The organism is Clostridium rhizosphaerae (assembly GCF_016765585.1).
GTDB classification, from domain to species: Bacteria; Bacillota; Clostridia; order Clostridiales; family Clostridiaceae; genus Clostridium_AT; species Clostridium_AT rhizosphaerae.
Map to the genome: position 1 here is coordinate 346,028 of NZ_JAESWC010000018.1, position 57,671 is coordinate 403,698.

Here is a 57,671-nt window from a genome sequence, read left to right on the forward strand (position 1 = left end):
TCATGGCTTCCATCACAAACTAAAACCTGACCTGCGTGCTGAGAATAACCAATACCTACCCCTCCACCATGATGGAAGGAAACCCAACTAGCCCCGCCAACTGCATTTATAGCAAAGTTTAAAAGTGCCCAATCAGATATTGCATCGGAGCCATCCTTCATACCTTCTGTTTCTCTGTTTGGCGATGCAACCGAGCCGCAGTCTAAGTGATCTCTTCCTATAACAATAGGTGCTTTGATTTCGCCATTTCTAACCATTTCATTTATTGCAAGTCCAAATCTTGCCCTTTCTCCATAACCAAGCCAGCATATTCTTGAAGGAAGTCCCTGAAACTCAATTCTATCCTGAGCCATGTTAATCCATCTATTTAAATGAGTATCCTTTGGAAAAAGTTCAAGTACCTTTCTATCTGTAGCATAAATATCTTCCGGGTCTCCTGAAAGTGCAGCCCATCTAAATGGCCCTTTTCCTTCACAAAATAGAGGTCTTATATAAGCAGGTACAAAGCCTTGGAAGTTAAATGCATTTTCTACTCCTTCTTCAAAAGCAACCTGTCTTATGTTGTTGCCATAATCAAATACCTCTGCACCTTTTTTCTGGAATTCAAGCATACATTCAACATGTATTCTAATACTCTCTCTAGCCTTCTTGATATATTCTTTAGGATTACTTTCCCTTAGCCTTAACGCTTCTTCGTAGCTTATACCTCCCGGAACATAACCTCCCAAAGTATCATGAGCAGAAGTCTGATCTGTAACTATATCAGGAATAAATCCCATTTCTATAAGCTTAGGATATACATCAGCACAGTTTCCAAGTAGTGCAATAGATAATGCTTTTCCTTCATTTTTGGCTTTATTGGCAATCTCCACAGCTTCCTCTACATTTTCTACTAAAATATCAACATATCTAGTATCAAGTCTTCTTTGAATTCTATTTCTGTCAACCTCAACACAAATAGCTACACCTTCATTCATTGTAACAGCTAAAGGCTGAGCACCACTCATTCCTCCAAGTCCGCCTGTTAATGTAATAGTGCCTTTTAAAGAATCTTTAAATTTTTTATGTGCTATAGAAGCCAATGTTTCATAAGTTCCTTGAAGTATTCCTTGAGAGCCGATATAAATCCAGCTGCCGGCTGTCATTTGTCCATACATTGTAAGACCTTTTCTCTCAAGTTCTCTAAAGTATTCCCAATTAGCCCAATGAGGAACTAAGTTAGAATTTGCAATTATAGCTCTAGGTGCATCCTTATGACTTTTAAATACTCCTACAGGCTTTCCTGACTGAACCAGCATCGTTTCATCATCTTCTAGTTCTTTAATGGTTTTAACTAAGGCATCAAAGCATTCCCAGTTTCTAGCGGCTCTTCCTGTTCCTCCATACACTATAAGATTATCTGGATCTTCAGCATTAGCAGGATCTAAATTATTCATAAGCATTCTAAGAAGCGCTTCCTGCTGCCAGCCTTTACAGCTTATTTCTGTTCCTCTTGGAGCAGTTATTGTTCTTTTCATAATATATCTCCCCCATATTTAATATTTTAAATTTACTTTTCTTTCTACAGCCTCTAAAATCGAACCATTATTTATTAGTTCAGTGCACTTATCTAATTCCTTATACATTACTTTATCTTCTTCTATGAAATCTATATTCTGCCTTACTACTTTATACGCCTCCATAGTACCTTTTCCCAAATTCAGATTATCTCTAAAATCTATAGCTTGACATGCCGCCATTATTTCAGTAGCTAAAACTCTCTTAACATTCTTTACTATGTCTAAACTCTTCCTTGCTGCTATGGTTCCCATGCTTACATGATCCTCTTGGTTTGCCGAAGATGGTATTGAGTCTACTGAAGCAGGATGAGCTAATATCTTATTTTCTGATACCAAAGCTGCTGCTGCATATTGGGTAATCATAAAACCTGAATTAAGACCTCCTTTTTTAACTAAAAAGGCAGGAAGGTCATTAAGCTGATAGTTTATAAGTCTTTCAAGCCTTCTTTCTGATATATTGGCAAGCTCTGCAACTGCTATACCCAAAAAATCAAAGGCTAAAGCCATTGGCTGTCCATGGAAATTACCTCCGGATATAACAATATCCTCAGAAATTATTATTGGATTGTCTGTAGCTGAGTTCATTTCTATGCTGTGTTTTTCCTTAACATAATTTACTGCATCCTTGCTTGCTCCGTGTACCTGCGGTATACATCGTAAGGTGTATGCATCTTGTACTCTAAGTTCACCCTGTTTTGTAATAAAGCTACTGCCTTCTGTGAGACTTAAAATATTCTCTGCTGTATTAATTTGTCCTGCATGTGGCCTTATACGATGTATTTCAGAATAGAATGCATCTTCAATTCCTCTTAATGCCTCCATAGTAAGTGCAGCTGCTATATCACTGATTTTTAATAAGTTAATACTATCATAAAGAGCTAGAGCACCAACTGCAGTCATAACTTGAGTTCCATTAATAAGTGCTAATCCTTCCTTTGCTGTAAGTTCTATAATTTGAATACCAGCTTCATTCATAGCTTCTTTTCCATTTAGAACTCTTCCCTCAAACTCTGCTTCACCCTCTCCTATCATAGGTAATACCATATGTGAAAGAGGCGCTAAATCTCCTGATGCTCCAAGTGAACCTTTTTCCGGTATACAAGGATGTACTCTCTTATTTAGCATTTCAATTAGTGTTTCTAATGTTTCCAGTCTAATTCCAGAGTACCCTTTAGATAGAGCATTTGCCCTAAGCAGCATTATCGCTCTTACTATTTCCTTAGAAAGATTATTTCCATATCCACACGCATGAGACAAAATCAAATTTCTTTGCAGAGTTTTACAATCGTCCTGTGATATTGTAACATCTGAAAACTTTCCAAAACCTGTTGTTATTCCATAGACTACTTTATTATTTTCAACTATGCTGTCAACAATTTTTCTTGATTTTAATACCCTTTCCCTCGCTTCTTCACTTAATTCTACCTTATAATTTTCTCTAGCTACCTTTACTACGTCTTCGAGAATAAGATTATTTCCGTCAATAGTTATAATTTTCATAGCCCCACCCCACTTAAATAAATTATTCCTATAATACTAATATTCTCCATAGTATACAAATAACCTCTAAATTTGTCTATTTAAATTGTCTGAATATTTTTTATTTAGTAGCATTTTAATATAATAAATCGATGCAATATAAAAAAAAGAACTTTTCTAAGCAAAGTATCTGCTTAAAAAAGTTCTCACTAACCTTTTAAGTAATATTCAATTTTTTCTCTATCAATTCTATCTTTGTCGGCCTTAACACCTTCTAAATAAAATTTAAAAAGTTTAATAGACTCTCTTCTTATAATTATTCTTCCAAGTCCCTCAAAAATAATATATATGGCAAATATTATACTTTGTATTATATTTGCGTTTCTCCTCATAAAAACAATTCTGTTTCTATTTAAAAAATAGTAACTGAGCCCACTAAACTTTGATATGGTAGCAGATCTTTTATGATAAACCCTGCTCTCAGGCAGACAAATAAGCTTGTATCCTAATTTTCTGGCCTTAAGGCAAAATTCTGTTTCTTCATAGAATAAAAAGTAATTCTCAGGTATTAACCCAATTTTTTTTAATACCTCAGCTTTTACTACGAAGCAAGCACCTCCAAGGTAATCGACATCAATAGGACTATGAGTAATATTATTATATTCCTCACCTTCACCCTGGCCCATTGCTAATCCTCTGTAAAGGTTAATATATGCGCCCATAGCTTGTACTATATTTCTATTTGAGTATTCGCAAATACATGGTCCCACCATACCAATATTATTATCAGTAGAGAATTTTTTAATTAGTGGTTCTAAGAACCCCTCTTCTACTACAACATCATTGTTCAAAATACATATATACTCTGCACCTTGCTTTAATGCATACTCAATTCCTATATTATTTCCGCTGGCATAGCCCATGTTTTCATTACTAACAAGCAGTGTATGTTTAGAACAGTGCTTCTTTATTTCTTCTACAGAATTATCCTTAGAATTATTATCTACTATTACTATTTCATAATTATCATATGATATATTTTCAATGCTTCTTATACAATCTATAGTATCTTTATAAGAATTAAAATTTAGTATAACGATATATACTTTTGGAAGCTTGTTCATTGTAATCAACCTCGATTAATGTTTAATATTCTTTGATGTAAAACTTCAATTATATTATTCCAGTCATACTTTTCTCTACATATTTTCTCAGTCAAAGCTGATAGTTCGTATAAATCATCACAGTACATAAGCTTTTCAATACTTTTTGAAAACATCTCTTCATCTTGAACATCAACTATGATTCCATTATTGCTTCTAACCAATTCCTTAGCAATACCAACATCAGTGGATACTATAACGTCACCAAAGGACGCAGCCTCAATTAGAGCAATCCCAAAACTCTCATAATTTGAACTTAGACAAAATATCTTTGCTTTCTTATATTCTTCAAAAAGCTGCTCTCTATCATACACAGCACCTTTAAATTCTACAACACCTTTTAAATGCGCATTCTTTTCAAAAAAATCATCAATATATTCTTTAAATTTTTCTTCAATAGGCCCTACTATATTTATTTTCCATCCACTATTTTCTATATCTTTAATATTTTTAACTGCATTCAGCAGAATATCTGTTGCTTTCTCTGGACTTCCTATTCTGCCTACATGAAGTATAATATTTTCTTTATCCTTAAAATTTAAACTATTATATTTATCAGCGCCTTGAAAATCAATACCATTTGGAATAATAAGCAACTTCTTACTCTGCTCACTTAGAATATTTCTTAATTGCTCATAAAGTGTTTCCTGCTCTACGCCAATTATATCTACTTTATTTAAAAAAGCATTTAACATTTTATACTTTATACCGTTTAATGATTTAATAACATCTATAAGTCTGTTTGTACAATCAAGCTTAACAAATATCTTACCTTTTGGATTAAAAAACTTATATATTAAAGTATAAAACACTGTTCTAAGTGTTACATGAAACAACTGAAGCACATCAATACTTTTAGCATTCCTTTTAATATAACTTATACCATCCAAGATATCATTGTTATATCTTCTTTTTATAAAATTAAGCTTTAGTCCTTTAACCTCTTTTTTTAAATAATCATAACTGCCATTTTCATAGCAAGCCACTGATGCATCATAATCATATGCTTTAAACAACTTATATGCAATCATGCCTACATCCTTAATTAGGTGCACATTTTCAGCCTGTGGATAAAGAACACAATATCTTATCTTCATATTGTACCTTCCTTACTAAAAAGCATTTTTACTTCTTTTAAAGAAATAGTTCTAAATATTATAGCTGAAGCAAAATATACTAATACTGCAAATAAAATATTTATTAGAACACTTAAATTTAGTGTCTTAATTAGCATAATTACAAAACTCATAACTATTGTTGGAATAAGAGTTTTTATAAAATACGTAAAAACTTTTATTTTTAATATATTTTCAGTATATTTCTTCATTAATACTAGATTTACAATTTCTGATATTACTGTAATAAATGCAGCAATATTCATTCCGTAAATAGGAGTAAATATCAAATTAAATACAAGATTTATCATGGAAGATATAAAAACAATCTTTAAGTAAGTTTTTTCAAAATTCCATGCATTAAGACAATAACCATATATTTCTCTTACGAATAGAATTAAAATATAAATCATAAGAATGGCAAAAGAAATATAGCCTGATTCATACTTATACCCAAAAAGCAATAGAATAATATCCTTAGATAAAATTACTCCTCCAGCAAAAATAGGCAATGCTATAAAGGATATGATTTTAGCCAAATTATTAACTACTGAATTAAGCCTGCCAAATTCCTTTTCATGAAAATACTTAATAAGCAGAGGGAACATAGGCGTAAATATTAGTGTTATAATATTTGTTAAAAACATTATTATATTATATCCTGCAGAATAAATACCTGCTTCCCCTGAACTTCTAGTAAACTCAATTACTATTCTATCAACATTGCAGTTTATCATAGCTAAAACGCCTGAAAACATAAATGGAAGACCATAAAAAATATATTTTCTTATTTCTTCTTTATTAATGCGTATTGAAATTTTAAATTTTCTTTTCTTGAAAAAAACATATATTTGATATATCAATGCAAAAAATAATCCCAATAGCGTAAACAAAGGTATTAAAAACAACTGTTTTTCGGTCTTAAAAAATATAAAAATCAGAAAACACGGAATCAAATTTTTTATAAGATTATATACTGCATTATACTGCATTTCCTGTAGTCCTGAAAACACCCAATCCAAATTTAATGCTGCAGGTAAAAGTGTTATTCCATATATAAGCAGCAAATTACCAAAAATGCTGTTTCCTTTATGCACAAAATAAAAAACAACTATTAAAGCATAGCTTATAAAAAATGCTATTGTTCTCAAAAAAACAACTTTGCCAACAATACTCTTTATATTATGTTCATACTTCGAAACTTCCCTTGTTCCAAAGGTCTGAAGTCCAAGCATTACAAACATTGTAAAGTACATCATTATAGCCTGTACAGTAGATACATGTCCAAATATATCAGTGCCAAGTATCCTAGCATAATAAGCTACAACGAGGAAAGTCAACACTTGTGATGTAAAATTTGCAAAACTTATTGATAGAAAGTTTTTTATTACTTTATTTATTGTGATCACCATCCAATTTTCAATTTCCATAATAAAAAAATAAGAGCCTTGTATAGCTCATTTATAAGGTAAAGATCTTATACTTAATTATATAAGTATAAAAAATATATTTCAATATAAATTAGTATTTAAAAAGCTCCATCTTTTTTTACAACATTAGCAAATGTCTTAATAATTATCTTAAAATCAAGCCATAAGGAAAACTTTTTTATATATTTCAAATCATAATAGATTGTCTTACCTAGTTCTATTTCTCCTCTTCCATTAACTTGAGCAAGCCCAGTAATACCAGGTACAACCATCAATCTTTGCTTATAAGCATCAGGATAATACTTCACGACATCTGGTATCTCAGGTCTTGGTCCAACCAAACTCATCGTCCCAAATAAAACATTAAATAATTGTGGAATTTCATCCAAGCTTGTCTTCCTTAGGAAATCTCCCACTTTAGTTATTCTATTATCACTTTTACTTTGAAAAACAAAACTATCAATATTACTTGGATCTATATCTAGTGTTCTTTTACTTTCTGCATTTACAATCATAGTTCTGAATTTGTAAATAGTAAATTTTTTTTCATCCATCCCTACTCTTACTTGTTTAAAAATAGCCGGTCCTTCTGAATCAAACTTAATAGCTATAATTATTAACATATATATTGGAGATAAAATAGCTATACCAATTATAGATAAAATAATATCAAATACCCTCTTCATTGCATACTGATATCTTTTAGATTTTATATCTTCATTTACATCAATTGCTTCAAATTCCTCTATCATAAGCCCTCCTGAATAGTCACACTGTTATTTACCTTATAATGTAATGCCTCTCCTATAGCAATTATAATCCAAAAATATGATGCAATCTTAGGAACCATAAAGAAATCATCAGACATGTTAATAAATGCAAAAGCAGCAAGCGAAGCCAAGGCCCCCTTAAAAAATGCCACATATTTATCATCTATATTCATGCTTATGAGTTTTTTAATTCTTATCATAGCTGAAAATATCATTCCCAAAAAACCTATTGTTCCTATAATACCCAACTCGCTTTGAATCTTCAAATAATTATTATGCACAGAAAACTCTTTATGATCATTGTAGCGCAATTGCGGGTACTTAGTTATATAATATGAATATAACTTTTGATAATTACCATTTCCAATTCCTCTAATAGGATGTTCCTTTATTATAATTAATGCAATTTCCCAAAGTCGAATTCTTCCGATGTTTTGAGACATATCAGTAAGTTCTTTTAATCTAGTAGATACCTGAGGAAAAAGCAATGTTACAGTTCCTATTCCTAGAAATGCAAAAATCAGCTTTATATTATATATTATAGCTAGTATAACAGAACCTATCGCAAGACCCAACCATGCATTTCTTGACTCTGTCAATATAATATTAGAAAACATCAAAAGAGAACATATTAAGTAGAGAAGTTTAGTTTTCTTTTTTCTCTCATTGATGCATAACATGATTACAGGAAATATAGAGAGTAGCAGAAGACCACCAAAGCTGTTAGGATTACCTAAAGTTGAAGGTACACGTACTCTTGTTCCAAAGCTTCCATGATATATGAATTCACTTACCCCTATTCTTGTAAATATCTGTATCAGCCCTATAATACATAAAAAAGATGTAGTTGCTATGAAACATTTAATAATATTATCAATTGTATTTTTATCATTAACTTCATACTTTATAATAAAGTACAAGATAATATAACCAGAAAATCTAAAACTTTCAGAAACAGCTGGTAATTTGTACTTTGCATATACGCTAGATACAAGCATCATAACTAATAAGAGAGTAGCAAAAATACTAAAATAATTAGAAAAAAAATCTTTTATTCCATATATAAAATTATTTCTATTATTTTTATATAATATTACTAATAAAGCATATAGCAGAATGATACCTCCAAGGATTATATCAGCATTTACAGGTATAGAGGCCACTCTAAGCTTGCTTGGAAATAAAGGTAATAATACTATATATAAATAAACTAGAATACGTAAGCTCTTATTGCCCATTTTAGTTAAACTCCTTAATTTCACTTAGATTATTTTTTATAAATCTTCTAAAATCTTTTCTAGTTTTTTTGTAATTGTTTCTCTCGAATAATTTTCTGATACGTATTTTCTTCCATTTCTTCCAAGTTCTTTTCTTAACTCAATATTATTATATAAGTCAAGCACTGCTTCAGCAATCTGTTTAGAGTTCTCAGGTTCTACTACAATACCAGCATTAGCGCTCCTTATCAATTCCTCTGCTTCACCTTCTACCGCTAAAATGATAGGAAGCTCTGAAGCCAAGCACTCAAACATTTTCGATGGAAGTGCTCCTTTAAATAAATCTAATTTCTTCAGTGGTATAATTGTTGAATCCATGGAGGCTATTAGCCGGGGCATATCCTTTTTAGGATATAATGGTAAAAAGGTAACGTTATTCAACGATTTTTCTTCTTTTATAGAAATTAATTTTTGTTTTTCGGGACCATCCCCAACAAATATAAACTGGATTTCTTTATGAGATCTTAATATCTCAGCTACTTCAACTATAACTTCTAGGCCTTGAGCAATACCATGAATGCCAGCATAGCAAACACAAAATTTGTCATTTATATTTAATTCTTTTCTAGTATTTTCATCTTTGTTTTCTTTACTAAATAATTCTATATCTACACCATTAGTAATAAGATGTACTTTTTCTTTAGAAAATCCTCTATTAATTATATTATCTACAATTCCTTTGGTTTGGCAAGTTACTGCTGCTGCCTTTTTATAACAGAACTCCTCAAGCCAAGTAGACATTCTTATGAACATTTTATTATTTAATACTCCCAATTTTACTGCAGACTCAGGCCATAAATCAGAAACATTAAAAACAAATTTAGATTTTTTAATCTTTGAAAGTATATATCCCGACCAACCTAAGAATAAAGGGGGAGACTCTGTAATAATCACATCTTGTTTTTCTATAAGTTTTGCTCCTTGAAGCACTGATGAAAATGTAAAAGATAGATAATTTCTAAGCCTACTAGAAAAACTCTTAGATTTTGTTGCGTAGATTCTTGTCCTGATTACCTTAATACCGTTAATTTCTTCAATAAAAACTTTTTTACCTTTATACTCTTTAAATATCTCACCTTTTGGGTAATTTGGCATAGCTGTAAGTACTGATACATCATGTCCATTTTTTTTCAACTGTTTAGCAAACTCAAATATTCTATTCTGTGGCGCTCCAACCTCTGGTGGAAAATATTGAGTTAAAAATAAAATTTTCATAATTATCACCTAGATTCTTTTAAATTGCTAGTTTTAATGATACCTCAAATTTAAATTAGTTCTTATCTAATTAATTTTAAATATTCATTTTCAATAATATTCATATTGTTTTCCCATATAGCTCTTTGTAATATAATTTTACGATTTTCTATATTACATCTTTTCTGTAGATTTTCGTCGTTAACTGCTTTTATAAGGGCTTCAAAAAGTAAGTCCTCATGTATATTTTCTATTACTAGTCCATTATGATTGTGAATAACCCACTCTCTATTTGCAGGTAAATCAGAAACTATAGGTAATATTCCACAAGCCATGGACTCTAATAATGTTACTGATGTTGAATCTGATGTAGGAATAGATATATAAATATTTGATTTAAGCAACAATTCTAACAAATTACTTCTCGAAATAAATCCAAGTAATTCTACTTTATCATCTAACCTTAAATCATTAATAAGTTTTTTAATGTTATATATCTCTGGTCCGCTATTTGCTATTATTAGCTTCGAACTAGTATATTTACTATTAAATTTGTTAAAGGCTTTAATAATATAATCTATATTACAATTTTTATCAACTGTTCTAAGGCTTAGAATAATAATTTCATTAGACGATTTTATTCCTTTCATTTGACAAATCAGTTTATCTATACCCATTGGTACAGTTATTACTTTACTTTGAGTATATTTTTTAATCTCATTAGTCATATGCTCAGAATCAGAAGTAATCAAGCAACATTTTTTCAGCGCATACTTCGTAATATATTTATAAATAAAGTTTTTCTTAGGTGCAATTAATATATCACTTCCCCATGCAGATATAACAAATTTTTTTCTAGTAAGTAAAGAAACTATAAATCCATAGCTCGTGACGTAATGCGCATTAATAATGTCAGGTTTTATTTTCCTTAAAACTTTTTTTAGTTTAATTATATGCAACATGTACATCCAGTTTTTTCCGTCAGGATTTATTGATATGTTTCCAATTTGATGTAAATAAAATTTTTTTTGTTTAAAGCCTTCTTTTAAATTTTTACTATCCCTAAATGTCACCAAGTGGATCTCATAATTTTTATCTAAAAAATAATCTATCCAACGTATTAAATGCACACTACCTCCATCACCAAAAAAACAAATTTTCATATATCCCCCTCGATAAGCATTACTTTTAAACATTTATTTGCTGAATATTTTTATCTTTTATAGAACTATATGATAGACCTAAAGCTATCCAAAATATAGTATGAGATATTATAGAACTTGATGCAAATGATAATGGAATTAATATGATTAAACTTACTATATTTATTATTAAAAACATACTAAAGATTATATTTTTTGATTTTTTAGATAACTTGGACAGGCCAAGTATTAGGTTTATATAGATATAGAGTAAGTACAAAAAAATTATTACTCCAAAATCAGCTAAAATTTCAAACCAAAAGCTATGAACATTTAATATGTCATTAGTATTATTAAATGAAGCTTCCAGTACAACGCTATTCCCTACACCATACCCCAAATAATGTTTTTTAATAAAGATTCCATTAATAACATTATAGATTAGAGTGTACCTTTCATTGTTTGATCCTTTTCCACCTAATTCCAGATTGTTATTTTTATCAACTTTGTTTTTATTCTCGTTAGAATTATCATTAGATTTAATAGAATTTATACTATAAATTTTTCCTACATAAGGAATGGATTCAATCTTTCCGAAATATGGTCTCGATATAGTATTAATTGAAAACACAAAGAAAAAAATGATAATATAAGTCAATAATATAATTTGAGATTTTATATATTTATATTTTTTAGATTTTTCAATATTGCACATAAAGATAACAAATGCAGTTATAATTGATGATAAAATAAAGCAAATCCACCCTGTTCTAGATGCAGTAAAAATAAGATTAACTTGTCCTATGCTAAATATAATTAATAACTTTAATTTTTCTTTTAATTTTTCGCTAAACATAATAAATACATTTATTATTATAAGCATGATTACTAAATAAAAAGCATAGTCATTGGGATTGAAAAAGAATACTACTGGTATTCTTTTAATATACGCATCAGCTAGCGAATATCCTGCTTCAATAAAATGATTTCTCATTCCGAATCTTACTCCGAATATTTCAAATAGTCCTCCCAGTTCTATTCCTACAAAGAGATATATCAAAAACGTTATTGTTTTCTTAATATTTTTCATAGACTTATTATATCGGCTAATAATCATTAATACTATAAAAAAGTTAAAATATATAAATATATATTTAATTGCATAAAGCTTATTAGGTGCCCATAAAATGCTGATTATCGCATAGATTAGAAATATGGTAATAAATACATTATATTTATTTAATTTAATAATGTTTTTAAAACTAATTCCCTTTTGTTTATGAAGATTTATAGCCCCAATTATTATAAATATAAATATTAAAATATGATAGTAATAAATTTTTATAGATTTCGTTATCTCTATAGAGAATGAAAAATCAATTATTAGCAATAACAAAAGGGTGAAATATAAAAATTCAATATTACTTTTTGAAAACTTATAATATATTATGGATATATAAATTAATGAAAATATAATAATAAATATCAACTTAGGATTAATAACAAAATATAATAAAATAAAAATAATTGTTAAAACAGGAACTATCCATCTATAATTCAGAATTTTCCTGCTCATTTGATACTTCATACCTTCCTCCAACTACTACAAAACTAATTAAATTTTTAAAAAACTAATTAAAAGAACATTCACTAATTTTATTTAATATTTCAGTTGATGCATTACCATCACCAAAAATATTTTTTTGAATACCTGAGGGGCTAAATTCTGCTATAGCTTTAGATATCTTATCTTTATTAGTTCCTACAATAATATTCCATCCTGCTTCTACAGTTTCTACCCATTCAGTTTCATTTCTTAGAGTTATACAAGGTTTTGCCATAAAGTATGCCTCTTTTTGTACTCCACCACTATCAGTTACAATTTTTTCTGAATTCATTTCTAAATTAAGCATATCAAGATACCCAACAGGTTCTATAACTTTAATATTATTATTGAGTACAAGATTATAACTTTCTATATATTTTTTTGTTCTTGGGTGAAGTGGGAGAACAATTGTTTTACTTGTCTCATTAAGTGCCTCAATAATATTCTTTAAATTACTAATATTATTTGTATTTTCAGCCCTATGTATGGTTGTTAAAATAAACTTCTTCTTTAATAAATCTAATTTATCTATTATAGATGAATTTTCCTTAGATATATTTGTAAAATGCTTAACAGCATCATACATTACATCACCAACATTATAAATATTGTTTTTTATTCCTTCATTGTATAAATTTTTCACAGCTGATGTAGTTGGAGTAAATAATAATGTAGATATATGGTCAGTCAATATCCTATTTTGTTCTTCAGGCATATTCATATTAAAACTTCTTAACCCTGCTTCTATATGAGCTACAGGTATCAATAACTTACTTGCACATAAAGCTCCAGCTAGAGTCGAATTGGTATCACCATATACTAATACCAAATCCGGCTTTTCCTTTACAAAAATATCTTCTAATTTTATAAGCATGTTTCCTGTTTGTACGCCATGACCTCCAGATCCAACTGTCAAGTTATAATCGGGAATAGGAATTTTTAATTCATCAAAGAAAACCTTCGACATATTTTCATCATAATGTTGTCCTGTATGAATCAAAATTTCATTATATTTACTTCTTAATACTTTTGATACTGCGGCAGCTTTTATAAATTGCGGTCTTGCTCCTATGACAGTCAATATCTTCATAAAATTTCCTCCATTGTTTACTAAATTTGATTTACTTCTATAAGTTTTTTATTATAATAGATAATTGCTTTGCAATATTTTCTCTTTCATATTTTTTCACTTCGTTCCAGTTAATATTAAGAGGCCTTCCTTCATTAAGCCATATTTTATAAGCTGTATTTATAACTTCAGCTATTTCTTTAATTGAATTTGGGCTGCAACACATACCTGTATTTGTTTCTTGAATTAAATTTTTCGCTACTCCCTCTGGAACAATTCCAATAATAAATCTTCCACTTCTTATATATTCAAAAACCTTTCCCGTATAAATGCCTTCGCTACCTTCTCCGCCTTCTATAATTAAAAGAAGTGCAGAAGATCTCTCCAACTGCTTTATACTTTGTTTATGTGGTAAGTATTCTATTAATTCTACTTTATCATTGTATTTGTATACAAATTCTTGTATTTCTCTTTTACCATCATTACCAAGTTGACCAACAAATTGTATAATAATATTTTTTTTATCTATTTTATGATCAATAATAAGACTATCAACTGCCTTTAAAAAATTTTTCGGAGATCTCTTTCCATATATTGTGCCATTATATGTAATTATAAATTTATCAATTTTTTTATTAATATCGTAATCATTAAAATCCTCTTCATCATATCCATTAGTAATTACGGAAAATTTATTTTTATCAATTTTTTCGTATCTATTAATAAAATCATCAATAATAGGCTTGCTAACCGAAATTACCCTATCTGATTTTTCTATTACTTTCCTTTCTAAATATTTATTTATTTCTTTAGGTATAAACATATACTTGACAAAAGGATTTGATACCCATTGATCTCTAAAATCCGCAATCCATTTCAAATTTGTTTTTCTTTTCAATTCATAAGCAATTAAATGACTTGTATATGGTCCAGAAGTAGAATAAATAATGTCTATACTGTTTTGATGTATAATTTCAAGACCTAATCTTACAGCATCTTTTCTCCAAGATATCTTATCATCAGGTATATTTATATTTGCATATATCTTTTTAAAAATGTTTTTTATCACATTTTTAATTTTTATATTTACTGACTTATCAGAGCTTAGATTGTCATGACGAATATAAAGTTTTGATTCTTTATTTTTCGATATATTACTACTTAATGATATATATTTTCCCTGTTTTGCTCTATAAACTTTTATTCCATCAATAACCTCTAAAGTCATTGAATCATCCTTTATAGTATTTGAATCATTAAGTACAGTAAGGACAGATATATTATAGCCCATTTTTGATAAAAACTTAGAAAACTTCAAAGTTCTCTGTACTCCTGCCCCTCCTAATGGAGGATAATAATAGGCTATCATCAAAATATTTCTCATAATTTATCCCCTGTCTATGCTTATAGTATATTTATTATGCATTGTTAATCACTTTATTTATAATATTCATACAACTATTAGATTCGCAGTTTCTTTGTGACAATTCGTAATATATCCATTTAAATAAATCTTTACTAAAGGGATTATATTCGTCACATATTGCTGAATTATGCCATAGTAAGGCAAAAACGCCATTATACTTTTCCACTTCATTTATTAGATTAATGCAATATATCTTTGCCTCATCACCATTTAATTTCATATACTGCAGCAGGCTACCTTCCATTACAATCAATGGAACTTCCCAAAAATCTAAAACAGTATTCCTTGATAAACTATAAACCTTATATGGTAAACAATAGCCTGCTTTAAAGCCCGCAACCTGGGGATAGCAAATTGACGTATCATATATTGCTCCAGCGTCATTTTGAATCTCCCAAGTAGTTCCACTTATAAATGAAAGATAATGCTGTCTTATACCTAACTTATTATTTCTCCCAATATATTTGTTAAATAACTGCTTTTGCTTATTAAATATTTCTATGTTATTACTAGTTCCTAGTCCTGGATGAAATCCGATTTCAGAGTTATAACTTTTTATCTTCTGTACTATTGACTGTGTCGCTTTATCGGTAACCATATATGTTTTATTGTCTGCCATAAAATAAAAAGTGGACTTAAAGCCATACTTTTCTTCAATCTTTAAAATGTATTCAAAAGTATCAAAGGGATCTTTATACCGCTTGTTTATTTTTTTATTTATATAACCGAAGAATCTATTACAAAATTGCTTTGGTCTTTTATCGGCTATAAGTAAACTAAGTTGCAGTCTTAATTCCTTCTTAAAAGGTAAAAACTTGCTTATACAATCTACATCATGTGATAATATCGAAGCGAAGTTTTTATCTCCCCATAGTGGTTTCACCGATATATCTAAATGGTAGTATTTATTTAATAAATCAATTAAATATTGTATAAGCATATTTACAACTGGAATTGAAAGTAAATTATTTTTGTAAAGTATGCTTTTTTCAATATTAGCTCTTCCATACTTATCATAATCATTAACTACGTAATCTTCATAGCAGGTTAAGAAAAAAAATGCGGTTTGAATTATATCGTTATTTATAATAAATCTACTGTTTTCTTTAAGCTCATAGAAATTATACTTTTCATCAAAAAAGAATATTGGTAATGTATTGTAGTAATTAACCTCAACAGGTAATGATTCAGACTTCAAATAGCTATCACTAAATAAACCAGATTCAATTATCCATATATCACAATAAATATCGTCTTGTTTTTTCCCATAATAAATTATAGTTTCATAATTTGACTTATCGTATTTATCGTCAGAAACACAGAACAAATCAAAACTAACATTATAGTTTTGAAGTATAGTTCTAATACTGTATTCAATTTTATCTTTAAACTCTACATTACTATATAAAAAAGCAATTTTTTTCATTATAAGCTCCTAATTAATATGAAAACTTGTCAATAAGCATATCATATATCCCTTCCATTATCTTAACATTTTTATCCCAAGAAAATTTTTTTTGTACAAATTCTCTTCCATTTTTCCCGAATTGCCTTGCTAAATCCATATCCTTTATAAAAATTTCTATTTTATTGGCTATTTCCTCGCTACTTTTTGCTTCTATTAGGAAACCTGTTTTATTATCTATAACAACTTCCTTCAACCCACCCACATTGCTTGCTACAACCGGTCTTTCACAGGCCGAAGCTTCTACTGCTGAAACTCCAAAACTTTCACTCAATGATGGTATACAAACTATATCCATTTGATTTATATGTTCAACAATGTCCTCATTAGCAACAACACCAGCAAAAAATACTTTATCCATTATACCTAAATACTCGCAAAACTTAGTTAATTCTTCCTTTTCTGATCCGTCGCCTACAATTAAAAGTTTCAAATCTCTGTGTGGAAATCTCTTTAAGATTTTTGAAAAACCCTCAATTAAAAAATTTATACCATATACTGCTTCTAGGCTTTTTGTTACACCGATTGTAATATTTTGTTTACTAAAAATAGGATTTTGTTTTTGAAAAATATTAATATCAACACCAAATGGAGTTATAAATATATCTCCATTATAATATCTTTGAGTAACATTTTTCATATCTTCACTGGTTGAACATACTGCCTCCGCACCATTTAATATATACTTTAGCAAGATTTTGTTTAGGATATTTTGCTCAGGAAATTGATATATATCGCTTCCCCAAACAGAAACTAGAAAGGGGTGATAGTTGCACATTCTGCCTAGCATTCCATAACTAGAAGCATAGTGACTATGCAATATATCTGGTTTTATATTATACACTAATTTTCTTACCTTGTTAATTAATAAAAAATAGCTAAGTTTATTTGTTGAACTTGGACTAATATAATGAACCTTTACGTTTGGTTTATATTCATATTTAGTATCCGTAAGAGTAATTATTTCTATTGAGTATTGTAAATCAGAAAAATATTCCACCCACTTTTGAGTATGGATACTATTAGCGTTCGCCAATAAACATAACTTTTTCATTTCATTCTCCTCTAGTCATTGTATTTATCCGAACTATTTATAACTCTTACTATCCTATCTGCTACATTACCATCAACAGCATAGAAATTATCTTCAATATACAACTTCATTTTATTCATATATCCAAAATCTCTTGAAGATAGATATTCAGCTAATTTATATTCATCACTTACTCCAAGTGAAATACCATCCTTAACAAATCCACCCTCATCATTATATTTAGGCAATAATATACAAATAGAAGGTTTTCCCATTAACGCCCCTTCCAGCACAACTGTTGAATGAACACTGATAATAATATCGCACCAGGAAATTAAATTATACAAATCTTGATCTTTTATTATAGAAGCATTCTTAATATTATAATTTTCTATAAGCGTATTATAGAAATCTGTATAATTATCTGCAGGGTGTAACTTAATAATAAGTTCATATTCAGTCTCTAGAAGCTTCAATGCTTTAAACAGCATTTCTGTGGCTGGTTCAAGAAGATCCTTTAAATATTGAGTAGCATAAAGTATACGTATCTTTTTACTATTATTATCTAATCTATCCTTATACTGCTTTAATAAATCTGTTCTAGCTTGCCCAACTATAACCGTGTTTGCATTGCTGTAAATACTAGTATTATTAAGAAGCATATTCTGATATCTTCTTCCCCATAGAAAAGAGATAGTAGGAACTATATTAGTTTCACCTTTAGATTTTATAATATAATTTGGAGATGTTTCATTTATTATTCCATGTTGTACTGCATAGCAGGGTACTCCCGCACGATGACTAGCCACTACAAAACATCTTCCTCTATCCCCTTCCCCTGCAATCAGGCATTTTACGAATTTATATTTTTTAATAAATCGTTCTGCAGCTAAAATTTCTATCAAATAGTTTAAACATTCCTTTTTAAAATTAATAAGAGTTTCGAAAACAATAGCCTTGATATCATATTTTTTATAAGTATAATTTAAACTCTGAAAGTAACTTGTATAATCTTTTATTTTTGTTTCATCAACTAACTTCTTAGAAACGAGCCTTTTATATAAAATAAAAAACTCAAAAGGGCAATATTCATTCTTATACTGTGAAGCCTTATCTATTTGACTCCTACTGCTAAGAAGTTGTAATTCTAAAACATTGTTTGATATTTTAAGCTTATTAATGGCCTTTCCAAGCTGAGTATCAAAATAACCTCTATAGTCATCATTATTAATAAAATTAATATCAGCAGAATGGGTTAATGCTAAAGTTCTTCCTTTCGTACCTCTAAAGGAAAATTTAAATAAATTCACTGATCCTTTAATATACCTTTTAGCTAAGCCGAAATAATACTTAAAGTCAAAACGTTTGGTTATCTGTATCTCTGATTCTACCATCTCTGCTCTTATTTTAAATAAGTCTTTTGCAACAGTATATAATACTTTATCATCCGTTTTAAGCAAGTACTTATCTGATTCATTATTGACTATATTCTTCATTAATTCAATGAAGAATATAATATTCTTTAATTTACCATAAAGTGTAGGTCTAACAAAAAAATACATTGGTATTCCATCGTAGGTGAAAAAGTCTTCTATGGTCTTATTATCTGTCATCTGACCTTCCAGATATTGAATAAAATCAAATGAAACTTCGTCGACAGACAGAGAACCTGTAAAATCAAATAAGTTAATTATTTTATTATTATTAGAAATAGTTTTTTGGACATCAGTATATATTATTTCTATCATTAGCCTTTTTCCTTTATCATTTAGTATCTAAAGTAACCTATAATTATCTATTTTTAATTATAACTTTTCCTAATTGCTTTGCAATATTTGAAAGCTTATATAACTTTGAATAATCCTTCCATATTTTATAATAAGGCTTTTGCGTTGAACCAAAAGCTCTAAAGAATCGTTCAATTGGCTCAATCATACTGCCTTCAAAATCAAATTTTTTTACTACTGTAGATGCAAACTTAATTGCATTCCATAACAATAACGTAGTGGCTTCACTATTCCTTAACTCTGGATCAGCACCACCCATTAAATAATACATGCTGGTATCATCCCAAACTAAATAAATAGCTGCATGAATTCTACCTTGCAAATCTTCCGCATATAAAATCTTTCTGCATCTATTTTCTTTACATGCCATATCTATTCTTTCTATAAGTTCAAATGAATATGGCATACTCATATTTTGTCTTTTAAAAGTCAAAAATATCATTTTATAAAAAGTTTCTATAGAACAGTCTTCTTTTACAGATACAACTTTTTCCGACTTTCTAATCTGAGTTTTAACTTTACCGTCTGTTTCCTGATAAACCCTATCTATATTTGATAAGTCATCAATTACATAGGTGTATCTTGTAGATTGATTATACTGTTTCCAATAGAAAGGTAGCCAATTAGTAAATGTATAGTCATAGTTTTGTACATAGAAATCCAATTTCAATACTTCAATCTTGTTAATTATTTCATTAATAATATCTTTTTCATAGCTAAGTTTGCTAGTATACTTTTGATTATCAGGATAACAAATCCATATTCCATTTTTTTGAGTAAGAAGAGGCATTGAAATTCCTTTAAATATCTTGTTCTTTGTTGTTGTATATGGCATAGATGCAATAATCTTACCACCCTTTTCTACAAGCAGCACATCCCAGTTTTCTTCTCCACATACAGCATCCAACCACCATGACCTAGAAAATATAGGAATGGTTTTTTCTTTGTCACATAATTCTCTATACTTTTCTTTGCTAGTCATCAACAATTCTCCTTAAAGTTTCATTAGTTGCTCATTTACTGATTTCTTAACAATTGATTTTCTGGTACATTTCTCATTGGTTTTGATGGGTTTCCGCAAACAATTGTTTCTGCTTCAACATCTTTAGTAACAGTACTACCTGCAGCAACAAAACCATCTTCATTAATTATTTTTCCAGGCAGTATTGTAGCCTGAGCACCAATTCTTGCTCCTTTTTTAACTGTAACGCCTTTAAATTTGCCAAATCTTTCTTTTGATCTTGCGGCAAAATTATCATTAGATGTTACCACTCCAGGTGCGATAAAAACATAATCCTCTAACTTAGAGTACGCAGTTATATATGCATTTGTTTCCAGCTTACAATTTGAACCAATTTCACAGAAATTTTCAACAGCTACTCCTCTTCCTATTATTGTTTTACTCCCAATAGATACATTTTCACGTATAGTAGCCAAGTCTGCTACTAAAGTTTTTTCACCTATTTTGCAGCCACTGTATATAATTACACCAGCTCCAATTAAACAATTGTCCCCTAACTCCGCTGGCGAAAGCTTTTCGTCATCTTTAAAGATACTATTTGCAGCTCTCATAGGCTCCTTACCTATAACAGTATTATCATCTATTCTAACATTTTTTCCAATTATACTACCTTTTCTTATAATCACGTTATGACCAATAATACAATTTTTTCCTATTTGAACACCATCTTCTACTACACTAAAATGTCCTAAAGAAACATTATCAGCTATTGTTGAATTATCAGAAATAAAACAGTCCATACTCTCATCTCCATTATACTACTATTAAATTATTTATCTTCTGTATTAATCATATCTAATGTAGAAAAATCATTCAAAGGAAATTTAACAGGCATATCAGTAAGTCTTGATTTGTATGCAGCCAAAATTATAGACATCCCTTTTTTTCCTTCTAAACCATTTATCAATGGTTCTCTATTTTTATTGATAGAGTCAATCATGTCCTTAAATAAAGGTATATGACCGTAACCATAAACTGAATCAGGATCATTTTCCTGAGCTCTTAAAATGGTATCCTCACTATCTATATTATCTGAAAATCTCCAAACTTCTATTTTATTTACAGCAAGTCCTCCAATACAAACAGTTCCATTTTCACCAAAAATGCTAAGCGTTTCTTCTAAATTTTTAGGAAATACACATGCACTTCCTTCTACGATTCCTATAGCTCCATTCTTAAACCTTATAACAATTGCTCCAAAGTCTTCAGCTTCAATATCCCTTAAGAAGGTATCACTTTGAGAATATACCGTATCTATATCTCCACCCATCATCCACTGAAGTAAATCAATATTATGTATGCATTGATTCATCAACGTTCCGCCATCCAGTTTCCATGTACCTCTCCATGGAGCCTGTTGATAATAGCCCATATTTCTATTCCACAGTATTCTAGCTGTTCCATTTACAAGTTTTCCAAATCTATTTTCTTCTACAGCCTTTCTAAGCTCTTGTATTGATTTATTAAATCTATTTTGGTGACATACACAAAGCTTAACATTATTGTTTTCAGCACACTTTATCATATTATCAGCATCGGTAATTGATAATGCCATTGGTTTCTCAACTATTACATGTTTACCTTTATTCATACAATGCATAGCTATCTCTGGATGGTATCCGCTCTCTGTAGCTATAGTAACTACATCTATGCCTATTTCATCAAGCATCTTGGTTAAATCAGTGTAAACGCTGATATTTACCGGGCTACTTATTTGAGATAAATACTCATCTCTTCTCCTTACTGCGTTTTCCTCTATCACATCACATACCGCAACAAGCTCTGCCTCTGCATAATTATTTGCAATAGCCTCTACATGCTTATAAGAAATTCTTCCACAACCTATAATAGCAAACTTTAATTTCCTCATTAAATACACCTCTATTCAGTATTTTCTTTATTAACAACTAATTCTATAATTAACTTCTTAGTTCCCATTTTTGTTTTTTCATATTCCTCTCTAATCATTTTACATCATTTTTAAAATTAATCAACTTCTTAGGCAAAAAACGTTGAATAAAAAAACATCAAGAGTAATATCTTGATGTTATTTCTTAAGCAGAATAACTTGTATTTTATTTTTTATAATATAAAATGCCAATGTTATACCTGTTATTATTATGATATATCTTATTACCCACAGTGATTTAAGAATATAAAACATACCAGCTACAGCAAAGATAAAAACTATACTAAACACAAAATATCTCGTTTCAAATAGCTTACCTTTAGATAATACATTTGCGATAATATAATGATAAAGAAAAAGTAATATATATGATACTAGTGTTGTATAAGCCCCTGCTATATAGCCATACTTCGGTATTAATAGTAAATTTAAAATTATATTAATAAAACCAGATAAAAATGTACCTATAGATATCAAGTAGGTCTTTTTCATATAAAATTCATAGTTAACTGGCAAGCTATACAAAAATACAAAAAAATAGGAAATCATAATTATTGGAACTAACTTAAGTCCTTCCCAAAATCCTTTGCTCGACATCATCATTACTAGTTCTGGTGAAACAAATATTAGTATACTAACTATTACAGAAAATAGAATAATATAGTATTTCATTTTTTGCTTTATATCATCTACATTCCTCTTATCCATCTGTTCAAAAAACCAAGGTACCCAGGCTTTATTTGTAGATGCCCATACCACGCTAACTATCATCCCCATATTATATGCAAAGCTATATATACCAGTTGCACTAAATCCTACATATTTTCTAATAAGAATTCTATCAAACTGAGATAAAATTAATCCAGATATACTATGAGGTATCAATGGTAGAGACAATGCTAAAGCATACTTCCAATACTTAATATTAATTAGTTTTTTTCCCTTTACCAATATCAATATAAGTAGTACTATACCATATACACTTGTAACAACAAATCCTCCACCTATTCTGCCAATATACTTGTTTTGCGTTAAGCTTAATATAAGTACTATTGAAAGTATAACATTAAGTACAGTACTGCTAATTGAAATAAACAAATACTTTTTATATTGATATTCTATAGTATATTTAGTGCTTACATAATCTACAACATAAGCAAAAAAACTTTGAAAAATTAATATCATTATCAGACTCACAGGAAGCTGTGTTGCAAAAGCTATACTATTTTTAAAAATGCACCCCAAAAAAACTGCCACAATTAACGAGATTATACTTAAAAAAAGAATAGAAGACAGGTAACCATCATAATCTTCTTTAAAGTCATGTTTAGCTTTTGACACACTTGAAGCTAGTCCTAAACTAATAATATACATGAAGGTTGACTGCCAAGTTGAATATAAATTTACAACCCCATAATTATCTGTATTTAACAATCTTGTAAATATGGGTATGGTTATAAAAGATATCCCTTGAAGAAAAAAGTTGCCTATAGTGTACCAGAACCCACTCTTTATTAGAGTATTTTGGGAAGCTTTATTTACAATGGCTTTAAACATATATATATCTATTTTCCTTTCCCAAGTTCCTTAATAACTTCACTTACTAGATTGATATCTTCATGAGTTAACCCTACAGAGCTAGGTAGGTTTATACCTTTATTATATAAGTCGTTTGTTACATCTAGGTTACCACGCTTGCACATTTTGTATGGAGGCATATCGTGAATAGGCATAAAGAATGGCCTGGATTCAATCCCCTTTTCCTTAAGCCTGATAATGAGCTCATCTCTTGCTATGCCATATTCGTCCTCAACCACTACTGAATAGAGCCAAAAACAGTTTTTTACCCATTCTTTTTCCACTGGAATGGTTATACCTTTTACTTCATTTAGCTGTTTATTATAGTATTTAGCATTGCTTCTTTTTACCTTAAGAAATTCTTCTATATTCTCTAATTGTGCTACCCCAAAGGCAGCAAGCAGATTAGGCATTCTAAAATTATAGCCTACTTCTGGATGATAAAACGCCTTGTTCTCCAGCACTACCTTTGTTTGAGTAGATAAAAACTTTGCTCTATCCGCATACTCTTCATTATTAGATACAAGCATACCGCCTGCTCCAGTAGTTATTAGTTTATTTCCATTAAAGCTATAACATCCAATATGACCAACTGTACCAACCATACCTCCCTTATACTCAGAACCTAGGGCTTCGGTAGCATCCTCAATTACAAATAGGTTATGCCTCCTAGCTATATCCATAATCATATCCATATCAGCGGGATGACCGTATATATGTACTGGTAATATAGCTTTTGTTTTTGGTGTAATTAGTTCTTCTATTTTTTCAGCATCCATTACATACGTATCTCTGCAAACATCAACAAATACAGGCGTCGCTCCTACATATTTTATTGCATTTACTGGCGATATAAACGTTAAAGAAGGAACTATAACTTCATCTCCTTCACCTACACCCAGCGTAACTAGGGCAAGCTGTATTGCTGCTGTTCCATTCATTGTTACAACAGCTTTCTTAGCCTTAACATATTCAGCAAATTTTATCTCAAAAAGATCTACATAGCTTCCAACTGATGAAACCCAGCCTGTATCAATACAGTCCTTTACATACTTCCACTCGTTACCTCTTATTTCGGGAATACTTAATGGTATCATAGAAATACCTCCTTTAAATTTATTCTTTAGTATTAAACGTTATATATATCAGTCTTGAAGTAGCTAAGATTGTTTCCAATCCACTCAATAGTTTCCTTTAATCCTTGTTCTAAAGAGTATTTCGGTTCCCATCCTGTCAACTCTTTTATTTTTTTGTTATCAGCCCATAATCTATTAACTTCACTCTTCTCTGGTCTCAGCCTTTCTTCATCGCAAATTACTTTTACGTCCTTGCCAATTACTTCTATTATCTTTCTTACAGTATCACCAATTGAAATCTCATAATTTGATCCGGCGTTAACCACTTCTCCTATAGTACTATCACTCTCAGCTACCTTGATAAATGCATTAGCAGTATCCTTTACATAGTTAAAGTCACGAGTAGGTGTTAAGCTTCCAAGCTTCAGCTCTGTTTTTCCAGACAGAATTTGAGAAATAATTGTTGGTATAACTGCTCTTGCAGATTGTCTAGGCCCGTATGTATTGAATGGCCTGATTGTAGCCACGGGAACATTAAAGGATTTATAGAAGCTTTCTGCCATCTTGTCTGCAGATATTTTAGAGGCTGAATATGGAGACTGTCCCTGCATAGGATGTTTTTCATCTATTGGCACATATAAAGCTGTTCCATAAGTTTCACTTGTTGATGTATGAACTATTTTTTCAACTCCAAATTCTCTACATGCCTCTAAAACATTGGTTGTTCCTTCAACATTAGTTCTAACATAAGCCATAGGAGAAGAATAGGAATAAGGAATAGCTATTAAAGCTGCCAGGTGAAAAACAACATCCTGACCTTTTATAACTCTTTTAAGACCATCATATTCCCTTATATCTCCTGTAACAATATTTAAGCTTTTTTTAATGTCTTTATGAAACGTATCGATCCAACCCCAGTTATTAAAAGAATTATATTGAACAAGTGCAGTAACTTCAGCTCCCAGTTCAACTAACTTTTCTGTCAAATGACTTCCAATAAAACCTTCTGAACCGGTTACCAATACTTTTTTTCCTGATAAATTCATTATTTTTTAATCCTCCGCGTTAGTTTATTAAAAATATTTCTTTATATCCTCATTAGCTTTATAATAGTCTTTTAACTGTCCTATATCCATCCAATACTCAAGTATAGGGTAACTTCCCACTTTATCCTTGTTTTCTAAAACTTTGTTTATCAATTCAGTTATATCGAAATAATCATTCTCAGGTATATATTTAAGCGTATCCGGGCTAAGAACATATATACCGCCATTTACATAAAAGTTCACTATTGGTTTTTCTTCTATTGACGTAACACATGTATCATCAATATTAAGGACTCCATACGGAATCTGAGTCTCATAGTTTCGAGCGCCAATTGTCATCTTAAAATTATTTTGCTGATGATACTCAAGAAGTCTGTTAAAACAAACATTAGTAAGTATATCACCATTAATTACAAAAAAATCTTTATTTAAAAACTGTTCTGCAAGTTTTATTGCACCTGCAGTCCCCATTCTCTTATCTTCCCTAATATACTTTATAGATACTCCAAAATCAGAACCATCTCTAAAATAATTTTCTATGATTTCTGATTTATAATTTACAGATAGTAATATATTTTTATAACCCTTTATCTTGAATTGTTCAATTATAGTTTCAAGTATAGGTTTACCGCCAACTTTTAACATTGGCTTTGGCAAATCATTTGTTAAGGGTCTAAGTCTTGTTCCTAACCCTCCAGCCATAATTAATACGGGGTTATCCCTATAAACACTGAAATTATCATTATCTACTTCTAATAAATCTATAACTACATTGTACTGATCTATTATAGGTATAAACCTAATTTTATCATTCTTAAATATATTTTCTATATCTTTTTTATCATAATTATCAAGCAGATACTTACATTTCTTATTATAAATCTTTGTTATGGTTGATGAAGTACCGGCACCGTCGATAATAGCCCTTCTTATATCTCCATCTGTTATAGTTCCAATCAGTTCTTTATTATCACTTACAACTATAGCAATACCTTTTGCATTACTGTCTATTTTCTTAAGAGTTTCAATTATAGTTGTTTGTTCTGTTACTAATAAATTATCTAAATACGCCATATTAACCCCCTAAATCCTCATTTTGTACTGGAGTAATATACTTGCTTTTCTATTGTTTTTTTGTTCCCATTCATCTATTAGGAATTTATAGATACTCTTATTATGTATTCTTTTCCCTATATAGTAATCTGCCAGCTTATTTGAAAAACTGCTTTTAAACTTAAAAAGATTATCAGATTCGCTATTAGATAATCCTCCACCAAAATGCATCAATTTTGCATCAAGGCTGTGAGCTATTTTTATTGCTTCCCATAATAACAAATTATTAGGTGCCAAATTCAAATACTCCTTCAAACTTCCAGCAAGATGATAATGAAAATATTCTCCGTAAATCATAAATATTGAAGATGCAATAACTATATCCTTATACATAACATTCATTAGAGTAAAGTTATCATAGTTTTTTATATAGTTAAAATAGCCCTCATTAAAATAATAATAACTATCTGCGGATACTTTGTCCATAGTTAATTTATAGATATTTCTAAATGCTCTATACTCCTTGTTAACTATAACATTTAAACCATTTTTTTCTGCTTTCCTAATCATATTGCGGTTTTTACTCGTGATATCCTGCTCCCAGATACTATTTATATCTTTTTCTACATCTAAATACACTGTTTTTCTATTGTGAATTACTTCTATATTTTTTTTAAAAATAGAAAAATTATTTATAAGAGGATGAAATCTTATAAATTCAGCAACTATATTGTTTTTATTGCAATACTCTAAGAATGCATTTTCAAAATTACTTAAAAACTTTTCCTCTTTGGAATTAGAAATTGGGCCGCTATAACCATATACACTTTCAATATCATAATACTCTACTGTTAATGCATATCCTTTAATCTCATTCATTATAAAAGGATACATTGCTATAGATGAATCTTCTCTATAAACAAAGCACAGTGCTTTTCCATCACCATTTTCCTCATGAAGCCTATGATACTCTTTAGTAAAATATATATCAATTTCTGACGGCTTGAAGCATTTTAAATATTCATTCCATTTATCCGATTTTGTTGAAAGAACCTCAACCACATCAATCAGCGCCTTTCCTTTATATTTCCAAATTTTATATATTCTAGGTTAAAGCTAAAGAAATATTGGCTATAACCCTATTTAAATCTTCAAAGTCATATCTGTGGTCAATAGGTATCATTAGAATATTCTCAGATAAATATTTATTATCATAAAAACTATTTCCGAAAAAATTTATTTCACTAATATTCCAATGTACTGGACAAAATATATTCTTTGATGCCAAAAATTTTCTTATTTTATTTCTGTCTTTAACTAATATTGGAATACCTAATGGAACATTATCAGATATTTGATTTGTATTATATAAAATTTTAACTTTATCTGTCCCAATAAGTTTGTTATATACATATCTATAATTCTCAATTCTTTTTCGTGAAATATATGCTTCGTCAACTTTGCTGAGCATATATTTAGAATTGTTGTCCAGTCCAATTATCTTATCTCTATTATAATATTCTTCTTCGGCAAGTCTAAACAATTCGAGAAAATCATCTTCTTTTCCTATATTGTAATTATTATATAAAGATTTATTCATTCTAGCTGTATTGATAATCTCATAATAATCATCTTTACCCCAACAATAATTACTCACATTTTTGCAAAGAACAATGCTTCCATCTATAGGCAGGAATTTCCTGTAGCTGTTAAACACGTAATCCCCAATAAACTTTTTTTTATTAAACCAAAACATTTGGACAGCATCTTCAATAATTTTTATACCTTCCAGCTTGCATTGATTCATAAAATCAAATGTTTCTTTATTGTTGTAAAACCCAAAATAATCAATAAAAAAAATAGCTTTAGGAGAATACTTGCTTATTTTATACCTTAAATTATCCAAATCTATTGATAAATCACTTCGAACATTATAAAATTCGTATTTAATATTCTTTTCTATTAGAGGATATAGAATTGAAGGACATAAATAAGAGGGCATAAGAATAAAATCAGAACTACTAAAATTAATATCTTCAATTATAAATCGAATTGCGCTTTGTCCTCCACTTAAAAGCACTGCATTTAAATCTTTGAAATTATCATTATTCTTTTTAAACATCTCTAACGTAAACCAGTGCTCACCGCCAATTGCTTTTATATATCCTTCCATGTTATTAACTCATCCTCTTTTATATCACGATTCAGCTTTCTTCCTATAATATTTTCAGCAAGTTCAGGTTTAATACCATTACCCGGCCTTTTAAAGGTTATCATCTTCTCTTCTACTAAAGTACCTTTTTTGAGATCAAAAGCAGCTACTATACTTCTTCTCGCATTTACTATAATCTTTTTCTCTCTTTCAGTAGGTTCTTTTATACCGCTGCCTAGAAGAGCTTCGGTATTTCTTATTGCCCTCACGAATTCCTTCAATTCCTCTGGATCTAAAGAAGCTTTATGGTCTGGCCCCTCCATACTCTTATCTAAAGTGAAATGTTTTTCTATTACATCTGCACCTAATGCAACGGCAGCTACTGCAGCTTCTATCCCTAAAGTATGGTCAGAGTACCCAACCGGAAGCTTAAAAGCATTTCTTAATGTAATCATTGCATTTAGGTTAACATCTTTATATTCTGTAGGGTAATCTGTTGTAGCATGCAAAAGTGTTATTTCCTTATTTCCACTAGAATATATAGTATTCACTGCTCTTTCTACTTCACCTAGGTTGCTCATTCCAGTAGACAATATTATTGGAATTTTCTTTTCTGCTATTTTTTTTAGATATTGAATATTTGTTATTTCAGTAGATCCTACTTTTATGATGGGAAGCTTTAAGCTTACTAAAAAGTCTAAGCTATCTTCATCATCTGGAGTAGATAAAAATAATATGCCCTTTTGCATGCAATACTCCTGAAGCTCTTTAAAATCATCAAATGATAACTCTAATTTCTTTATCATATCAAATTGAGATTCATCAGTTTTAGTGTTTTCATTTTGATACTCAGCTTTTTGCGCAAATTTGCCAACTATTTTTTCAGTCTTAAAAGTTTGAAATTTTACAGCATCCACATTTGCCTCTTTTGCAGCATCAATTAACTTTTTAGCGAGATTAATATCACCATTATGATTTACGCCTGCCTCTGCAATTATAAAAACTGACATTTTACTCATCTCCAAATCAATCTTTTTTTCATAAGTTTCTCATCTATGTTAATTTTCTTTAATATGTCTACTATGTCCTTGCTGGTATTTCCCTCTCCATACAAACTCTTTACGTTTCTTGTCCTTGCTATAAACTCATCACTTAATGCTAACCTTATGGATCTAATTATTTCATCAGAGGAATAACTACTTTGTATAATATTATTAGCCATCAGTCTTCCCTTTTGCCTGTTTCCAATATTAATAACAGGTACTTTCAATAGAGGTGCCTCAACAATTGCACTTGAAGAGTTTCCCACTACCGCACCGCATAATCTTAGAACACTTAAATATCTTCTAACTCCTAAATTTTCGTATAAATGTACTTTATGGCTAGTTGCTTGAAATTTTTTTAGCTCATTTATTATATATTTCCCACCATTATCACTGTTAGGAAATGTTATTAGAAGTTTTCTATCTGTTTCTTTTAATGCCTTTAACAAGTTTTCAACTTGATAATGCAGTTGGTCAATCTCAAGCGTTACTGGATGAAAAGTTACAAGTAAAGTGTCCTTGTCAATCTCTATACCTAGGTCTTCTTTAAGTTCTTCCTGGGATAGAAATTTTGTATTCTTAACATTTTCTATCCCAGGATCACCTACATTAAAGACTCTCCAGCTTTCCTCTCCCATTCTAATAATATTATCAGCATAAGCCTCGGCTCCAGGGAAATGAATATGTGCCATTTTAGTTATGCTGTGGCGTATTTGTTCATCCATAGCACCTTCCGTAATTTCTCCCCCTGATATATGGGCTATAGGAATGTTCATAGCCATAGCTACAGAGGTAGCTGCAAAAATTTCATACCTATCGCCAAGGATTAACAACAAATCAGGTTTAAGCCTGCTAAAGGTTTGAGATAACCCAAGCATTGCAATGCCCATAGCCTTTGATATTGCCTGTTTGTTATTGGACTCCATCAATATATCTATTTCATCACTAATTTCAAAACTGTCTTTTCGAATTTCTTCTACGGTATACCCATACTCAGTTGATAAATGAGTACCGGTTACAATTAATTGAAGTTCTAGCTCTGTATCCTCTTTAATTCTTCTTATTATATTCTTTAATAGTCCATACTCTGCCCTAGTACCCGTTACTACTGCTATCTTGCGCATTTTTAATCTCCCTATTATGTAATAATGCTTCCGCTAAGCAAAAATCAATTTCATCATCAATATCCACCGAATCAGAATTATTCATAATATAACCTGTAATATTATCCGGCTCTAAAGTTCCTTTTTCCAGGAAAACCTCTGTCTTAATTAAATATACCGCTCCATTTAATCTATATATCTTAGGGAGTTCCTGGCGCCTAACTATATTTTTACCTTCCGGAATAAAGTATTCTAATTTATCTCCATCAAAAATGTTAGTCCAGTATGGATTAACCTCCACTTCGCATACAGATACTGCGGCATCCTTATCAGTTTCGAAGAGTTTTTGTATCGTTCCATCTATATCTTTGCTGCTTCTCAAAGGTGAAGTGCACTGAAGTACGCAAATTAAATCAGGTTTATAGCCTTCATTTTCCTTTAGCCATACAACAGCATGCTTTAATGCTTCAACCGTAGATGAATTATCACCTGATAGTTCATCTGGCCTTATGAAGGGAACCTCCGCTCCACAATCTTTACTTATTTGTGCAATTTCTAAATCATCAGTTGATACTATTACTCTATCTACAAACTTACTCTTTTTAGCCGCTTGAATAGTATATGAAATTAATGGTTTTCCATTCAGTAATTTTATATTTTTTCTTGGCAGCCCTTTAGACCCGCCTCTTGCAGGTATAATTACAAGTATCTTCTTGCTATCGATCAAAATCCCACTTCCTTAAAGTATTATGTAGTAATCAAACTTATATTTATCCATAATATTTTTACAGGATAAATCAAAGATTTATCCTGTAACCATTATAGCTTATTAATTTTTTCTCTATTATTCTTAACACCCTTAGTTGCATTTCTAGTATCATAAATTATTTTCGCCCTGTCAACAATTTCCTGATACTCATAACAACTATGATTAGTTGTTATAATAACAATATCAGCTGAATCAATTTCAGTTCTCCAGTCTATAGATTTATATTCAGTACCATTGTGCTTAAAGCTTGGAATAAAAGGGTCATTGTAAGATATAATAGCACCATTCTTCTCAAGATGCTCAATAACCTTTAATGCAGGTGATTCTCTCATATCATCAATATCATTCTTGTAAGCAGCTCCCATAAGCAGAACTCTTGATCCATTCAATGCTTTTCTATCTTTATTTAAAAGCTTCATAGCATTTTCAACAACAAATTCAGGCATATAGTCATTTATTTCTGCAGAGGTTTCAATTAATCTTGTATGATAATCATATTCTTTAGCTTTCCATGATAAGTATGAAGGATCTAATGGAATGCAGTGTCCACCAAGACCAGGTCCTGGATAAAATGCCATAAATCCGTACGGTTTAGTTTTAGCTGCATCTATAACTTCCCATACATCAATACCCATTTTTTTACATAATATAGCCATTTCATTTGCCAATGCTATATTTATATTTCTAAAAGTATTTTCAAGTATTTTTTCCATTTCCGCAACTGCTGGTGAAGATACTTCCATAATATCGCTTTCTAACACATTTCTATATAATGTAGCTGCAACTTCTGTACATTCAGGAGTACATCCACCTACTACCTTTGGAGTATTCTTAGTTTTAAACTGTTTATTTCCTGGATCCACTCTCTCAGGGGAAAATGCTAAGAAGAAATCAATTCCGCATTTCAATCCTGTTTCTTCTAATATGGGCTTTAATACCTCTTCAGTAGTTCCAGGATATGTTGTGCTTTCCAGTACAACCAGCATACCCCTGTGCAAATACTTTGCAACACTCCTAGATGAATTTACAACATAGGACAAGTCTGGTTGCTTGTACTTATCTAAAGGTGTAGGCACGCAAATAGAAACTGCGTCAACTTCGCCTACAAAACTAAAGTCAGTGGTTGCCTTTAGTTTATTTAATTTAACAAGATTTTTCAAATCCTCATCAACTATATCACCGATGTAGTTCTCTCCATTATTAACTTGTTCAACTTTGCTTGCTTGAACATCGAAGCCAATAACATTGTAACCAGCCTTAGCCTTTTCTACTGCAAGTGGGAGTCCAACATATCCAAGACCAACAACCCCTAACTTAGCAGTCCTATTTTTTAATTTTAACATTAGTTCTTCTTTTAATTGAGACATAATAATTCCCTCCTGTACTCACTAGTGTACATACTTTTTAGATCTTTAAAATACTCTTGTTACAATTTTAATTATTTTTTCTTATATAAGTCGGAACTTTTTCCTGCATGAGTTTAAATATTTCCTCATCATCCTTTTTGATAACTTCTCTAAATTCTCTAATAGAGTCTTCCAAAAATTTAATATTATGTTCCATAGGTTTTTCAACAAAAATCTTTTCATGCTCTGTTGAAGTTAGGGCGACCTCATCCATAAGAAGTTCCTCATAAAGCTTCTCTCCAGGTCTCAAACCAGTATATTTGATTTTGATATCTACATCGGGCTGAAGTCCTGAAAGAACTATTAAATCCTTTGCTAGTTCAGCGATCTTCACAGGTTCACCCATATCAAGCACAAAAATTTCTCCGCCCTTTGCTATAGCTCCTGCTTGAAGAACCAACTGAGCAGCCTCAGGTATTGTCATAAAAAACCTTGTTATCTCCGGGTGAGTTACCGTAACTGGGCCGCCATGAGCAATTTGTTTTTTAAACAACGGTATAACGCTTCCGTTGCTTCCAAGCACATTACCAAATCTTACTGCTACATATTCAGTATTGCTTATTTTATCTAGCGTCTGAATCATTATTTCACAGAATCTTTTTGATGCCCCCATGATATTTGTAGGATTTACTGCTTTATCTGTACTTATTTGAACAAACTTTTCCACATTATAATTATGACTGCACATGGCAACATTATAAGTTCCAAGCACATTGTTTTTAACAACTTCTCTTGGGTTTTCTTCCATTAGTGGAACGTGTTTATGTGCAGCCGCGTGGAAAACAACACTTGGTTTATACTGTTCAAACACTTGGTTCATTCTTTCAAAATCTCTTATAGATGCAATTATCACCTTTAAATTTAAATTCGGGTATAAATACTTAAGCTCCATCTGTAAATCATACGCATTATTTTCGTATATATCAAGTATGATCAATTCTCTAGGATTAAACTTAACTATTTGTCTACATAACTCTGAACCTATAGATCCTCCGCCGCCAGTAACCAACACGATCTTTTCTTTAATATATTTTGATATATTATTAATATCAAGTTTTACAGGTTCTCTTCCCAGCAAATCCTCTATATCAACATTACGTAATTTACTGATATTTACCTTACCATCAATTATTTCATATATACCTGGCACTGTTTTTAGTTTGCATTTAGTCTTTTTACAAATATTCAAAATTTCTTTTTGAGTCTGAAGCGTGGAGGATGGAATGGCTAGTATAATCTCATCAATATTATATCTTTTGCTTATTGAAACTATATCTTTTCTATCTCCTAAAACCTTAACTCCCTTTATACTCTTTCCTAACTTCGAACTTTCGTCATCTACTAAACCAACTATATCATATTTTAGTTCCTTATGTTTTTTTATTTCCTTAATTAGTAAAGCTCCGGCATCTCCAGCCCCTATAATTAACAGTTTAGCCACTTTCCCATCATTATTATCATAGCTTTTAACTTCTTCGGTAATTCTGTAAATAAATCTTGTTCCACCTAATAGCACTGTGCACAATATCCAAAATATTATATGCACTGTAAATGGAAATCTATAATACTGATTTTCTAGTAGTTTATAATTGACAAAATAACTATAAATGATAAAAACTATATTTGACAGAGTTATTGAATAAACTATAGAAAGCAGTTCCTCTATAGATGCATATTTCCAAATATGCTCATACATATTAAAAATAATATTAAATAAAATAGTTATTACAATAACAGGTATAATACTTAATTTTAGGAATACAATATATTCTGAAGGTATATGGAAATCAAATTTAAGTAATAAAGAAAAATATAGTGACATTACTATAAGTATTAAATCCAAAGATATAAATTTTTTATGCTGCTGCACACTACCACTTCCTTAATTTACAACAAAATTAGCATCACTACTACATTAACCATTGTACAGCATTTATAAAAATATTCAACTTTTTTATTTATCACATATGAAAACTCATTCAAAATTCCAATACTGCTATCAAAATTTACTTGCTTAATATCCCTTCAACAGTTTTAACCAATTCCTTAACTACATACTCTGCATCTTCAAATTTAAGAGTTGAATATAAAGGAAGTGTTATTTCATTAGCATATTGAGAATAAGCGTTAGGATAATCCTCTAACTTATATTTTAAATTTTTATAAACAGTCAACTTAGGAAGCGGCATAAAGTGCACATTTGTTGCTATATCTTTTTCAGCCATTAGTTGAATCACATTATTTCTTTGCTCCTCATTAACCCCTTTCAATCTTAATGGATACAAATGATAGCAAGTCTCAGTATTTTCATATTTATCAAATGGCAGTACAGCCCATTCTTTTTCTTTAAGCATTTCATTATAAATACCATGTATCTTCTTTCTAATCCTCATCATATCATCAAATCTTTTAAGTTGAACACTTCCAATAGCAGCCATAATATCAGTCATATTACATTTAAATCCATCAGTAACTATATCATACTGCCATGCTCCAGCCTTCATCTTTGATAATGCATCCTTTGTTTGTCCATGTAAGGATGTGTACTTAAATTCTTTATATAAGTTTTCCTTACCTTTAAAATTATTATTGTTATATGTTATTGCACCACCTTCTGCGGTAGTAAGATTCTTTACTGCATGAAATGAAAATACATGGAAGTCCATTTGTCCTCCAACCTTCTCGCCTTTATAGGAAGCACCAAAAGAATGAGCGGAATCTGAAATAAGAACTATATCTTCCCTATTTTTAGCTTTGATAACACTTTTAACAGCATCATAATCTACTGGTACTCCTGCAAAGTCCACAGTAATTATTGCTTTAGTTTTTGGTGTTATAGCATCATATATTTTTTGTTCATCTATTAGAAAACTGTTTTCTTTTACATCTACAAACTTTGGTTTTATACCTCTATGCAGGAGTACATTTGATGTAGCAGCAAATGTATATGGGGTAGTTATAACTTCATCTTCTCCACAAATACCTAAAACTTTCAATATTAATTCAAGTCCTGCAGTATTGCTGTTTAATGCAACCGCATGATTAGTTCCACAATAATTTGCCATCTCTTCTTCAAACGAAGCAGTCTTTGGTCCTGATGTGATCCATCCTGACTTCATTACCTCAACTACGGCATCTATTTCTGCTTGTGTTATATCAGGTGGTGAAAATGGTATTTTCTTATTCATACAGTAAACCCTCTTTCTTCAAAATAAAATTCATACTATTTCCTATAAAATTCTTTTATAGTTTTACATACAAACTCAACTTCCTCCATAGTCATTTCTGGATAAATCGGAAGCGCTATAATTTTCTGTGAAACCCTTTCAGCTATCGGGAAGTCACCTTTCTTATAACCTAAATATTCAAAACTTTTTTGCAGATGCAGCGGCATTGGATAATATATACTATATCCAACCTCATTTTTCTTTAAATATTCAGCTAAGCCATCTCTATCTTCTGCCAAAATATTAAATACATAAAACACTTGCTTTTGGTCGCCTTTTGCTATTGGCAATTTTATATACTCACAGTCAGCTAATCTTTCCATATACATTTGTGCAATTTTCTGTCTCTTTTTTATTGCTTCATCTATGTACTTTAACTTTACAGATAATATCGCAGCTTGAATTGTATCTAACCTGGAATTATATCCAATAAAATCATAATGATATTTTTGGGTAGCTCCATGAACTCTAAAGCTTTTAGCAAGTCTCGCTAAGTTATCATCATTTGTTACTATCATTCCGCCATCACCATAGCCACCAAGAGTCTTTGTAGGGAAGAATGAATATACTCCAAAATCTCCGATAGTTCCAGAATGACTATAGCAATTTCCATTACCCTTCCATCTCATTCCAAATGCTTCTGCAGCATCCTCTAAAACTTTCAAATTGTATCTCTTAGCCAAGTCCATTATTTTATCCATTTCAGCCATCTGATCAAATAAATGTATAGGAAGAATCCCAACAGTATCTTCATTTATTTTCTCCTCTATTTTACTAACATCAATTCCAAAGGTCTCTTCATCAATATCAACAAATACCGGTTTTCCTTTATGTCTTGTAATACATGAGGCAGAAGCTAAAAATGTAAATGGTGATGTTATCACTTCCTTACCATCTTTGAATCCAAGTATATCCGAGGCAATTATTAAAGCGTCTGTTCCCGAAGCAACACCTATAGCGTATTTCGCTCCTGTATATTCTTGAATTTCTTTTTCAAATTTAGATACCTGCTCTCCTAAAATAAAATTGCCTTTTTCAATAATATTTTGGATAGCGCTATCAAACTCATTCTTTTTCTCATGATATTCTCTTTGAGAAGTATAAAAATTCACTTTCATAATAATCTCTCCTTTATGTTAATTTGCTATTATTACTTTCACTCCGGATTTTTGTATTTTTTCTACTTCATCACTTGATGCTTCCCAATCAGTGATAACTATATCAAACTCATTTGCGTCTAAAGTCTTAGAGAAAAATTCCACACCAACCTTATCAAAATTTGCAAGACATATTTTTTTTCTAGAAACTTTTGCAACTGTTTTTTGGAAGATAGCCCCTTCCGGTGTAGAACTGCTCAAACCATGCCCAGCTGAAAATCCCCCACCTGTCAAAAATGCTAAATCTATTCTTAAATTTGATATAAACTCTGTTGCTAAAGCATCTACTATCCCTTCTTCTTCTTTAATCTTACCACAAACTATGTAAGTTTCTATATTACAAATTTGTTTGAGTTTATCAGCTATAGTTAAAGAGTTTGTAACAACTGTAAAATGAATGTTTGTAGGGATATACTTTATCAGTACATAGTGAATGCTAGCCCCTCCGATAAACACAGTATCATCTGCCTCAATTAGACTTGCAGCTACTTTTGCAATGGCATTTTGATGTTCTGTTCCATCACTATATCTTAGTTTTTCATTTATAGGCAATCTTCTTACTTTTGATAAAGGAATTGCTCCACCATGTGTTCTTTTTATTAATCCTTCTTCTTCCATAATAGTCAAATCTCTTCTTATAGTATCTATAGATACTTTAAATTCTTCAGATAGGTCCTTTGCAAAAACCCTTCCTTTAGATTTAACCATAGCCAGTATTCTTTCTCTTCTTTCCTCAGCAAACATCCAATTCATAACCCTTCTCAATTAATTTCTACATTTAATCCATAATACAATAATATCATGTTTATGCTGTTTTGTTAATATATTTTAATCAGTTTTATGCTTTTTTATGCATGTTGAAAGTAATATTTTTAAAAGATGTAATACATTTGCAATAATATAAAAATCTGCTAACTATAATAGCTAACAGATTTTATTATTTAACATATAATTATTTTAGGTTATTATCAAATTCCTTAAAAAGATCAACAAAGTTAGGATTATTTCTTATTGTCAACAAATACTCCAGAAATGGCTTTTGTAAATCCTTTCTTCTAAGTGCAAACTCTACTGTTGCCTCTAAAAATCCTAACTTATCACCAACATCATATCTTCTACCTTCAAAATTATAAGCATACATAGCTTCACTTTGTATAAGCGTTCTTAGTGCATCTGTTAGTTGTATCTCTCCGCCTTTTCCAGGAACAGTATTATCTAACACATCAAATATTTGAGGAGTTATTATGTATCTACCTAATATTGCTATATTTGATGGCGCCTCTTCTTCTTTAGGCTTTTCAACTAAATCCTTTACTTTGTAAACTCTATCTTCTATATGCATTCCTTTTACTATTCCATACTTTGACACATCGCTCATAGGTACTTCCTGAACACCTAATATCGTAGTCTTATATTCAGTATAGCAGTCAATTAATTGCTTGAGGCATGGAACCTTGCTGTCTACTACATCATCACCAAGCATTACCGCAAAAGGTTCTCTCCCAACAAATGCCTTAGCACAACTTATGGCATGCCCTAACCCCTTAGGTTCCTTTTGTCTTATGTAATGTATGTTAACCATATTAGATATGTCTTTTACCATATTTAGTAATTCTTCTTTACCATGAGCTTCTAGCTCTTGTTCAAGTTCTACGGATTTGTCAAAGTGATCCTCTATGGCTCTTTTGTTACGTCCGGTAATAATTAAAATTTCTTCTATACCTGAAGCAACAGCTTCTTCAATTATATATTGTATAGTTGGTTTATCAACAATAGGAAGCATTTCCTTAGGTTGAGCTTTTGTAGCAGGCAAAAATCTTGTTCCTAGTCCTGCTGCCGGTATAATAGCCTTTTTTACTTGCATAAACAAATCTCCCTTCAGCCAATTCTATACTTATTATAAACTAGTTTAGAATAAATTACAATTATACTCTTTATTCTTCCTAAAATGACATACTTTAATACAAAAAGAAATAAGCATATTTTTACCATAACTTGTCATTAATTTTGTGTGTTTCCTAGGTTATCTGAATTATACTACTTTATTATTTATATAATATATAGTATAATGACTTGGTTAAAGTATTAATTTTAATTTGTCGAAGGAAGGTAGTATTATGGAAAATAATAAAAAAAGAAGTGATAAACATAAACAGACTAAAAAGAAAAATAAAAAACCTGTTGTAATATCCATCGTAGTAATTCTGCTTTTAATAGTCTCCTCTGTGTTTGGTGCAGGTTATTATTATTTAAGCAAAATTAATAATAGCAAAATATCTAAAAGCAATGAAGATTTAGGTATAAATAACGAAGCACAAAAAAGAATCGAACAAGAAGATCCTAATAAAGATACAGTCAATATAGCACTATTTGGGGTAGACAGAAGAGAAAAAAATGAAGCAAGTCGTTCCGACTCAATAATGATAGCTACAATAGATAAAAAGCATAAAAAAATTAAGCTGTCCTCTGTAATGCGAGATACCTACGTTAATGTACCTGGACATGGAATGACAAAAATTACTCATGCATATGCATATGGTGGAGCTCAACTGGCTATAAAAACTCTAAATGAAAACTTCCAATTGAATATTAAAGATTATGCTACAGTTGACTTTTTCAGTTTGGAGAAAATCATTGATTCAATGGGTGGAGTTACAATCGATGTAAAAAAAGAAGAAATACCATTAATTAACCAAAACATGATAGAAACCGCTGGAATAGAGAAAAAGTCTATTCAGACAGTAACTAAACCTGGAACATTAAATTTAAATGGAATGCAGGCAGTTGCATATTCTAGAATAAGATATGTAGGAAATGGCGACTACGAAAGAACAGAAAGACAGAGAAAAGTTTTAGCAGCACTATTTGGAAAGATACAAGCTGCTGGTGTAGCTAAATATCCTTCCATAGTTTCTACTTTGCTTCCATATACAGAAACAAGTATTTCTAATTTAGATTTAGTTTCTATGGGAACTGGAGTTTTAACTTCTGGTACTAAAACTCTTGACCAAGAAAGATTCCCAGTAGACGGCTACTGCGATGGTAAAATGATAGGCGGCGTTTATTATTTAGTTGCTGATTTAAAAGCAACTACAGATCAAATGCATAAATATATCTTTGATGATATAAAGCCAACTGCTAAATAATAATTTGAACTTAATTAATTTAAAAAGATGTGCTACATGTAGCACATCTTTTTGATTACATATTTTTAAATGCTTGGTCAAGTTCTCTAACCACTTCATCATTGCTATCAAGTTTTTTAGCAATTTCAAGATGATTTTTAGCCTGGGCTATATCTCCAGAGTTTAAGTAGCACATTATTAAATTTGTACATATTTCAATAGACTTTGTTGCTTCAAAAGCCTTTCTTAAATACCTTATTGCCGTTTCAAAATCACCCAAAGAAGCATAGTTGATTCCAAGTTCATTTACGACCTCTACCAATGCATCATCAATAGTTAAAGCTTCATTTAGATAGTAGATAGCTTTTTCATAGTTTTCTAATATTCTATATGCTACTGCAATATTATAATATAGCGTTGCATCATTTCCATACTCATCTAATAAAGGAATTAAAAGCTTTAACGCACCATCTGGATCTTCATATAAAAGTCCCTTTCCCCTCTCATAGGCTACTATATTTTTTAGGGAATGATGAAACTCCGTAATAACAGGGGTCTGTTCTCCTCCCTTTGATATATATGTATTTAATAAATACATGGCAGTTTCAAAATCCCCATCTTCTCTTTTTATTATAGCCTCATAGAGAAAAGGTGCTGCAAAATCTTCAATTACTTTTGCTCTTTCAATTATGGAAAGCTCCTCTTCCTTAAAAGTTTTATCTTTAATTCTTATATTTTCTGCTAAAGAGAATAATCTTTCATAATTGTCTGCAGTTGCTTCAACGTAACTTAGGCCTTTCAAAAATATGTATGCATCCTCATACTTTTCATTTTTCACTTCATTAAATATAGCCGCTTTTATAAACGAAGTGCTATTAGGTATATTTGAAAGCATTTCAATGTATATATCTTTATACCTGAAGCTATCATCGATACCAATTACATAAAACATTCCTTCAATGAAAAAAGAAAGCGGTATATCCTCCATCTTATTTCCACCTTTAATACTATTAATAATCTTTGTAGATTTAATTGGCATGTACACATCATCATTTAAATAAATTTTAAATAAGTCCCTTAAACTTTCTTTTTTTATATCTAAAAATAATACTTCTTCAAGTCTTTGTGAGAAATAAACTTTCCCTTCCAATATATCACCTCTTAATAAAAATTATAAATATAATAGCACTGTAAAAGAGTGAGTTTCACCTCACTCTTGCATATTATAAGTTACAAGCTGTATTTATTATTTCCATAATATTATTTTTAAAGCTCTCAAGCTTTTCATCCATATCTTTTAAGCTGTTTCCAACACAAGACAAGTAAACTTTCATTTTTGGCTCAGTTCCTGAAGGCCTTACAACAAACCATGATCCATCCTCAAGTACGAACTTAAGTACATTGGATTTTGGAAGCTTTATAGTTCTTTCCTCAATATTAACTAAATCTTTCTCCACACTGAGTTTATAGTCCATTTTCTTAATTATCTTGACATTATTTATAGTTGATTTCATTGAATGCCTTAAGTATTCTAAAGCCTTACCTATCTTTTCCTGACCTTCTTTACCTTGAAGTTCTATAGAAACCAGGCTTTCTTTATAGTATCCATATTTATCATATAAGTTAATAAGTGCATCATATAAACTCATTCCCTTTGACTTGTAATATAAAGTCATCTCTGTTATTAACGCAGCAGCAATAACAGCGTCTTTATCTCTTACAAAGTTGCCTGCTAAATATCCATAACTTTCTTCAAAACCAAACAAGTATCTGCTGCTTTTTGTTTCCTCAAATTCTTTTATTTTTTCACCTATATATTTAAAACCGGTTAATACATCAATCAGCTGTACATTAAAACCTTCGGCTATTTTTCCGGCCATTTCAGTTGTAACTATAGTCTTTATAACAGCTCCATTGTTAGGAAGCTTGTTTGTTTCTTTAAGTGAAGCTAGTATATAATGAGTTAATAAAACCCCAGTCTGATTTCCGGTAAGAACCTTATAAGCTCCAGTATTATCCTTTACAACTACTCCTATTCTATCGCAGTCAGGATCAGTTCCAAAAATTATATCGGGCTTAACTTCCTTTGCCATATCCAAAGCTAAAGTAAATACCTTTGGATCTTCTGGATTTGGATAAGATGCTGTTGGGAAGTTTCCATCTGGTTGTTCCTGCTCTTTAACAACAAATACATTATCATAGCCAAGTTCTCTTAATACTCTTCTTATAGGCATATTTCCTGAGCCATGTATTGGTGTATAAATTATTTTTAAATCTTTTGCTTTATCTTCTACTAGTTCTTCTCTTATAGTTAGGTTTTTTACTCTATCTATATAGCTCTTATCTACTTCTTCTCCGATAATGTTTAATAATCCCTTATTTACAGCTTCATTGTAGCTTATTTTTTTTATTTTCGAAAAATCATCTACGTCATTTATACACTCTAATATTTCATTAGCTGCATTATCAGTAACTTGTCCTCCATCATCCCCATATACTTTATATCCATTATACTGTCTAGGATTATGTGATGCAGTAATTACAATACCTGCTTTTGATTTTAGTTGTCTTACTGTATAAGAGAGCATAGGCGTTGGTCTTAATGACTCAAACAAATTCACCTTAACATTATTTGCGCATAATACTAATGCAGCTGTTTCAGCAAATTCCTTAGACATTATTCTTGAATCATAAGCAATACTAGCTGAAGCTTCATCTCCATAGGTCTTTAAAAGATATTCCGCAAGTCCCTGAGTAGCTTTTCCTACAGTGAATATATTCATTCTGTTGCTTCCAGCACCAATAATACCTCTTAAGCCACCAGTTCCAAATTCAAGCTCCTTGTAAAATCTATCTTCCAACTCTTTTTCATCTTTAACACTTTTAAGTTCTTCTTTAGTAGCAGTATCAATCTCATCAGAATTAATCCACAATTCATACTTGTCTCTATATCTCATGATATTCCTCCCTATTGTTAAAAAAATAGTTTTTTTAAAATAAGTATACTTTCAACTTTCAAGTGTACTTATTTTCTAAAAAGCTAAACATTTTTATTATACTATAAAATTGTGGAAATAAAACACTTTATTATATATAAAGTTAGGGGAAAAGTAAAATTTTTACCTTTCCCCTAACAATTAAATATTTTCAACCTCTGGTGTATCCTTTACAATAGTATTTGTGTTAGCATCTATTATAGCAGCAATTACTGTATTAGCATCATCAACAAAGCTTATTTCGTTTGCAAATTCTATATCACCTATTCTATATGTATCTCCAAGCACTAAATTTGAAACATCAACATTTATAGACTTAGGAATATTTCCACCCTTACATTGAACTTTAACTTTATTTCTTTCTTTCTGAAGTATTGCTCCATTTCTTGTTACGTTATCCTCACCTGAAAACATCAGCGGTACTTCTGTAGTAACAACAGTTTCATTTGAAAGTTCTTCTAAATCAATATGCATAAATCTGCGGCTGATTGGATCCTTTTGAACTTCTTTTATCAATGCCATATGTTCTGTTCCGTCTATATCAATACTTACTACACCATGTTCACCATTTTTACTCAATTCTTTAGTTAGTTCTACTTCTCCAATTTCAAACAGCATATTTGAAATATTTTTTCCGTATAAGATACCAGGTATTCTACCATTTCTTCTTTCTTTTCTAGCTTCATGCGATGTTCTTTTTTCTCTTTTAACAGCATTTAAAATTTCCATTATTATCCCTCCTACTTTTTCTATTATTAACAGCAATTAAAATTTATATACATATGTTTTATGAGAATACTAATAATAGAAATATAAAAAAATCTATTTTATATTGCTTTTGGAAATTATATACATTATAATTATATTGCTTTGAGCAAACCTAAAATAACCATTGACTTTTCATGGCTTTATGGACGTATTAAAAGAAAGAAGGTGCCAATGCGCGGTGTATAAATTAGATCAAAATCAGACTCCTCTTTTTGATGCTCTTATGGAGTATGTTAACAGAAAAACAATTCCTTTCCACGTGCCTGGACATAAGAAAGGCTATGGTATAGATGAGGAATATAAAAATTTTATAGGTGAGAATCCTTTTAAGATTGATGTTACTGTATTTAAGCTTGTAGATAGTCTCCACCATCCTACAGGGCCTATTAAAAAAGCTCAGGAGCTAGCGGCAGACGCTTATGGATGTGATGCCTCCTTTTTTTCTATTCATGGAACTTCTGGGGCAATACAGGCAATGATAATGTCAGTAGTCAGTGATGGCGACAAAATAATAATTCCTAGAAATGTGCATAAATCTGTTACCGCAGGTATAATATTAAGTGGTGCGGTACCTGTTTACATGCAGCCTGAACTTGATAAAAAGGTAGGTATTGCTCATGGTGTTTCACCTGAAACTGTAGAATCTACTTTAAAGCAGCACCCGAACGCAAAGGCAGTTTTAATTATAAACCCTACCTATTATGGAGTCGCTACAGATATAAGAAAAATTGTAGATATAGTTCACAGCTATGATATACCTTTAATTGTAGATGAAGCACATGGTCCTCATCTTGGCTTTAATAAAAAACTTCCTATGTCGGCTATTGAAGCTGGTGCTGATATTTGCGCACAAAGTACTCATAAAATAATTGGTGCTTTAACTCAATGTTCCCTGCTTCAGGTAAATTCAAGCCGTATAGATAAACAGAGAGTACAGCAAATATTAAATATACTTCAAACAACTTCTCCTTCTTATATATTAATGGCTTCTTTAGACTGTGCTAGAAGACAAATAGCCCTTCATGGCGAAGAACTTTTAAATGCCACTATAGACCTAGCAAATTATGCAAGGGTAGAAATAAATAAAATACCTGGCTTATACTGCTTTGGTGAAGATATTTTAGGAAAAAGCGGGGCTTTTGCTGTGGATCCAACTAAAATCACAATAACCTGCAGAGACTTAGGTATTACAGGCTTTGACTTGGATATGATCTTATCAAATAAATATCACATCCAGATGGAACTTTCAGATTTATATAATGTTCTTGCAGTGGGTTCCTTTGGTGATACTAAGGAAAATATTGATAAGCTTTTAAATGCCTTAAGAGAAATAAGCATTGAATATTATGGCAAAGGAAACAGGAAATCTGACTTTATTGATATACCTTCAATACCTACTCAAATACAAAAACCAAGGGAAGCTTTTAACAGCGTTAAATCATCTATAAAGCTTATCGATAGCGTTGGAGCTATAAGCGGTGAGTTTTTGATGGCTTATCCTCCAGGTATACCAATACTTTGTCCAGGGGAAATCATTACCCAAGAAATAGTTGACTATATTGAAAAATTAAAATCTGCCGGTTTGTATGTTCAAGGAACTGAAGATCCTAAAGTTGAATATATAAAAGTTGTAAAACCTGAAGATGCAGTTTATATAAATATAGAATAAAAGATGCTGGACCTATATTGTCCAGCATCTTTTATTCTATAATCATGTTAAATCTCTGTTCAACCTTTTGTTTATTAATATCCTCTAAAAATCTTAAATACTGTGAATTACTAAAATTTAATACACTTTTATATGTTCTTATTATTCTTCTAAAATAAGATACTTGATCTGCTGCCCTTACAAGTGGTACCACAATCTTTTGATCAAATCTTACTTTGAACTTTTTCTTAATCTTTTCTGCAGCATCTTTTACTTCATCACAGCAATCCTGCACTGAAGCAATTAATTTTATCTTTTCAAAATTCAGTTCAAGTATTCTCTCATAAACTGGATAAAGACTGTCTAAAACCTCTTGATTAAAAGGAGTGTTATTTTCTAAAGCTTCAGATGCAGACTTGGAAAGCTTATTAATTTCTATATTGCTTTTTTCTCTAAGCTCTGGAATTATATTTATAACATGTTTAATTCTAAGAGCGTTTGTTACCTCCTGAGAATGTAGGTAATCAAAACCTTTAGCTGCTTCATTAAAAACTGCTTTATCTCCTTCTAAGGAATCTTCATTTTGAAAAGCCGCTAAAATACCGCTCCCTTTTTCACTGCTGTAAAAAGTTTCATAAAAATATGCAAGCTTAGCCAGTTCTCTTTGAACATTCTTCGACAAAACAATTTTATTATCTAAATCAATATACAAATAGCCTTTCGGTTCATCTCTAAAGGCTGTAAGGCTGCGTTTATAAATTATAACTTCTCTATAAAGCTTTCCATTTAGCTCTATTAAATTAGAAACTTTACATTTCTCACCCTTTTTCATATGCGGATTTATTAAACTGAGCATCTCCTTGGATGGTTTAAAATATGCCTCCATTTTATCCTCCTGTACCCTTATTTACTTATCAAAATATACTAATATAATTAATAATGTTATTATAACAAAAAGAACTCCACAAAGTGAAGTTCTTTATTTATAACTTTAAGCCTTCATACCCTCAATCAGTGCATTTTTATTAAGTTCAACAGCCTTTGAGGGAACTATATTTTCAATAGCCTCATTCCAATTTAAATTATCTAAGCCAATTGACTTAATTAATGCTCCTAAAAGCACAACATTTTGTGCTTTTATGTTTCCTAAGTCCTCTGCTATTTTAGCTGCATCTACTATAATTACATTATCTACATCGGATTTTAAGTTCTCATTAATATTTTCCGGGTATTTATCTTTCCCTATTAAAACTGTTACCGGATGTATCTCATAATCATTTACTACAAGATAACCACCTTTTTTTAAATATGGAACCCATCTTGCGGCCTCACTCTTCTCAAAGGCAACTATTACATCTGCCTTTCCTTTTTCTATAAGTGGTGAATAAACTTTTTCTCCAAATCTAACCTGTGTAGTTACACTGCCTCCTCTTTGAGCCATTCCATGAACTTCTGACATCTTAACATCATAGCCATGTTTCATAAGGCCCTCTGAAAGAAGCTTAGAAGCTAGTATAGTTCCTTGTCCTCCTACACCAACGAATAGTATATTTTTAACCTCGCTCATGTTATTCACCAACCTTTTCAATTGCATTAAACTTACAAGCCTGCTTGCAAAGCTCACAGCCATTGCACATATTTTTATCTATGCTTACAACATTATTTTTAAAAGAAAGTGCAGGACATCCTGTCCTTAAGCAAGCCTTACATTTCTTACACTTTCCCGCATCTATAACACACTTTAGCTTTGCTCTTTTCTTTTGAACATCCTTTATAAGCGCACAAGGCTGCTTTGTAATTATTACAAAAGGCTCAGAGCTTTCATACGCAATCTTAACTACTTCTTCGGTTTCTTTTAATTTATAAGGATCCACAACTTTAATATTTTCCTTCTTAATTCCGCAGGCAATAACTAATTCCTCTATATCTATAAAAGGAGATGGTTTTCCTTGAAGTGTTCTTCCTGTGCCTGGGTTTTCTTGATGACCTGTCATTCCTGTTATTCTATTGTCTAATATTACTGTAACAATTGGGCTGTTATTATATACTGCATTAATAAGTCCCGTAATGCCTGAGTGAAAGAAAGTTGAATCGCCTAAGAAAGAAAAAACCTTGCTGTTTCTATCACCCATCATGCTTGCCTTTTGGATTCCAATTCCGCCAGATATGGATGCCCCCATACATATTACTGTATCAGCCACATTAAGAGGCGGCATCATTCCTAGTGTATAACACCCTATATCACTTGCAGCTATTACATCCTTATATTTTGAAACTGCATAAAATATTCCTCTATGAGGACATCCAGGACAAAGCACAGGCGGTCTTGATGGAGGCAAAACACTAGTTGAATAGGCTTGTTCATTTTCTTGACCAAGTATATTTTTCCTTATTATATTTGGATTTAATTCTCCACATATTGGAATCAATTCTTTACCAATGCAGTTTATTCCCATAACCTTTATTGCATTTTCTAAATAAGGTTCATTTTCTTCTATTACATAAAGCTTATCTACTTCTTTTGCAAATTCTAATATCATTCTATCAGGCAGCGGATAGCTCATTCCTATTTTAAGATATGAAGCATTATCGCCAAAAACTTCTTTTGCATACTGATAAGAAATTCCGCTGGTAATTATTCCAATACTATTATCATTTAATTCTATTTTATTTAAATTTGACTTATTTGAATAATCACGCAGAAGCTCTAATCTTTCTTCTACTTCATAATGCTTTTTTCTTGCATTAGCAGGTATCATAATATATTTTTCAGTGTTTTTTACATAAGGCTTTACCACAGCTTGATCTTTATCCAATAATTCAACTATAGTCTTTGAGTGAGATATTCTAGTAGTAGTTCTAAATAAAACTACTGTATCAAACTGCTCGCTTATTTCATATGCAGCCTTCATAAAATCCTTGCACTCTTGTGAATCTGATGGTTCAAGCATGGCTACCTTTGCATGAGGTGCATAAAGCCTGTTATCCTGCTCATTTTGAGATGAGTGCATTCCAGGATCATCTGCAGTCACTACTACAAAACCGCCATTAACTCCTTCATAAGCCATAGTGAAAAGTGGATCTGCTGCAACATTAAGCCCTACATGTTTCATTGTTGTTAAGCTTCTTGCACCAGCAATAGATGCACCTGAAGCTACTTCGAAGCCTACCTTCTCATTTGGAGCCCATTCAGCATAAACTCCTTCATATGTTGCAAAGTTTTCAAGAATTTCCGTACTTGGTGTTCCTGGATAGGCAGAAGCTACGGTGCAGCCTGCTTCATAAGCACCTCTAGCTATAGCTTCATTGCCTGTCATTATTACTTTCATGATATAATCCCCCCATCAAAATTCTCATTTATTCCCCAAGTAATGATCCCAAAGCTATAGAATACAGTTTAGATCTAGAGCTGTCTGCTCTTGATACTAAAACTACTGGGCATTTTGCTCCTAGAATAATTCCTGCATTCTCTGCCTTAGCAAAATAAGTTAAAGCTTTTCCTAAGAAATTACCGCTTTCTATATTAGGTACTAAAAGTATATCTGCGTCACCAGCAACCTCGCTGACAATACCCTTATGCTTTGCAGCCTCTTTAGATATAGCATTGTCAAGTGCTAATGGTCCATCTATAGTGCAGCCTTTTATCTGTCCTCTTTTGTTCATTTGGCTTAAAACGGATGCATCTATTGTAGCCTGCATTGACGGATTTACAAGTTCAACGGCACAAATAGGCGCAACCTTTGGATTGCTTATTTCTAATGCGTGAGCTGCATTTACTGCATTCTTTATGATTTGAATTTTATCCTTTAACTCTGGATAAGGCACCATTCCACCATCTGTAAGCATTATTAACTTATGATAAGTTGGAACTTCATATACCATAACATGAGACAATATCTCCGCTCTTTTAAGATTGAACTCCTTATTTAATACTGCTTTTAGTAAGTCAGCAGTATTAAGCATACCTTTCATTATAAAATGTGCCTTCCCCAAAGCAACTAGTTCTACGGCTTTAAAAGCAGCTCGTTTATCATCAGTTTCATCAATTATCTCAATATCCTCAAGTAAAAATCCTTCTTTTGATGCTATGCTCTTTATTTTTTCTTCATTTCCAACAAGTATAGCATTTACAATACCAAGACTTACAGCCTCAGTTACTGCCTCTAAAACCTCTTTATCATGAGCAGCAGCAACTGAGATTGTCTTTTTTGCTTTCTTTTGTGCCAAGATTAATAAATCCTCAAGCCTTTTAACCATTTTAATTCCCCCACTTAAAATAATTAAAGATCATAATACATTTCAAACTCAATTGGTGATGGTACTGGTATAACCTTCATTACTTCTTTATTATATTTAAACTTAATCCAAGTATTGATAAAATGCTCATCAAATACTCCATTCTTAGTTAAGAATTCGTGATCTTTCTTTAATTCTTCTAAAGCCTCATCTAAGGACTTTGGAAGAGCTTCTATCTTGTTTCTTTCTTCTTCAGGCATATTAAACACATTAATATCAAATGGTCCATATCCTTCTTTGCTTGGATCTATCTTGTTTACTATACCATCAATACCTGCCATTAATAGAGCTGAGTATGCAAGATATGGATTTGCAGTAGCATCAGATGGTCTAAACTCAAATCTAACCTTTGCAGGGTCTTTAATATAGCCAGGTATTCTTATAACAGAACTTCTGTTTCCTGTTGCAAAACATACGGAAACTGGTGCTTCAAAGCCTGGAACTAATCTCTTGTAGGAGTTTGTTGATGGATTTGTAAAGCCTAATAATGCTTTTGAATGTTTCAATATCCCGCCTATAAAGTACAAAGCTTCCTGGCTCATTTTTGAATAGCCATTTACATCATAGAATAAGTTTTCTCCATTTTTTCTTAGAAGCATATGAACATGCATACCGCTTCCCGCTTCACCAAATAAAGGCTTAGGCATAAATGTTGCTGTTTTTCCATGAGCAACAGCTTCATTCTTAATAACATATTTAGCCAGCATTGTCGAGTCAGCCATTTTTAGCATGTCGCCAAGTTCAACTTCAATCTCAAGCTGTCCTGCCGATCCTACCTCATGATGATGATATTTTACCGGCACTCCCATTTCTTCAAGCTTTAATGTCATCTCGCTTCTTAAGTCATTGTTTAAATCATAAGGAAGACCTAGATGATAAGATTTTTGAAATGGTGCCTTGTATCCAAAGTTTTCTTCTTTGTAATTACTGTTCCATGGAGCCTGTTTTGAGTCAATAGTTACTTCCTGATGATGATTTCTTGTTTCATAACTTATGTGATCAAAAATGTAAAATTCAAATTCAGGTCCGATTACATATTCATCTGCAATGCCTAATTTTTTCAAATATTCTTCTGCTTTCTCAGCTATGTATCTTGGGTCACCACTGAATCTTCCGGCATTTTTTCCAATGGTATGAATATTTGCAACCATGCTTAGTGTTGGAATCTTGCAATAAGGATCAACAAATGCTGTACTCATATCTGGAATAAAGCACATATCAGAATTTTCTATAGTTGAATATCCATAACTTGAGCCGTCAAAGCCTATTCCTTCAGTAAACGTTTTCTCAGAAAGTCTTTCAGCTGGTATAGAGAGATGATTCCATCTTCCTGGTAAAGTAATTACTTTAAAATCGATTATTTTGATATTATTTTTTTGAATATACTCTTTAAGTTCATTTAAGTTGTTAAACATGTTAGTCCCTCCATTAAATTAATAAATATTGCATATATTCTTAATTTTAGTATAATACATGAATTATTTTTGTCAACCTTCTTGTGCAAAGTGAAAGTATTATTTCATAAATATTTAAAAGGATGGGCTATAAACCCATCCACTTAAGTATCTATATTTTCAATATCTTCTTCCGTATAAACTTTTATTCCGTTTCTACTTAAAAGTTCTGCAGTTACCCCATTACCAGAAATTTTTTCTCCGCTAAAGATCCCATTATATATTTTTCCATAGCCGCAAGAAGGGCTTTTTGCTTTTAATATTGCATATTCAGCATTTATTTCCTTTGCGATTTTTAAAGTTTCATAAGCTCCCTTTAAAAAAGCATCAGTACCCTCATTTCCATCTGCAGATATTACCTTTGCTATTCCATCTAATACACCTGCTCCATCACCGCCAACTATTTCATGAGGCAGTCTAGGCGTACTCATACCGCCAAGCTGCTCAGGGCATACCAGTACAGCTTTTCCTTCCTTTAAAAGTTTAAGCGTAGTTTCATTTAAATTGCTTTTCCCATCATATCTTGTGTTTATACCGCAAAGACACGCACTAACAATAATCATTTTAATTCCACCATTGTTACCCCGGTTCCACCTTCACCGTAAGCTCCTAATCTATAGCTTTTTACATGTGGATGCTTTCTAAGCATTTCATTTATTGCCTGCCTTAGTATTCCTGTACCTTTACCGTGAACTATAGTTACTTCATATAGCCCAGCTCTGTACGCATCATCTAAATATTTATCTGTTGTATATATAGCCTCCTCAGAATCCATTCCCCTTAAATCAACTGAAGACGAAACTGCTTTTAAGTTCAAGCTTACTTCACGCTTTTTGATTTCTTTCTTTTCATCTTTAGTAAGCTTTGACAATCTTAAATCCTTAAGTTTAACACTAATTTTCATAATACCAGCTTGAACTTGTACTTCGCCCTTATTATCTGGCTTTGAAAGCACAATTACCTTTTGATTTAAAGAAGGTAAAAATACTTCCTGACCTTCTTTAACATCTTTAAGTGCCTCGCCATCTTCATCATTTGCTTTATTCATTGAATCTTCAACATTTTCAAGCCTTGCTTTAAGTCTTTTTCTCTCTTCCTCAAGCTTTTGTCTTGCATCTGATGAATATCCAAGTCTTTCAAGCTCTCTCATGTTCTTCAATATTGTGTCTGCTTCTTCCTTTGCCTCTTTTACAACTCTTTTTGCCTCTCTCTGAGCATTAATTATTGCATTATCGCGAGTTTTTTGGAAATTATAAAGCTTCTCTTCATATTTTTCTTTAAGCTTTGCCGCCTCATTTTTTAAACCTTCTGATATTCTGGCATCATTTTCAGCCTTAATGCTCTTCTCCTGAAGGCTCTGAATAAGTTCTTCAAATTTGAGAGTATCAGTAGATATATTTTCTCTAGCAGCAGAAATTATATATTCTGGAAGTCCCAGCCTTTTTGATATTTCAAAAGCATTAGATTTTCCCGGAACACCAATTAAAAGTCTGTAGGTTGGTCTTAAAGTTTCCACATCAAATTCTACAGAAGCATTTTCTACATTTGTAGTTTTGAGAGCATAACCTTTTAGTTCGCTATAATGAGTTGTTGCAACAATCCTTGTACCTCTAGCCCTCAAATTTTCTAAAATAGACACAGCCAGGGCTGCCCCTTCAGTTGGATCTGTTCCTGCTCCAAGCTCATCAAATAATGCCAAAGATTTATCATCTGCTTCATGTATTATGTTTACTATATTTTTCATATGTGAAGAAAAAGTAGATAAGCTTTGCTCTATACTCTGCTCATCACCAATATCTGCAAAAACTTCTTTAAAAAAGCTTACAGTAGAGTTTTCTCTTGCTGGAATCATAATTCCGCTTAATGCCATTAATTGAAGAAGTCCTACTGTTTTTAGCGTAACGGTTTTACCTCCTGTATTGGGACCTGTAACTACAAGTGATGTAAACTCCCTTCCCAAATATATGCTGCTTGGAACAACTAGCTTTGGATCTATAAGCGGGTGTCTTGCTTCAATCAAATCAATTATCGCATTATCATTTACAGAAGGACATGTGCAATTATATTGACTTGCAAACTTTGCCTTAGCAAATATAAAATCAAGTTCCCAAACAATATTCGCATTATTTTTAACTACGGTAATATTATCATATACTTTTGAGGAAAGTTCACTTAGTATTCTTTCTATCTCTGCCTTTTCTTTAAGCATTAATTCTTTAATCTCATTATTCAGATTTACAAGGCTCATTGGCTCTATAAATAAAGTAGCACCTGAAGAACTCTGGTCATGCACAAGTCCTGGTACAGAGCCTTTATGTTCAGCTTTAACAGGAAGTACATATCTTTCTCCTCTTATTGTATATAAATTATCCTGTAAAAATTTTGAGTTTGACCTTATTAGTGAATTGACTTTATCCTTAATTGAGGCATTCTTATCTTTAAGACTTCTTCTTATATTATACAAGGTTGTGCTAGCCTTATCTGAAATTTCATCCTCACTTACAATTGCAAGAAGAATGTCGTCCTCAAGCTTTTTAAGAGGTACTAAGCCTTCGCAGATATCTTCAATCACTCTAAAAGCTTCTTCTTCCTCTCTTCTATTAACATATTCCTTAAATCTTCTGGCACATCTTAACAAGTTAGCAATTTTCAATAGCTGACCGGGCATTAAACTAGACCCTTTTTCAGCTCTGCTTATCCCCTCTCTTACATCATATAATCCTTCAAAGGGAGGGCTTCCCTTTTTAGCCAAAAGCATAAGTGCTTCTTTAGTTTCTTCAAGATGTTCTTTAACCTCATAAATATTATCATAAGGTTTTAAATCTTCTATAATATCTTTTCCTGCACTGGTTTGCGTAAAGTTTTTAATTATGTCCTTGATTTTATAATACTCAAGTACTCTTAAGGCTTTCTCATTCAAATTACTCAACTCCTCTTTTATAATGCCCCCTGGTGAAATTAACATATTCGCCCTGCCATTTTCCTTCTTTATAGGAACTTAAAACTTTTAAAGTTTCATCATAACCTTCATCTATTAAGTCAATTCTAAATGACTTTAATCCGCTTTCCTTAATCTCCTTCAAATTAGGTATTAAGTTTGTAGCAACTGTATTATATATATAACTTCTGCAAAACTTATCTGTTCTTAATGGAAACTGCTCTTCTTTTCTATCCTTTAACAAGTAATCACCATTTTGGCAATTTTCACTGCATGTGCTGCAGCTGCTTTTTCCGCCAAATACACTTCCTATTGGGCAGTATTCGCTTATCATTAGCTCCTCTTTGCCATAGACTTTTATTTGAAGAGGCAGTTTAGTATTTTTTATAACTTCACTAATTTCTTTTTTATTAAGCTCTACACTTAAGGAAGCACCTTTTATATAATCACTATAAAAATTAGCTGCATAGCTGTTAAATATATTAAGTTTATAGCTTCCTATTATTGAAATCTTATCTTTATATCTGTTTATAATACCTAAATTACCTGTCACTATTCCTTTGATATATGGTATGAGCTTATCAATAGTACTGCAGATATAGTCATACTCTCCTTTAATAATATTAGGCACTTTTAGGTATATATTGTTATGGTCAAACCTTTTTATATGTTCTATACTTAAATCATTTTGTTTCTTAAATATATCTATAGCTATTGCTCCAATAATTCCGCTATCCTTTACCGCTTTGATTTGTTCTTCGCTGCTTACAACTATTAGAGTCTCTGATAATTTATTTTCTTTATTCTCAAAAATATCATATTTTATATTATCAATAAACTTTCTTTTAAAGCTATTAATAATATGGTTCTCCAACTTATCTATGATCTCTCTTCGCACAGAATTTATAGCCGATACGGGCAAAAACCCATCTTCAAAACTTTCTATTTCTATATCTTCAAATTTAAGCGGAGTATCTCCGCTCTTTTTAAGATTTTCTTTAAGCTTTTTGAGTTCAACTGGCTTTTTTAAAGCTTGTTGTACTACATCACCAACCGCAATAAACTCTTTATTATCAAATATAACCTTAACTGCGAACTCCTCATTTACTTTAAAATTAACATAAGCTGTAACATTAATCTTTTTCTCATTAATATTCCTGTAATAGCCTTCAAGTTCCTTAAGGAGACTTATATCTGAGGTTTTATATAGCTCATCTCCTTCCTTATACTTAGAAGGCACAAGTTTAACCTTATCATTTCTATCAGCTTTTTCAATTTCAATACCATCTTTTATTATTTTATTAACTGTAAAGCCTTCTTCTCCTATTCTTACTCCATCACCTACAGATACAGCTTCTCTAAGCTCTACTAAAGAATTTTTCAAAGCCTTACCCAAAACTATTCCAGTATTTTTGGGGAAATTATATGCCATCATATCTCTTCCTTTATTTCCAAAGAAATAAGCCTTTGAAAAGCCTTCTCTATTAAAAAGTTTTAAGAGTTTTTTATTTTCTTCTTCAAAATTAAAAGCTTTTTTCTCATATACACTATCTATGGCTCTTCTATATACATCTACTACCCCTGCAACATACTCTGGTCTTTTCATTCTTCCTTCAATTTTTAGGGAAGAGGTCGAGCTTTCTATTATTTTTTCAATATCCTCTAAGGTACAAATATCCTTAGGACTTAAAATATAAGCTGATTTTTCTTTATTGCTTTTTTTGTCTATAAGAGTATACGGAAGTCTGCAGGGCTGAGCACATCTTCCTCTATTTCCACTTCTTCCTCCAATCATGCTGCTCATTAAGCACTGACCGGAATAGCATATACATAGAGCTCCGTGTATAAATATTTCTGTCTCCACACCTAAATCCTTTGATATATGCTTCACCTCATCTATAGAAAGTTCCCTGGAAAGTACTATTCTTTTAAAGCCAGCCTGCTTTAAAAAAATTGCTCCCTCACCATTATGCACTGTCATTTGTGTCGAAGCATGAATCTCTAAGTCAGGAAAGTTTTTTCTTATTAAAGCTGAAAGACCTATATCTTGAATTATGAGTGCATCCACACCTGCCTTATATAAAAATCTTACATATTCTATTGCTTCCTTTATTTCGTTTTCTTTTATAAGTGTATTTATCGTTATATATACTTTAACACCATTTAAATGGCAGTAATCAATTGCTTTTTCCATATTTTCTTCATCAAAATTAGAGGCGTACGCTCTTGCAGAAAACTTGCTCCCGCCAAGATAAACAGCATCTGCTCCACTTTGTACAGCTGCATATAAGCTTTCCATACTTCCGCTTGGAGCTAAAAGTTCAATTTTATTCATATTTTCTCCTTTCAGTCGAAACACTGGGTAGTATATCTGCCCGCTTAGGGCTTAAA

General features: G+C 31.1%; 46 protein-coding genes (1 of these 46 cut by a window edge). 2 read left to right on the top strand and 44 right to left on the bottom strand.

Annotated features, from left to right (window positions below; genetic code table 11):
* From hutU to galU, 33 genes are all read right to left on the bottom strand, one after another.
* Positions 1 to 1,517, bottom strand: partial view of a urocanate hydratase gene (gene hutU / locus JK636_RS20495; RefSeq protein ID WP_202750843.1) — the 5' portion only. 136 nt of this gene lie to the left of the window's left edge; 1,517 of the gene's 1,653 nt are visible here — the first part of the coding sequence; it begins with the start codon at positions 1,515 to 1,517; its stop codon lies beyond the left edge, outside the window.
* 18 nt (positions 1,518 to 1,535) lie between these two features.
* A complete protein-coding gene (hutH, locus tag JK636_RS20500; protein WP_202750844.1) occupies positions 1,536 to 3,059 on the bottom strand; it encodes a histidine ammonia-lyase in 1,524 nt (507 codons plus the stop codon).
* 188 nt (positions 3,060 to 3,247) lie between these two features.
* The gene (locus JK636_RS20505) at positions 3,248 to 4,162 is read right to left on the bottom strand and encodes a glycosyltransferase family 2 protein (protein WP_202750845.1); all 915 of its coding nucleotides are present in this window, start codon (positions 4,160 to 4,162) and stop codon (positions 3,248 to 3,250) included.
* A 5-nt stretch (positions 4,163 to 4,167) separates the two neighbouring features.
* Complete coding sequence (locus tag JK636_RS20510) at positions 4,168 to 5,298, bottom strand: glycosyltransferase family 4 protein (RefSeq protein WP_207751788.1); 1,131 nt, start codon at positions 5,296 to 5,298, stop codon at positions 4,168 to 4,170.
* The gene (locus JK636_RS20515; RefSeq protein WP_207751789.1) at positions 5,295 to 6,728 is read right to left on the bottom strand and encodes a flippase; all 1,434 of its coding nucleotides are present in this window, start codon (positions 6,726 to 6,728) and stop codon (positions 5,295 to 5,297) included. The genes JK636_RS20510 and JK636_RS20515 overlap by 4 nt, the downstream gene beginning before the upstream one ends.
* Before the next feature lie 116 nt (positions 6,729 to 6,844).
* Entirely contained in the window at positions 6,845 to 7,498 is a 654-nt protein-coding gene (locus JK636_RS20520) for a sugar transferase (RefSeq protein ID WP_202750846.1), read from the bottom strand.
* A complete protein-coding gene (locus JK636_RS20525; RefSeq protein WP_202750847.1) occupies positions 7,495 to 8,754 on the bottom strand; it encodes an O-antigen ligase family protein in 1,260 nt (419 codons plus the stop codon). The genes JK636_RS20520 and JK636_RS20525 overlap by 4 nt, the downstream gene beginning before the upstream one ends.
* Positions 8,755 to 8,790: 36 nt before the next feature.
* On the bottom strand, positions 8,791 to 10,008 hold the full coding sequence (locus JK636_RS20530; RefSeq protein WP_202750848.1) for a glycosyltransferase family 4 protein: 1,218 nt from the start codon (positions 10,006 to 10,008) through the stop codon (positions 8,791 to 8,793).
* A 62-nt stretch (positions 10,009 to 10,070) separates the two neighbouring features.
* On the bottom strand, positions 10,071 to 11,150 hold the full coding sequence (locus tag JK636_RS20535; RefSeq protein ID WP_202750849.1) for a glycosyltransferase: 1,080 nt from the start codon (positions 11,148 to 11,150) through the stop codon (positions 10,071 to 10,073).
* Positions 11,151 to 11,175: 25 nt separating this feature from the next.
* Complete coding sequence (locus tag JK636_RS20540) at positions 11,176 to 12,219, bottom strand: O-antigen ligase family protein (protein WP_202750850.1); 1,044 nt, start codon at positions 12,217 to 12,219, stop codon at positions 11,176 to 11,178.
* Positions 12,220 to 12,760: 541 nt separating this feature from the next.
* The gene (gene wecB / locus JK636_RS20545) at positions 12,761 to 13,825 is read right to left on the bottom strand and encodes a non-hydrolyzing UDP-N-acetylglucosamine 2-epimerase (RefSeq protein WP_202750851.1); all 1,065 of its coding nucleotides are present in this window, start codon (positions 13,823 to 13,825) and stop codon (positions 12,761 to 12,763) included.
* A gap of 37 nt (positions 13,826 to 13,862) precedes the next feature.
* Positions 13,863 to 15,188, bottom strand: a complete 1,326-nt coding sequence (locus tag JK636_RS20550) for a glycosyltransferase family 4 protein (protein ID WP_202750852.1) — start codon at positions 15,186 to 15,188, stop codon at positions 13,863 to 13,865.
* 34 nt (positions 15,189 to 15,222) lie between these two features.
* Positions 15,223 to 16,656, bottom strand: a complete 1,434-nt coding sequence (locus JK636_RS20555; RefSeq protein ID WP_202750853.1) for a polysaccharide deacetylase family protein — start codon at positions 16,654 to 16,656, stop codon at positions 15,223 to 15,225.
* Between the two features lie 13 nt (positions 16,657 to 16,669).
* On the bottom strand, positions 16,670 to 17,749 hold the full coding sequence (locus JK636_RS20560) for a glycosyltransferase (RefSeq protein WP_202750854.1): 1,080 nt from the start codon (positions 17,747 to 17,749) through the stop codon (positions 16,670 to 16,672).
* Positions 17,750 to 17,760: 11 nt separating this feature from the next.
* Complete coding sequence (locus tag JK636_RS20565; RefSeq protein ID WP_202750855.1) at positions 17,761 to 19,476, bottom strand: glycosyltransferase family protein; 1,716 nt, start codon at positions 19,474 to 19,476, stop codon at positions 17,761 to 17,763.
* Positions 19,477 to 19,519: 43 nt separating this feature from the next.
* On the bottom strand, positions 19,520 to 20,497 hold the full coding sequence (locus tag JK636_RS20570; protein ID WP_202750856.1) for a GNAT family N-acetyltransferase: 978 nt from the start codon (positions 20,495 to 20,497) through the stop codon (positions 19,520 to 19,522).
* A 35-nt stretch (positions 20,498 to 20,532) separates the two neighbouring features.
* Entirely contained in the window at positions 20,533 to 21,276 is a 744-nt protein-coding gene (locus JK636_RS20575; protein ID WP_202750857.1) for an N-acetyltransferase, read from the bottom strand.
* Positions 21,277 to 21,305: 29 nt separating this feature from the next.
* Positions 21,306 to 22,406, bottom strand: a complete 1,101-nt coding sequence (locus JK636_RS20580) for a Gfo/Idh/MocA family protein (RefSeq protein ID WP_202750858.1) — start codon at positions 22,404 to 22,406, stop codon at positions 21,306 to 21,308.
* 177 nt (positions 22,407 to 22,583) lie between these two features.
* A complete protein-coding gene (locus JK636_RS20585; RefSeq protein ID WP_202750859.1) occupies positions 22,584 to 24,002 on the bottom strand; it encodes a lipopolysaccharide biosynthesis protein in 1,419 nt (472 codons plus the stop codon).
* Between the two features lie 8 nt (positions 24,003 to 24,010).
* A complete protein-coding gene (locus JK636_RS20590; protein ID WP_202750860.1) occupies positions 24,011 to 25,120 on the bottom strand; it encodes a LegC family aminotransferase in 1,110 nt (369 codons plus the stop codon).
* Between the two features lie 32 nt (positions 25,121 to 25,152).
* On the bottom strand, positions 25,153 to 26,145 hold the full coding sequence (locus JK636_RS20595; RefSeq protein WP_202750861.1) for an NAD-dependent 4,6-dehydratase LegB: 993 nt from the start codon (positions 26,143 to 26,145) through the stop codon (positions 25,153 to 25,155).
* 27 nt (positions 26,146 to 26,172) lie between these two features.
* Positions 26,173 to 27,219 (bottom strand): nucleotidyltransferase family protein, encoded by a 1,047-nt coding sequence (locus tag JK636_RS20600; RefSeq protein ID WP_202750862.1) that lies wholly within the window; start codon positions 27,217 to 27,219, stop codon positions 26,173 to 26,175.
* Positions 27,220 to 27,228: 9 nt separating this feature from the next.
* Positions 27,229 to 28,260 (bottom strand): peptidoglycan bridge formation glycyltransferase FemA/FemB family protein, encoded by a 1,032-nt coding sequence (locus JK636_RS20605; RefSeq protein ID WP_202750863.1) that lies wholly within the window; start codon positions 28,258 to 28,260, stop codon positions 27,229 to 27,231.
* A gap of 43 nt (positions 28,261 to 28,303) precedes the next feature.
* The gene (locus JK636_RS20610) at positions 28,304 to 29,371 is read right to left on the bottom strand and encodes a DegT/DnrJ/EryC1/StrS aminotransferase family protein (protein WP_202750864.1); all 1,068 of its coding nucleotides are present in this window, start codon (positions 29,369 to 29,371) and stop codon (positions 28,304 to 28,306) included.
* Complete coding sequence (gene neuB / locus JK636_RS20615; protein WP_202750865.1) at positions 29,356 to 30,360, bottom strand: N-acetylneuraminate synthase; 1,005 nt, start codon at positions 30,358 to 30,360, stop codon at positions 29,356 to 29,358. Before neuB ends, JK636_RS20610 begins: the two co-directional genes overlap by 16 nt.
* A gap of 5 nt (positions 30,361 to 30,365) precedes the next feature.
* A complete protein-coding gene (neuC, locus tag JK636_RS20620; RefSeq protein ID WP_202750866.1) occupies positions 30,366 to 31,517 on the bottom strand; it encodes a UDP-N-acetylglucosamine 2-epimerase in 1,152 nt (383 codons plus the stop codon).
* Positions 31,486 to 32,223: an acylneuraminate cytidylyltransferase family protein gene (locus JK636_RS20625; protein WP_202750867.1), complete on the bottom strand. Its 738-nt coding sequence runs from the start codon at positions 32,221 to 32,223 to the stop codon at positions 31,486 to 31,488. The genes neuC and JK636_RS20625 overlap by 32 nt, the downstream gene beginning before the upstream one ends.
* Positions 32,224 to 32,315: 92 nt before the next feature.
* The gene (locus tag JK636_RS20630; RefSeq protein ID WP_202750868.1) at positions 32,316 to 33,632 is read right to left on the bottom strand and encodes a nucleotide sugar dehydrogenase; all 1,317 of its coding nucleotides are present in this window, start codon (positions 33,630 to 33,632) and stop codon (positions 32,316 to 32,318) included.
* Positions 33,633 to 33,699: 67 nt separating this feature from the next.
* Positions 33,700 to 35,493: a polysaccharide biosynthesis protein gene (locus JK636_RS20635; protein WP_207751797.1), complete on the bottom strand. Its 1,794-nt coding sequence runs from the start codon at positions 35,491 to 35,493 to the stop codon at positions 33,700 to 33,702.
* A gap of 184 nt (positions 35,494 to 35,677) precedes the next feature.
* Positions 35,678 to 36,859 (bottom strand): DegT/DnrJ/EryC1/StrS family aminotransferase, encoded by a 1,182-nt coding sequence (locus JK636_RS20640; RefSeq protein WP_202750870.1) that lies wholly within the window; start codon positions 36,857 to 36,859, stop codon positions 35,678 to 35,680.
* A 35-nt stretch (positions 36,860 to 36,894) separates the two neighbouring features.
* Complete coding sequence (locus tag JK636_RS20645) at positions 36,895 to 38,016, bottom strand: DegT/DnrJ/EryC1/StrS family aminotransferase (RefSeq protein ID WP_202750871.1); 1,122 nt, start codon at positions 38,014 to 38,016, stop codon at positions 36,895 to 36,897.
* Between the two features lie 18 nt (positions 38,017 to 38,034).
* The gene (locus JK636_RS20650) at positions 38,035 to 38,799 is read right to left on the bottom strand and encodes a DeoR/GlpR family DNA-binding transcription regulator (RefSeq protein WP_202751129.1); all 765 of its coding nucleotides are present in this window, start codon (positions 38,797 to 38,799) and stop codon (positions 38,035 to 38,037) included.
* Between the two features lie 208 nt (positions 38,800 to 39,007).
* The gene (gene galU / locus JK636_RS20655; protein ID WP_202750872.1) at positions 39,008 to 39,919 is read right to left on the bottom strand and encodes a UTP--glucose-1-phosphate uridylyltransferase GalU; all 912 of its coding nucleotides are present in this window, start codon (positions 39,917 to 39,919) and stop codon (positions 39,008 to 39,010) included.
* A 253-nt stretch (positions 39,920 to 40,172) separates the two neighbouring features.
* Between galU and JK636_RS20660 the strand changes: the two genes are divergently transcribed.
* Complete coding sequence (locus JK636_RS20660) at positions 40,173 to 41,201, top strand: LCP family protein (RefSeq protein WP_202750873.1); 1,029 nt, start codon at positions 40,173 to 40,175, stop codon at positions 41,199 to 41,201.
* A 55-nt stretch (positions 41,202 to 41,256) separates the two neighbouring features.
* On the opposite strand, the gene JK636_RS20665 is transcribed toward JK636_RS20660, so the two are convergent.
* The 3 genes from JK636_RS20665 to JK636_RS20675 all read right to left on the bottom strand — a co-directional run bounded on the left by JK636_RS20665 (position 41,257) and on the right by JK636_RS20675 (position 44,905).
* Positions 41,257 to 42,330, bottom strand: coding sequence for a tetratricopeptide repeat protein (locus JK636_RS20665; protein ID WP_202750874.1), 1,074 nt, complete (start codon positions 42,328 to 42,330; stop codon positions 41,257 to 41,259).
* Positions 42,331 to 42,403: 73 nt separating this feature from the next.
* Complete coding sequence (locus JK636_RS20670) at positions 42,404 to 44,137, bottom strand: phospho-sugar mutase (protein ID WP_202750875.1); 1,734 nt, start codon at positions 44,135 to 44,137, stop codon at positions 42,404 to 42,406.
* Positions 44,138 to 44,317: 180 nt separating this feature from the next.
* Positions 44,318 to 44,905 (bottom strand): 50S ribosomal protein L25, encoded by a 588-nt coding sequence (locus JK636_RS20675; RefSeq protein WP_202750876.1) that lies wholly within the window; start codon positions 44,903 to 44,905, stop codon positions 44,318 to 44,320.
* A 217-nt stretch (positions 44,906 to 45,122) separates the two neighbouring features.
* Here JK636_RS20675 and JK636_RS20680 point away from each other — a divergent pair, with 217 nt between their 5' ends.
* Positions 45,123 to 46,613 (top strand): aminotransferase class I/II-fold pyridoxal phosphate-dependent enzyme, encoded by a 1,491-nt coding sequence (locus tag JK636_RS20680; RefSeq protein WP_202750877.1) that lies wholly within the window; start codon positions 45,123 to 45,125, stop codon positions 46,611 to 46,613.
* Between the two features lie 31 nt (positions 46,614 to 46,644).
* Here the strand turns inward: JK636_RS20680 and JK636_RS20685 are convergent, their stop codons facing one another.
* The 8 genes from JK636_RS20685 to JK636_RS20720 all read right to left on the bottom strand — a co-directional run bounded on the left by JK636_RS20685 (position 46,645) and on the right by JK636_RS20720 (position 57,615).
* The gene (locus tag JK636_RS20685) at positions 46,645 to 47,478 is read right to left on the bottom strand and encodes a hypothetical protein (RefSeq protein ID WP_202750878.1); all 834 of its coding nucleotides are present in this window, start codon (positions 47,476 to 47,478) and stop codon (positions 46,645 to 46,647) included.
* Positions 47,479 to 47,583: 105 nt separating this feature from the next.
* Positions 47,584 to 48,159: an indolepyruvate oxidoreductase subunit beta gene (locus JK636_RS20690; protein WP_202750879.1), complete on the bottom strand. Its 576-nt coding sequence runs from the start codon at positions 48,157 to 48,159 to the stop codon at positions 47,584 to 47,586.
* 1 nt (position 48,160) lies between these two features.
* Positions 48,161 to 49,921, bottom strand: coding sequence for an indolepyruvate ferredoxin oxidoreductase subunit alpha (gene iorA / locus JK636_RS20695; protein WP_202750880.1), 1,761 nt, complete (start codon positions 49,919 to 49,921; stop codon positions 48,161 to 48,163).
* A 28-nt stretch (positions 49,922 to 49,949) separates the two neighbouring features.
* Positions 49,950 to 50,849: a phosphate butyryltransferase gene (locus JK636_RS20700; RefSeq protein WP_202750881.1), complete on the bottom strand. Its 900-nt coding sequence runs from the start codon at positions 50,847 to 50,849 to the stop codon at positions 49,950 to 49,952.
* A gap of 23 nt (positions 50,850 to 50,872) precedes the next feature.
* Positions 50,873 to 52,303: a type I glutamate--ammonia ligase gene (gene glnA / locus JK636_RS20705; RefSeq protein ID WP_202750882.1), complete on the bottom strand. Its 1,431-nt coding sequence runs from the start codon at positions 52,301 to 52,303 to the stop codon at positions 50,873 to 50,875.
* Between the two features lie 143 nt (positions 52,304 to 52,446).
* Positions 52,447 to 52,905 carry a 2-thiouracil desulfurase family protein gene (locus tag JK636_RS20710; protein WP_202750883.1) on the bottom strand — a complete coding sequence of 153 codons (459 nt, stop codon included), beginning with the start codon at positions 52,903 to 52,905 and terminating at the stop codon, positions 52,447 to 52,449.
* Positions 52,902 to 55,262: an endonuclease MutS2 gene (locus tag JK636_RS20715; RefSeq protein WP_202750884.1), complete on the bottom strand. Its 2,361-nt coding sequence runs from the start codon at positions 55,260 to 55,262 to the stop codon at positions 52,902 to 52,904. The genes JK636_RS20710 and JK636_RS20715 overlap by 4 nt, the downstream gene beginning before the upstream one ends.
* 1 nt (position 55,263) lies before the next feature.
* On the bottom strand, positions 55,264 to 57,615 hold the full coding sequence (locus JK636_RS20720; protein ID WP_202750885.1) for a U32 family peptidase: 2,352 nt from the start codon (positions 57,613 to 57,615) through the stop codon (positions 55,264 to 55,266).
* Positions 57,616 to 57,671: the final 56 nt, after the last annotated feature.

What these genes read in the sequence shown, in the direction of transcription:
- JK636_RS20610 (WP_202750864.1), bottom strand. Translation starts at nt 29,371, where the DNA reads ATGGAAGGATATATAAAAGCAATTGGCGGTGAGCACTGGTTTACGTTA.
- JK636_RS20700 (WP_202750881.1), bottom strand. Translation starts at nt 50,849, where the DNA reads ATGGTTAAAAGGCTTGAGGATTTATTAATCTTGGCACAAAAGAAAGCA.
- JK636_RS20685 (WP_202750878.1), bottom strand. Translation starts at nt 47,478, where the DNA reads ATGGAGGCATATTTTAAACCATCCAAGGAGATGCTCAGTTTAATAAAT.
- JK636_RS20560 (WP_202750854.1), bottom strand. Translation starts at nt 17,749, where the DNA reads ATGAAAAAGTTATGTTTATTGGCGAACGCTAATAGTATCCATACTCAA.
- JK636_RS20575 (WP_202750857.1), bottom strand. Translation starts at nt 21,276, where the DNA reads ATGGACTGTTTTATTTCTGATAATTCAACAATAGCTGATAATGTTTCT.
- wecB (WP_202750851.1), bottom strand. Translation starts at nt 13,825, where the DNA reads ATGAAGATATTGACTGTCATAGGAGCAAGACCGCAATTTATAAAAGCT.
- JK636_RS20550 (WP_202750852.1), bottom strand. Translation starts at nt 15,188, where the DNA reads ATGAGAAATATTTTGATGATAGCCTATTATTATCCTCCATTAGGAGGG.
- JK636_RS20720 (WP_202750885.1), bottom strand. Translation starts at nt 57,615, where the DNA reads ATGAATAAAATTGAACTTTTAGCTCCAAGCGGAAGTATGGAAAGCTTA.
- JK636_RS20580 (WP_202750858.1), bottom strand. Translation starts at nt 22,406, where the DNA reads ATGAGGAAATTAAAGTTTGCTATTATAGGTTGTGGAAGAATTTCTTAT.
- JK636_RS20540 (WP_202750850.1), bottom strand. Translation starts at nt 12,219, where the DNA reads ATGAAAAATATTAAGAAAACAATAACGTTTTTGATATATCTCTTTGTA.
- iorA (WP_202750880.1), bottom strand. Translation starts at nt 49,921, where the DNA reads ATGAAAGTAATAATGACAGGCAATGAAGCTATAGCTAGAGGTGCTTAT.
- JK636_RS20535 (WP_202750849.1), bottom strand. Translation starts at nt 11,150, where the DNA reads ATGAAAATTTGTTTTTTTGGTGATGGAGGTAGTGTGCATTTAATACGT.
- JK636_RS20710 (WP_202750883.1), bottom strand. Translation starts at nt 52,905, where the DNA reads ATGATTATTGTTAGTGCGTGTCTTTGCGGTATAAACACAAGATATGAT.
- hutH (WP_202750844.1), bottom strand. Translation starts at nt 3,059, where the DNA reads ATGAAAATTATAACTATTGACGGAAATAATCTTATTCTCGAAGACGTA.
- JK636_RS20585 (WP_202750859.1), bottom strand. Translation starts at nt 24,002, where the DNA reads ATGTTTAAAGCCATTGTAAATAAAGCTTCCCAAAATACTCTAATAAAG.
- JK636_RS20660 (WP_202750873.1), top strand. Translation starts at nt 40,173, where the DNA reads ATGGAAAATAATAAAAAAAGAAGTGATAAACATAAACAGACTAAAAAG.
- JK636_RS20570 (WP_202750856.1), bottom strand. Translation starts at nt 20,497, where the DNA reads ATGACTAGCAAAGAAAAGTATAGAGAATTATGTGACAAAGAAAAAACC.
- JK636_RS20590 (WP_202750860.1), bottom strand. Translation starts at nt 25,120, where the DNA reads ATGATACCATTAAGTATTCCCGAAATAAGAGGTAACGAGTGGAAGTAT.
- JK636_RS20525 (WP_202750847.1), bottom strand. Translation starts at nt 8,754, where the DNA reads ATGGGCAATAAGAGCTTACGTATTCTAGTTTATTTATATATAGTATTA.
- JK636_RS20520 (WP_202750846.1), bottom strand. Translation starts at nt 7,498, where the DNA reads ATGATAGAGGAATTTGAAGCAATTGATGTAAATGAAGATATAAAATCT.
- JK636_RS20555 (WP_202750853.1), bottom strand. Translation starts at nt 16,656, where the DNA reads ATGAAAAAAATTGCTTTTTTATATAGTAATGTAGAGTTTAAAGATAAA.
- JK636_RS20650 (WP_202751129.1), bottom strand. Translation starts at nt 38,799, where the DNA reads ATGTTTGCTGAGGAAAGAAGAGAAAGAATACTGGCTATGGTTAAATCT.
- JK636_RS20595 (WP_202750861.1), bottom strand. Translation starts at nt 26,145, where the DNA reads ATGAATTTATCAGGAAAAAAAGTATTGGTAACCGGTTCAGAAGGTTTT.
- JK636_RS20640 (WP_202750870.1), bottom strand. Translation starts at nt 36,859, where the DNA reads ATGAATAAGAAAATACCATTTTCACCACCTGATATAACACAAGCAGAA.
- JK636_RS20630 (WP_202750868.1), bottom strand. Translation starts at nt 33,632, where the DNA reads ATGTCTCAATTAAAAGAAGAACTAATGTTAAAATTAAAAAATAGGACT.
- JK636_RS20515 (WP_207751789.1), bottom strand. Translation starts at nt 6,728, where the DNA reads ATGGTGATCACAATAAATAAAGTAATAAAAAACTTTCTATCAATAAGT.
- JK636_RS20530 (WP_202750848.1), bottom strand. Translation starts at nt 10,008, where the DNA reads ATGAAAATTTTATTTTTAACTCAATATTTTCCACCAGAGGTTGGAGCG.
- JK636_RS20690 (WP_202750879.1), bottom strand. Translation starts at nt 48,159, where the DNA reads ATGAGCGAGGTTAAAAATATACTATTCGTTGGTGTAGGAGGACAAGGA.
- JK636_RS20645 (WP_202750871.1), bottom strand. Translation starts at nt 38,016, where the DNA reads ATGAAAGTGAATTTTTATACTTCTCAAAGAGAATATCATGAGAAAAAG.
- JK636_RS20670 (WP_202750875.1), bottom strand. Translation starts at nt 44,137, where the DNA reads ATGAGATATAGAGACAAGTATGAATTGTGGATTAATTCTGATGAGATT.
- JK636_RS20675 (WP_202750876.1), bottom strand. Translation starts at nt 44,905, where the DNA reads ATGGAAATTTTAAATGCTGTTAAAAGAGAAAAAAGAACATCGCATGAA.
- JK636_RS20635 (WP_207751797.1), bottom strand. Translation starts at nt 35,493, where the DNA reads ATGTCACTATATTTTTCTTTATTACTTAAATTTGATTTCCATATACCT.
- JK636_RS20565 (WP_202750855.1), bottom strand. Translation starts at nt 19,476, where the DNA reads ATGATAGAAATAATATATACTGATGTCCAAAAAACTATTTCTAATAAT.
- JK636_RS20505 (WP_202750845.1), bottom strand. Translation starts at nt 4,162, where the DNA reads ATGAACAAGCTTCCAAAAGTATATATCGTTATACTAAATTTTAATTCT.
- neuB (WP_202750865.1), bottom strand. Translation starts at nt 30,360, where the DNA reads ATGTCAGTTTTTATAATTGCAGAGGCAGGCGTAAATCATAATGGTGAT.
- JK636_RS20600 (WP_202750862.1), bottom strand. Translation starts at nt 27,219, where the DNA reads ATGGCGTATTTAGATAATTTATTAGTAACAGAACAAACAACTATAATT.
- glnA (WP_202750882.1), bottom strand. Translation starts at nt 52,303, where the DNA reads ATGTTTAACAACTTAAATGAACTTAAAGAGTATATTCAAAAAAATAAT.
- neuC (WP_202750866.1), bottom strand. Translation starts at nt 31,517, where the DNA reads ATGCGCAAGATAGCAGTAGTAACGGGTACTAGGGCAGAGTATGGACTA.
- galU (WP_202750872.1), bottom strand. Translation starts at nt 39,919, where the DNA reads ATGCAAGTAAAAAAGGCTATTATACCGGCAGCAGGACTAGGAACAAGA.
- JK636_RS20510 (WP_207751788.1), bottom strand. Translation starts at nt 5,298, where the DNA reads ATGAAGATAAGATATTGTGTTCTTTATCCACAGGCTGAAAATGTGCAC.